Source organism: Streptomyces sp. NPDC006476, from assembly GCF_040612015.1.
Lineage (GTDB): Bacteria > Actinomycetota > Actinomycetes > Streptomycetales > Streptomycetaceae > Streptomyces > Streptomyces griseorubiginosus_B.
The window spans coordinates 1-57,671 of the sequence record NZ_JBEXPK010000007.1 but is presented as its reverse complement, the minus strand read 5'-3'; the positions used below and the strand labels follow the sequence as shown (position 1 = coordinate 57,671).

Genomic DNA, 57,671 nt, shown 5'->3' with positions numbered 1-57,671 from the left:
GTGATGTTCCCGAAGGCGACGAGCGCGATGTAGAGGGCCACGCCGGCGGTGAGCAGCGCGGCCGTCAGATCGAGGGCACGGGTGGTGGGGGGTGTGTTGGTGGACATGACAGCAATCTTGCCCGGGATGATCAGCCGTCCTCACCCCCGTAGGCCAGAATGTTGCCGACGCGAGGGGTTCCCGGACGAGAGGACGGACCGGTGGCGCAGGCACGGGGGTCGCGGCCGTCGATGCAGGAGCTGATCGCCCGCCGCAGACGCGCCGGTTTCGTCGGCAGAGCAGCCGAACGGGCCGCTTTCCGCGGCAACTTCGACCTGCCGCCGGAGGACGAGCGGCACCGCTTCCGCTTCCATGTGCACGGCAACGCGGGCGTCGGAAAGACGTTCCTGGTACGGGAGTTGGAGCAGATCGCCCGTGAACGGGGCGCGCTCACCGCGTACGTCGACGAGAGCGTCGCCGGCCTGCCGGAGGCGCTGGAGATGATCAGCCGTCAGTTCGCCGCTCAGGGGCACCGGTTCAAGGATCTCGACCGGCTGCTCGCGGCCCATCGGGAGCGGCGGCACGAGGCGGAGGCGGTGCTCGCCGCCCCGGAGGCGGACCGCGACGGGCCCTCGGCGGGGAGCCTCGCGGTGACCCGGGCCGGGCTGATCGGCGCGGCGGCCGTGCCCGTGGTCGGCCCCTTCGCCGGCGCCCTCGATCCCACCCAACTCGCCGAGGGCGTCGACCGGTTGCGGGCCGGGCTCAGCGCCCGCTTCCGCAGCCAGGAGGACGTGCGACTCGTCCTGGACCCGGCCGCCGTACTCACCCCGGTGCTGCTGGACGCGCTGTCCGAGGCGGCGGACACGGCACCGTGGACCGTCCTGTTCCTCGACACGTACGAGCGCACCGGACCGGTCCTCGACGCATGGCTGCACCAGGTGATGACCACCGACCGGTACGGCACCCTGCCGGCGACGGTCGTGGTCGTCACCGCCGGACAGCGCCCCCTCGACACCGCCCGCTGGGGCGGCTTCGCCGACTTCCTCACCGACGTGCCGCTCGGCCCCTTCACGGACGCCGAGGCACGCGGGCTGCTCGCGGACCGGGGCGTGCGGGACGAGCCCGTCGTCGCGGAGGTCCTGCGGCTGACCGGCGGACTGCCGGTGCTGGTCTCCACCCTCGCCGAGGCCCGCCCGGCCGGCCTGGACGAGGTCGACGACCCGAGCGCGGACGCGGTGGAGCGGTTCCTGAAGTGGGAGCGCGATCCCGTACGCCGGGCCGCCGCGCTGGCCGGGGCGCTGCCGAGATGGCTCGACGCGGACGTCCTGCGGGCCGTGCTCGACTGCCCGGACGACCAACTCGACTCCCTGTACGGCTGGTTGCGGGGCATGCCCTTCGTCGGTGAGCGCGGCGACCGGCTCCGCTACCACGACGTGGTGCGCGCGCCGATGCTGCGGCTGCAGCGCCGCTGGTACCCCCGGACCTGGAGCGAGCGGCACGGCCGGCTCGCCCGGGCGTTCGGGCGGTGGCGGGAACGGCTCGAGCAGAACCTCGCCTCCGACCAGCTCTGGCCGGACGGCCAGTGGCGGGACCTGCGCCTCGCCGAGTCCTACCACGCGCTGTGCGAGGCACCCCGGGCCGCGCTGCCCGCGGTCCTGCACGACCTCGTCGACGCCTGCGACCACGGCGACGACGTCGTACGGCGCTGGATCGCCCTGCTCGCGGAGGCCGGGGAGGACGCGGACACGGACACGGTGCGCGCCTGGGCGGACGACCTCGCCGAAGCGGTCGCGGCGGGCGGGACGGTCCCGCTGCTCGGGCTGCTCCTGGACCGGGCCCGGGGTGACGAACCCTGGCGGGCCCGGGCGTGGAGCGTCAGGGCCGACGCGTTCGCCCGCGACCGGGACGACGGGCGCGCGCTGGAGGAGTACGACCGCGCCCTCGCCCTCGATCCCGACCTGACACGGGCGCTGCGGGCGAAGGCGGTCACGCTGAGCCGGACCGGCGACCACCGGGGCGCGGTCGCCCTGCTGGACCGGGTGGTCGCGCTGGAGCCGGACGACGCCTGGAACGTCACCCTGCGCGGCGAGTTCCACCGCCTCCTGCGCGACGACAGGGCCGCGGAGCGCGACCTGAGCGAGGGCATCCGGCTGGACGCGGCCAACGAGTTCGCCTGGGCGTCGCGCGGGGCCAGCCGGGAGCGGGCGGGCGAGTTCGACGCGGCGCTCGCGGACCTCGACCGCGCGCTGGAGCTCAAGCCGGACTACGGCTGGGCGCTCGGCCGCCGGGCCCGGGTATGGCGGGCGCTGGGGGAGCCGGCCCGGCAGCTCGCCGACCTCGACCACGCCCTCGGGCTGTGGCCCGACTGGGGCTGGGGCCACTGCGAACGCGGGGACGCGCTGCGCGTGGCCGGCCGCGACGAGGAGGCCCTCGCCGACTACGACAGTGCCCTCGCCATCGACCCCGACTACGCCTCGGCCCACGCCAGCCGCGGCGCCTCGCTGAGCAACCTGGGCCGCCACACGGAGGCCCTCGCGGCCCTGGACCGGGCCCTGGAACTCAACCCCGACTATCCGTGGGCACGGGAGCAGCGAGCGGCCGTCCTCGCCCGGCTCGATCAGCAAGGCGACGGCACATCCGGTCAAAACCGGCCATGAACAGTCATGAAGGGCCACTTCCGTCACTCCTCCCATCCACGTATGCCCCCTGAACGCACCGTCCCCGTTCGATTACAGTGCTGGACTGTCATGCGTCGGGCGGTGCCGCAGGGGAGGTCTTGGTGACTGTGACTACCGGGGCCGTGTGGGGCCGGGTCGAGCAGCAGGACTTCCGCAGCCGGGTGCGCGGGACGCTGCTCGGGGCGGCCGTCGGGGACGCGCTCGGGGCGCCGGTGGACGCCCTGGACCTCGACCAGATCCGCGAGACGTACGGCGCCGAGGGGCTCGCGGACCTCGCCTTCGCCTTCGGCAGGCGGGGCGCCGTCACCCACCTCACCCAGCTCACCCTGTTCTCCGTCGACGGGCTGATACGGGCCCAGGTCCGCCGTGACACCGGCGCCTGGCATCCCCCGACCGACCTGCACCGGGCCTATCTGCGCTGGGCGGCCACCCAGCGGGACTGGGGGCCCGACGAGCGGCGCAAGGACGACGGCTGGCTGGCACGGGAGGAGTGGCTGTACGCGCGCCGGGATCCGGCCCGTTCGCTGCTGATCGGGTTCGGCGACGACACCATGGGGACGCTGGACGCGCCCAAGAACCCCGCCGAGGTCGGGCCCGAGGCGGTCGCCCGGTCGGCGCCGTTCGGGCTGCTGGTCGGCTGGGAGCCGCAACTGGTCGTCCAGCTCGCGGTGGAGTGCGCGGCCCAGACCCACGGCCACCCCACCGCCTACCTGTCGGCGGGGGCGTACGCCGTGATCGTGCACGCGCTGGCCCGGGGCGACAGCCTGGACGGCGCGGTGCAGCGGGCGCTGGCGCTGCTCGCCGCGCGGCCGGGGCACCAGCCGGTGTCGGACGCGCTGCAGCACGCGCTGGGCGCGGTACGGCAGGGCATGCCGACACCGCTGCGTGTGGAGGAACTGGCCGGCGACGGCTCCGCCGAGGGCGTGCTGGCCGCAGCGGTGTACTGCGCCCTGGTCGGCGAGGACGTACGGCACGGCCTGTGCCTCGCCGTGAACCAGGACGGCCCCTCCGGCCCGACCGGAGCCCTCACCGGCGGCCTGCTGGGCGCCCTGCACGGCGAGACGGCGCTGCCCCCGGCCTGGCTGGCCGAACTGGAGGGCCGCCCCACCGTCCTCGAACTCGCCGACGACTTCGCCATGGAGATGACCCAGGGCCCGGCCCTCCACGGCCCGGCCGGCTCCTCCCCGGGCTGGCTGGCGCGCTACCCGAGGGCGTAGCCACCACGGCCGTCGCCCGCCGACGGTACGTAAGGGCGGTGGCCCGGGCTCGTCAGGAACCCGGGCCACCGCCCGCCGTACTCCGCCCGGCTCAGTCCTTCACGGGCGTCTTGCCCAGGGTGTCGTCCACCCCGCCCGCCGGGACCGGGACCGCGGCCGCCGTGCTGTCGTCGTCGGTGTTGATGCGCTCGATGATGGCCAGCCGGTCCGGGGTGTCCTCGGGCTTGAGGTAGCCGATGAGGATGTAGAGGAGCAGGGAGACCGCCAGCGGGACCGAGACCTGGTACTGCAGCGGGACACCGCCCTTGACGTTCCAGTTGATCGGGTAGTTGACCAGCCAGAAGGCGAGCAGGCCCATCGACCAGCTGGTCAGCGCCGCCGTGGGGCCGGAGCGGCGGAACGGGCGCAGCAGGCCCAGCATCATCGGGATGGCGATCGGGCCCATCAGACCCGCAACCCACTTGATGACGACGGTGATGATGTCCTTGAACGTGGGGGAGTTGACCTGGGTCGCCACCGTCATCGACAGACCGAGGAAGACGACCGTGGTCACCCGGGCCGCGATCAGTCCGGAGCGCTGGCCCCACTCCCGGGCCCGCTTGGACAGCACCGGCGCCGCGTCCCGGGTGAACACCGCAGCGATCGCGTTGGCGTCGGAGGAGCACATGGCCATCGTGTGCGAGAAGAAGCCGACGATGACGAGGCCCAACAGACCGTGCGGCAGCAGCTGTTCGGTCATCAGGCCGTAGGAGTCGGAGCCGTCCGGCTTCTGGGCGTGGACCAGGAGCGGCGACATCCACATCGGGTAGAACAGGACCACCGGCCAGACCAGCCACAGGATGGCGGACAGACGCGCCGAGCGCTCCGCCTCCCGGGGACTGCCCGTGGCCATGTAGCGCTGGGCCTGGTTGAGCATGCCGCCGTTGTACTCGAAGAGCTTGATGAAGAGGAACGCGAGCAGGAAGACCGTGCCGTACGGTCCGACCAGCCCCTTGCCGTGGCCGTGCAGGGCCGGCTGGTTCCAGGCGTCGAAGAAGCCGATGTTCTTGTCGTTCAGCTTCAGTACGACCGCGAAGAACATCGAGATGCCGGCCAGCAACTGGATGACGAACTGGCCGAGTTCGGTCAGCGCGTCCGCCCACAGGCCGCCGATCGTGCAGTAGACGGCGGTGATCGCGCCGGTGATGAGGATGCCCTGGTTCAGGGTGATGCCGGTGAAGACGGACAGCAGCGTCGCGATCGCCGCCCACTTCGCGGCCACGTCGACGATCTTCAGCAGCATGCCGGACCAGACGAGGGCCTGCTGTGTCTTCAGGTCGTAACGGTTCTTCAGGTACTCCAGCGGGGAGGCCACATGGAGCCTGGAGCGCAGCCGGTTGATCCGCGGCGCGAACAGCTTCGAGCCGATGGCGATGCCCAGCGCGATCGGGAAGGACCACGTCACGAAGGAGGTGACGCCGTAGGTGTAGGCGATGCCCGCGTAGCCCGTGAACAGCACCGCGCTGTAACCCGACATGTGGTGCGAGATGCCGGACAGCCACCAGGGCATCTTGCCGCCGGCCGTGAAGAAGTCGCTGACGTTGCCCACCTGCTTGTGCGACCAGACGCCGATCGCCACCATCACGCCGAAGTAGCCGATGAGCACGGCCCAGTCGAGACTGTTCATGAGCCCCCTTCCAGGGTCCGCTGCCGGGTTCGGGCATGTGAACTCTGAGTGGGGTGGCATGATCACGGCAAGCAAGCGTCGGGTCAAGAGACGGCAAAAATGTTCCGCTCGATGGCCCGCGTTTACGTATATGAATTTTTGGCGTGGCTGAAATCCGCCCTCAGCGCATCAGCTCCCCCGCGTTGACCAGCAGTGACTGTCCTGTGATCGCCCGGGCCCGGTCGGAGGCCAGGAATACGGCCGCGTCGGCCACGTCCGCGTCCGTGGCGAGGTCAGGAAGCGCCATCCGGCCCGTCAGCCGCCCCAGCACCTCCGCCTCCGGGACACCCTCGGTGTGCGCCGTGAACTGCACGTACGCCTGCACCGGCGGCCCCCACATCCAGCCCGGCAGCACGGTGTTGACTCGGACGCGGTGCGGCCCGAGTTCCCGGGCGAGTGAGTACATCGCGCTCGTCAGCGCCCCCTTGGAGGCCGCGTACGCCGCCTGCGCCACCTGGGTGGGGGCCGCGACCGACGACTGCGTCCCGATGAACACCACCGAGCCGCCGCGCTCCTTGAGCGCCGGGAGACAGGCCCGCGTCATCCGCAGCGAACCCAGCAGGTTCACGTCGATCACCGACTGCCAGGTCGCGAAGTCGGCGTCCTCGAGACCGCCGAAGTAGCTGTCCCAGGCGGCCACATGGACCACCGCGTCGATCCGTCCGAACCGCTCCCGGGCGAGTCCCGCCAGCGCCTCGCACTGCCCCTCGTCCGTGATGTCCGTCGAGCAGTACGCCGTGTGCGCCCCGTCCGGATCGATCTCGCCTGCGCTCTTGGCGAGGTTCGCCTCCGTGCGCGCCCCGAGCACCGCGTTCCCGCCGTCCCGCACGACCGCGGCGGCGATCTGGTGACCGAGCCCGGCGCCGACTCCCGACACGACGACGGTCTTGCCCGTGAGCAGTGACATCCGAGCCTCCGGGGTATGGCCAATTATCTGACGGGGCGTCAGAGTATGGGCGACCGGCGGAGGACGGAAGGGGAGCGACGTGAGCGAGGAAACCCGCAGTGAGGTGTACGCCGAGCTGGCCGCCGTGGGGCCCTACGGGGTACGGCCGGGCCACGCCCTGATCACCATGGTCGAACCGCACCCGGGCCACGAGTACGCGTACAACCGCTGGTACGAGGACGACCACTACTACGCCGGTGCCATGGCCATGCCCTGGATGTACGCCGGCCGCCGCTGGGTGGCCACCCGTGACCTCCAACTCCTGCGCTACCCCGAGAAGTCGGCGATCGCCCAGCCCGTCACCGCCGGCTGCTACATCTCGACGTACTGGGTCACCGAGGGCCGCTACGACGACCACATGAAGTGGACCGTCGCCATCAACCGGCGCCTCAACCGCGACGCCCGGGTCTACCAGGACCGTACGCACGTCTTCACGGCCTTCCAGGACCACGAGGCGACCGTGTACCGGGACGGCGCCGCGGGGCCGCGCGACTTCCACGCCCTCGACCACCCCTACGCGGGCCTGGTGGTGGAGGTGATCGACGCCGAATCCCCGGAGCAGCGGGCCGAGTTGCTGGAGTGGCTGCGCTCGCGGCACCTGCCCAAGCGCCTCGCGGGCTCCCCGGCCGCCATGGTCACCGTGTTCCGCCCGACACCGCTGCCCGGGGACCGGATGACCTATGTGAAGCAGGTGGAGGGAGTCGACACCCGGCTGACCCTGCTGTGGTTCCTGGAGGCGGACCCGCGCGACTGCTGGGAGGCGTGCTTCACGGACCTGGACGGGCCGGTGGGGGAGGCGGGACTGGGCAGGGTGGAACTGGTGGCCCCCTTCATCCCCACCGTGCCCGGCACGGACCGGTACGTCGACCGGCTGCGCTAGCCGGTGCGCCGTTTTCGGACACAAGCCGAGCCCCCTCGGCAAGGACGGCGGGCTGGTCGAGAGGGCTCTGGTGGTGATGCTTGTGCAGTTGTCTCATACGTGAGTGACCGGCGTGCCGTTACGCCTTGACCGAGGTGACGAAGGCGTTCCACGCGTCGGCCGGGAAGGCCAGCACCGGACCGTCGGAGACCTTGGAGTCCCGCACGGCCATGGCCGCGATCACCGGGGACTTGACCTCGACACACGCGCCGTTGCCGGTGGAGTACGAGGACTTGGTCCAGGTGGTCGTGGCGCCCTGACGAATTGCCATTTTTGCTCCGTAATGCCTGGTGATGAGTTACTGGGTTTCCGCCAACCCTGCTGCCCGATTGGCGTGATCGACGTTACTCGCCCACCTCGGCGTACGAAGCGACTATTCACTCGACTGGATGGCATATTCCAGGCGGGTCTTCCAATCCGGCCCGGGGAAGGTGTACTGTACGGCCCCTTCCGTCGAAGGCGGCCCGTACGGGCCGCCGTTGGCCGGTTCAGCGCGCGTACTCCTTCGCGATGTCCGCGATGAACTGACGCGAATGCTCCGGGTTCAGCGCCTGCGCCCTGAGGTGCTCGTACATCACGCTGTACTTCTGCACGTCGTTGGCCTTCTCCAGATACAGGTCGCTGGTCACGCCCTCGATGTAGACGACGCTGGAGTCGGCCGCGTCGGGGAACTCCAGGATCGCGTACTGGCCGTTCACACCCGGGTGCGCGCCCATGTCGAAGGGGATCACCTGCACGGTCACGTGCGGCAGCTGGGCCTGTTCGACCAGATGCTCCAACTGGTCCCGCATCAGCGACTTGTTGCCCACCACCCGGCGCAGCGCCGCCTCGTCCATCACGGTCCACAGCCGCAGCGGGTTGTCCGGCGCGGTGATTCGTTCCTGCCGCCGCAGCCGCACCTGCACCCGCTTGTCCACGTCGGCGGCGGCCGTCTCCGGCAGCGCACCCGCGATCAGCGCCTCCGCGTACTGCCGGGTCTGCAGCAGCCCCGGCACCACCTGGGGGTCGTACACCCGCAGACTGGCCGCGTCCGTCTCCAGCCCGATGTAGACGCTGTAGGGGATGTCCCCGAAGGAGTGCCACCACCCCTGCTGGCGGCTGTCCTTGGCCATCTGCATCAGGGAGTCGACGATCCGGTGGTCCTCCACCTCGTAGACCCCGCACAGATCGCGCACGTCGCGCTGGCTGATGCTGCGCCGCCCGTTCTCCAGCCGGCTGATCTTCGACTGGGACACCAGCAGCCGCTCCGCGACCTCTTCGGCCGTCATGCCCTTGAGTTCCCTGAGCCGGCGCAGCTCCTGGCCCAGCCGGCGCCGCCTGACGGTGGGATTGACATTGGACGCCACGGGACGTGCACCTCCGGCTGCGGACCTCTGGTTACCACTTTGCGTATCTGCTGTTGAGCAGACTGCCACCAAGGTGCTTTCTACCGCTGGCAAACGATGGATATGCGCTGAACGCACGTCAGTTCACGGCACCCGGCGCGAACAGGCCGGACATGCGGCCGCGCGGGGTGACGAGACCTCGCGGTCCCGTCACCCCGCGCGAACCAGCGGCTCCCGAACCGGGTCCGGGGACTCGGGTGCGGTTCTCGGTGGTGCGATCGGTGGTGCCTGGGTGGTGCTGTGTCGTGGAACCGCGGCTCAGTGGGCCACGACGCGTGCCATGGAACCCCGGCGCGGCTGCATCGGAACACCACGAGCGGGTTCCGGTGCGGCGGACCTCGCCGGTCCGGCGGCGGCCTGGCGGCCGGCCGGGGCCGGGCTGCGGCGCGGCTGGGCCGCCACGCCGTTCTGGACGTCCATCACGGCGTGCGCGACGAGACCGCCCATCGGGTCGTGCCGGATCAGGTCCCGCAGCCGGGACCTGGACGAACGACCCTCGTTGCCCGGGTACAGATGCTTGCCGAGGCCGACCGCGTGCGCCAGTGCGGCGAGCGCCGCGGTCCGTGGGTCCGGCGGTACGCCGGTACGGATCGCGGAATCCAGCCGGGCCCTGATCTCCCGGCTGATGGCGGTGTCCGTCGCCTGGTAGCGAGTCGTCGGCAGCACCCCGCACATCTGACCGGCCACGGCATGCACCATGCCGCACCGCTCCAGATGCGAGAGGTAGGTCTGGCGCAGCCCGAGACGCGGCCCGCCAATCCAGTTCACTGCCCGCACGGGAGCGCCACGCCTTCGCAGCAACTCCAACGCGCAGTCCAACGTTGGATCTCCAGTCGGCCGTGGGGCCACCACGGCGATACGATCCCCGTCTGGGGCTATCCGTCCGGCCAGCGCCAGCTCCACTAGCTGTGCTCCGGCCAGACCGAGGTCGAGCGACTGCGGCTGCGCAGTGGTACCCGTGGTCGGGTCCAGTGCCAGCAGCAGAAGCTCCTCCGGAAGTGTTCTGCGGCTCCTGCCCATCCATGCCTCCCCGCGTGGATGAAAGACAGGGTGACCCCTCTCACATTGGTCTGTCGAGGGTGCGTGACCTCTTTGTGAGGGAACCGGTAGGTATGTCGTTCTCGTCTACCGCAGGGGTTAAGCCCCCACACAGGACACTGGTACATGGTTCGGACAGCGCGTACGGCGGTGTCCCGGGCGGCGATTCACGGTTCGGTTGACGGTTCGGCAGGCGCGTGCGGGGCATGCGGCTGCAGATGGAGGAGGCATCGGTGGCGGGCGAGTCCCCCGACAGGTCGAAGCAGCGCGAGTCGTCGGCAGAACCGACGTCGGGGAGCGCGGTTCCGGTTCCCAACCCGAGTGACCCCCGCATGGCGGTGTCCCGGGATCCGTCCACCCCCCGAGGCGGCGTCGACACGGCGACCCGAACCCTCTCGGTACGGGACCTGAAGCGAACGGACGCCCCCGGGGCTTCTCCTGAGCCGGGGGCGCCCGTGGCGACGTCGGACGGAGGACCCGAGGAAACGCCGCCGCCGACCGGGACGACGGACGGCGAGGCCGACGAGGGGGCTGCGGGGGCTGACGGTGGCGCGTCCGGGGACGGGACCGCGGGGACTGGCGGCGGTTCCTCCGGGGACGGGATCGCGGGGGTCGACGGCGATGCGACCGGAGCCAGGGATGGCCGGGGGACCGACGGGGAGGCCGAGGGGGCGTCCGGCGAGGCGATGACCGACGGCTCCTCGGACGGGGCTGCGGCGGAGACGGGTGACGACGAGACGCCCGGCGGTGCCGTGGACGGCGAGACGGCGTCCGAGGGGCGCTCTGGCCGGTCGGAGACGGCTGGAGAGGCCGCAGGGGACTCCGAGGACGCCGGGGACGCAGAGAGCGCCGCCGACGGCGCTGTGGGCGCCCAGGGCCGCCGGAGCTCTGCGGAGGCCGGGGAGTCCGAGGGTGCTCAGGACGCGGAGGACACCGCGGGTACGGGCGACTCGGACATGGACGGTGCCGGGAAGTCCGGCGACGCTGAGGGCGGCCGTGACTCCGCGAGCGCGCGGGACGCCGAGGGCGATGGCTCGGCGCAGGGTAACGATTCCGCTGAGGTCGCCGGCGACGGCGAGACGGGCGGTGACGCACGCCTGCGTGCTGCTGTCGCGGCGTGGGTGCGCACGGGGGACGCCAAGGACGCCTCCGAGAGCGCGGAGCCCGAGAGCGCCGCAACAGACGAGAACGACGACAGCCCCGAGCCCGACGACAAGCCGAAGGCACCCAACGCCGCCAGGGACCCCCGCTCCGCAGCCGCTGACCCCGAGCCCGGTGTCGAGGATGCCCGGCCCGCGAACGAGGAGCCGCGCTCCGGTGCTGAGGATGCTCGGCCTGCCGCCAAGGCCTCCGGCTCTGCGGGGGAGGTCCCGGAGTCCGGTGTGGAGGATGCTCGACCCGCAAGCGAGGACGCCCGGTCTCGGAGTGGGGCCAGCGTCGACGAGGCCCGTTCCAGCGCTGAGGACGCTCAGTCCGGTGCTGGGAAGTCTCGCGTCGAGGATGCTCGCCCCGCGGGCGAGGACGCCGAGGACGACATCGAGGACGCCCGGCCGGGTGGCAACGACGGCGAGTCCGAGCCCGAGGATGAGCAGCCCGAGGTCGAGGACAAGGTCCCCGGTGACGGTGACGATGAGGCGGCGGGCGGTGTGGCTCCCGGGCGCGGGCCCGCAGTCGCCGATGGTGGGAACGGACCGCAGGGGCCACCCGCAGGTGACGACGAGAGCCGCACGGGCGGTGCGGGTGGGAAAACGGCCAACGCCAGCGCCGGCGCCAACGCACCCGCCAAACCCGTCGACCAGCCCACCGCCGTCTTCAAGCGCCCCAAGCCCCCCAAGCCCCAGGTCGACCAGCCGACCACCATGCTGAAACTGGGCGGCAAGCTCGGCGACCCCAAGACCGACCCCAAGACCGACCCCAAGACCGACCCCAAGACCGACCCCAAGACCGACCCCAAGACCGACCCCAAGACCGACCCCAAGACCGACCCCGAGCGCACCAGCAAGTTCGTCGCGCTGAAGCCCCTCGACGAGCCCGCCACGAGGAAGCCGGCGGACGCCACCGCGCCCGTCCCGCAGGTCGGCCCCGAGCGGACCACCCAGCAGCCGCTTCCGCCCAAGCCCCCGCTCGACCTCCTGGCCGAGCTGACCAACACCCCGCCCCCGCCCCAGACCCCGGTCCGCACGATCCTGCGCCGGATCAAGATCTGGACCCCCCTCGTCCTGCTCCTCGCCCTCGTCTTTGCGATCGTGCAGGCCGTACGCCCCCTGCCCACCCCCACCCTCGCCCTCACCGCCGACGACTCGTACACCTTCGACGGCTCCCCGGTCACCCTCCCGTGGCCGAACGAGGGCCAGGGCCGCATGGACGTCAACGGCATCGGCACGATGGGCGCCTTCGGCAAGCAGACGCCGGTGGCCATCGGCTCCGTGGCCAAGGCGATGACCGCCTACATCGTCCTCAAGGACCACCCGCTCAAGGCCGGCCAGGACGGTCCGAAGATCACGGTGGACGCGCTCGCCGAGAAGGAGGCCGGCTACTGGAAGGACGGCGAGTCCACTCTCACCACCGTCAAGAAGGGTGACGTCCTCACCGAGCAGCAGGCCCTGTCGGCGATCATGATCCCGTCGGCCAACAACATCGCCCGCCTCCTCGCCCGCTGGGACGCCGGTTCCGAGGCCGCGTTCATCAAGAAGATGAACGACACCGCCCAGCAGCTCGGGATGACGAACACGACGTACACCGACGCCTCCGGCCTGAAGGAGACCACCGTCTCCACCGCCTCGGACCAGGTCAAGCTCGGCAACCAGCTCGTCAAGATCCCGGCCCTGATGGCCATCACCAAGCTCCCCAGCTGGGTCGATCCCTCCGGCAAGAAGTGGGACAACTACAACCGGCTCGTGCCCTACAACGGCGCCATCGGCATCAAGACGGGTACGACCACCAAGGCCGGCGGCAACCTCCTGTTCGCCGCGACGAAGGAGGTCGACGGCGAGACGGTCACCGTCGTCGGCGCGATCCTCGGCCAGCACACGAACCCGATCATCGACACGGTCAACGCGGTCAGCAAGACCGCGATGCTCGCCGCCCAGGACGCGCTGAAGTCCGCGAAGATCCTCAAGAAGGGCGACGTCGTCGGGTACGTGGACGACAAGCTCGGCGGCCGCACCCCCATCGTGGTCACCAAGGACGTCGCCGCCGTCGGCTGGTCCGGCTTCCGGGTGAAGCTGTCCTTCGGCGCCGACGCCGTACCGCACTCCGCGAAGGCCGGCACCACGGTGGGCACGCTCACTGTCGGCGACGGCACCAGCGGCGCGGTCAAGGTCCCGGTCGCCCTGCAGAAGGACCTCAGTGAACCCGGACTCACCGCCAAGCTGACCCGTCTCGGCTGAACCGGCAGCACCGCTGCCACGTACCCCGTCGGCGGGCCCACCTGGGAGCCGTCCGGCGGGGTGCGTGCTAGCGTCACGAAATGGGGCAGGTCGCCGCCGCGGGACGCGGCCGGGGAACGCCCCGGGACGTGGTCGGCAACGGACGGCCAACGGGACGCGTCTCTCAACACAAGACAGGACACCCACGGGGAGTGCCTTCAGGTGGCCACTGCGGAGCCGACACGCGCCGACGACGCCGATCCGGGCCCGGGAACCGGCCCGCGAATACGCGTGCCCGTCCCGCGCGACGAGCGGCACGAGAGCGGTCGTACGGACTCCTCCGCGAGAGCCAGGGCGATCCGGGCCTTCCATGCCCTGCGCGAGCGTCTGCTGCGTCACCCGGTGCTGTCGATGACCGCCCTGTCGGGCGTCCTGCACATCGTCTGGTTCTTCACGTTCGCGAACAGTGGCGGTGACCTCGCGGCCCAGGACGCGTGGGCGGAGTTCGTCGGCCGGCACCCCGACTCGGCGTACAACCTCGCCTGGTACGGCGGGATGCATCCGGTGTCGTACAGCATGGTGTCGCCGTACCTGATGTCGGTGCTCGGCGTCCGCACGACCATGATGATCGCGGGGACGGTCTCCGCCGGGCTGCTCACGATGATCCTCATCCGCAGCCGGTCGGTGAAGAACCCGCTGTGGGCCTCGCTGGCGGGGGTCTACGCCTTCCTGTGCAACGCGGCCTCCGGGCGCGTGACCTTCGGACTGGGCACGGTGTTCGCGCTGGGCGCGGTCGCCGTCGTCTTCTGCTGGCCGCACAAGTGGCGCCACAAGCGGGGCGCGAAGGCCGCCTGCGCGGCCGTGCTGGCGGCCCTGGCCACCATGGCCTCGCCGGTCGCCGGCCTGTTCGTGGGGCTGGTCGCCGTCGCGCTGTTCCTGCAGAAACGGCGGCCCGGTGCCTGGGCGCTCGGGATCGCGCCCGCCGTGGTGGTGGCGGTCTCGGCCTGGCTGTTCCCCTTCTCGGGCACCCAGCCGATGACGATCGCCTCGGTGAGCCTGCCCTTCATCTACGCGGTCTTCATCTTCGCGCTCACTCCCAGGCAGTGGACGACGGTCCGGCTCACCGCCGTCGTGTACGGCCTCGGCGTGCTCGGTGTCTGGCTGGTCAGCTCGCAGATCGGCTCCAACATCACCCGGCTGGCGATGCTGTTCGCGGGGGTCGCGCTGGTGGCGGTGCTGCCGTTCAAGGTGCCGCGCTCGCGCGAGTGGTACCTGACCTGGGTGGCCATCGCCGGCTTCGTCTTCTGGATCGGCTTCAAGGCGGTGGACGACGTCGTCCACACCACCCCGACCGCGTCCTGGGCCCGCGAACTCGCGCCGCTGGTCAACCAGCTCCAGAAGGTCGGCGCCGAGAAGGGCCGCGTGGAGGTCGTCCCGGCCCGCTCCCACCGCGAGGCCTCCGCCCTCGCGCCGTACGTCAACCTCGCCCGCGGCTGGAACCGCCAGGCCGACATGGAGCGCAACCCGCTCTTCTACGACGACACGCTCAACTCGGCGAACTACCACGAGTGGCTGCAGCGCTGGGCCGTCCACTTCGTCGTGCTGCCCAAGGACGAGCCGGACGGCGACGGCGGGGAGCGCGAGCGGGAGCTGGTGCAGCGGGGCATGCCGTATCTGACGCAGATCTGGGGCGACGCCAACTGGCAGCTGTTCCGGGTCACCGACGCCGCCCCGCTGGCCGAGCCGAACACCGTGGTCGACCGGGCCGAGCAGGGCGAGATGACGATGGACGTCAAGAAGGCCGGCCGCATCCTCATCAAGATCCCGTACTCGCCGTGGCTGAGCATCGTCGACGCCGACGGCAAGAAGCTCAAGCCGCCGCAGGAGACGGAGGCGTCCAAGCATCGGGCGGAGGGGCAGCCGAAGTCGTACGACAACGTCAACGGCTGCCTGATGGAGACGGAGAAGGACGCGAACGGCGACCGGTGGACCATGCTGATCGCCCCGAAGGCGGGCACGTACCGCCTGGCGGCCCCCTACACGCTGCCCCGCGGTACGCCCTGCCCCGACGAGCTCAAGTGATCACCGGACCGTTGAGCACCCGATCACCTGACCGCTTGACCGCCTGATCGCCTGACGGGGAACGCCACGTCGCACACCTCGTCCTCCGGACCGGCCGCGTCCCAGTCCGCGAAGTAGACCTCGCGGCAGGGGCCCGCCATCTCCAGGCCCTCCCGCGCCATCCACTCCTCCACCGCCTCGAACGCGGCCAGGATCTGCGGGTGGGCCACCTGCGCCTTGGTGATGCGGGTGTAGGCCAGCCGCTGGGCCGGCTCCACACGCACCCGGGTCTCCCAGGCCCGTCCCCGCCCGGCCGCCCACGCCCGTGCCGCCGCCTCGTCCGCGACCGGCACGCAGGACTCCGCGGGGCCGTCGCTCTCCATGGACACCTCGGAGTGGTAGACGACGTACGGCGCCGCCGTCACGCCCCCGCACGAGCGGGCCGCCTCCTCCAGGCGTCCGAGCGAGGCCCCGATCCACGCCGGCAGCTCGTCCGCCAGGGTGTGCCGCGACTCGGTGATCACCACCCGCTCGGGTACGTCCACCGTCTCGACCACGAACTTTCCGTACATCTCGGAGCTCCTCCCCGACAGCCGTCCACGGAGGTACTCGGCGAGCGTCCGCTGCCCGGCGAAGCGCGTCTCCACGTCCGCCCAGTACCGGGCGAGCAGGTCGGCGCCCGTGGCGCCCTCCGCCTCGACCACCTCGGCGATCCGGGCGAGGGGCATGTCGAGCTGCCGCAGCAGCGCCACGAGCCTGGCGCGTTCCACTTGGTCCGCGCGGTAGTAGCGGTAGCCGCTCAGCTCGTCCACCTGCGCCGGCGCCAGCAGCCCGAGCCGGTCGTACAGCCGCAGGGCCTTCGCCGACAGCCGCGCCCGCGCGGCGAACGCGCCGATCGTGAGCAGTTCCTCGTCCACGAGAGCATCCTCCGTCACCGGACGGGTCCTTTCCGCCCGGTGACCAGAACGCTCGGGCCTGCCCCAGGGGCAAGGTCAACGGGTGGCTAGGCGAGGGCGCTCTCGACGGCGGTCACGATCTCCGCCGCCTCCGGCTCGGTCTGCGGAGAGAAGCGGGCGACGACCTTGCCGTCGCGGCCGATCAGGAACTTCTCGAAGTTCCAGCGGATGTCGCCGGTGTGGCCCTCGGCGTCGGCGAAGCCGGTCAGGCGGTCGTAGAGGGGGTGGCGGTTGTCGCCGTTCACCTCGATCTTCTCGGTGAGCGGAAACGTCACGCCGTAGGTCGCCGAGCAGAACTCGGCGATCTCCTCGGCGCTGCCCGGCTCCTGCCCCATGAACTGGTTGCAGGGCACGCCGAGGACGGTGAAGCCCTGCTCGGCGTAGCGCTCGTGGAGGCGCTCGAGCCCGTTGTACTGCGGGGTCAGCCCGCACTTGGAGGCCACGTTCACAATGAGGACAGCCTTGCCCGCGTACTGGGACAGGTCGGCTGATCCACCCTGGAGGGCGCCGATCTCCACGTCGAGGGGAGCGGCGCCGTTGCTCTCTGCAGTCGTCATAACCGGATGCTAACTCCGGTAAGTGTCGGCCCGGTTCCCGGCCTCCACCAGGACGTGGCCGGCCGGTGTACGGGAGTACAGCACCGACCGCCCCGCACGACGGCGTTCCACCAGGCCGGCGTCCAGCAGCACCTTCAGATGCCGGCCGACGGACCCCAGCGCCTGCCCGGTCACGGCCACCAACTGGGTCGTGCTGAGCGGCGAGTCGAGCAGCACCAGCGCCTCGGCCCGCGCCGCCCCCAGCAGCGCGCCGAGGGCCGCCGGCACGGCCCCGCGCCCACCGCCCGACAGCACGCCCGCGCACGGATAGACCAGGGCGTACCGTTCCCGGGCGTCCTCCCAGGAGACCCAGCCGCCCTGCCGCTGCGGGGTCACCGGCACGAAGACGAGTTCGGCGCCGGAGATCTCACGGGGCGGATACTCGTGCAGGTTCACCTGGAGCCGGTTCTCTCCGAGCCACCGGGTCCGTCCCGGCCGCAGCTCGTCCAGCACGGCCGCCCAGCCGCCCTGACTGACCTGCGCGGTGCGGGCGACGACATCGGCCTCCAGGACCCGTCGGCGCCGGTCCCAGTACGGCCGTACGGTCTCGGTCCAGACGCGGGAGAGCAGGCCGGCCGCGCGTTCGGGCAGGTCGTCGCGGTCCAGGGCGGCGGGGAGCGGGCCGCCGGCCAGGGAGACGACGAGGTCGGCGCGGGCCCGGTCGGCGGGCGTGGCACGGACGCGGGCGAGCCCCTCCTCGACGCCCTCCCTGTCCCGCGGGGTCGGGGCGAGGAAGTCCGCGGTCCACACCCGGCCGAGCCCGGCGCGCACCAGCAGCGCGGTGACAGGGTCGGCGGCCAGCAGGGCGCGGTAGCCGGGGAGATGCCGGCCCAGCCAGACCTGCTCGCCCGGGTGCGCGGCCTCGCCCGCGTGCAGCAGCTTCAGGGACGCGAGGGTCTCGGCGAGCGGGGACAACACGAACCGGCTGCCCGCGAGGGTGTCCGCGTTGATCTGCCACCAGCCCATGCCACCCCCAGTGACCTTTCGCGCTCGCGCGAAACACTAACGCCCGCTTTCCCGCCCTCCTGAGACTCCCCGCATGCGCAGTTACCGAGAGCTCTTCCGCACTCCCGAGTTCACCCCGTTCTTCCTCGCCTCCGCCACCCACACCGTGGGCCAGACGATCGGCGGGCTGGCGCTCGGCACCCTGGTCTTCCGCGCGACCGACTCGCCGCTGCTGTCGGCGGTGAGCATGTTCGGGCCGCAGCTCGCCCAGGTGCTCGGCGCCTCGCTGCTGCTGTCGGGCGCCGACCGGCTGCGCCCGCGCACGGCGCTGACCGGCATCGCCCTCGCCTTCGCGGCCAGTACGGCGGTCCTCGCGCTGCCCGGCCTGCCGATCGGGGCGGTCTTCGGTGTCGTCCTCCTGCAGGGCCTGGTCGCCTCGCTGGGCGGGGGAGTGCGCTGGGGGCTGTTGAACGAGATCCTGTCCAAGGACGGCTATCTGCTGGGGCGTTCGGTGTTCAACATGCTCTCCGGGATGATGCAGATCACCGGGTTCGCGACCGGCGGGGCGCTGCTGACCTTCCTGTCCCCGCAGCTCTGTCTGCTGCTGGCGGCCGCGCTCTACGCCACGACCGCCCTCGGCATGCGGCTGGGGCTGACCGAGCGCCCGCCACGCTCCTCGGGCCGCCCGTCCGTCTCGGCGACCTGGCGAACCAACGCCCTGCTGTGGTCCGACCGCCCGCGCCGCCTCACCTACCTGGGCCTGTGGCTCCCCAACGGCCTCGTCGTCGGCTGCGAGTCCCTCTACGTCTCCTACGCGCCCCACGCCGCCGGCGCGTTGTTCGCCTGCGGGGCGCTGGGCATGTTCGCCGGGGACGTCACCGTCGGCCGTCTGGTCCCGACGGCCGTACGGCGGCGCCTGGCGACGCCGCTGCTCCTGCTGCTGGCCGGCCCCTACCTCTTCTTCGCCCTGCGTCCCGCACTCCCGCTCGCCGCGGTCGCCGTGACCCTGGCCTCGGTCGGCTTCGGCGCGAGTCTCGTCCAGCAGGAGCGGCTGATGGCCCTGACCCCGGACGAACTGTCCGGCCACGCCCTGGGGTTGCACTCCTCAGGCATGCTGACGATGCAGGGCGTGGCCGCGGCCCTGGCCGGCTCCATCGCCCAACTCACCTCGCCCGGCGCGGCGATGACCCTCATGGCGGCCGCGTCGGGCGGGGTGACGGTAGCGCTCGCTACGGCTGCTCGACGGGGGGCGCCGGAGCGGGTACCGGTGCCGCAGGAGTCGTAGCCCCGAACTGCTGGGCCGCCTTGTCGAAGTACCGCAGCAGTTCCACCGGGAACGGCATCACCAGGGTCGAGTTCTTCTCGGCCGCCACCTCGACGACCGTCTGCAGGAGCCGCAGCTGCATGGCCTCCGGGGTGTCGGACATGATGCGGGAGGCGTTGGCGAGCTGCTGGGCGGCCTGGAACTCGCCGTCCGCGGTGATGACCCGGGCCCGGCGTTCGCGCTCGGCCTCCGCCTGGCGGGACATGGACCGCTTCAGGGACTCCGGGAGCTGGACGTCCTTGATCTCGACGCGGTCGATGTGGACGCCCCAGCCGGCGGCCGGGCTGTCGATCATCAGGGCGAGGCCCTCGTGCAGCCGTTCCCGGTCGGAGAGCAGGTCGTCGAGGTCGCTCTTGCCGATGATGGAACGCAGCGAGGACTGGGCGACCTGGCCGACGGCGAAGACGTAGTCCTGGACCTCGATCGCGGCCCGTGCCGGGTCGACGACCCGGAAGTAGACGACCGCGTCGACCTTGACCGAGACGTTGTCCTTGGTGATGCCCTCCTGGGTGGGCACCGGCATGGTCACCACCTGCACGTTGACCTTGCGCATCCGGTCGGCGAAGGGGATCAGGAAGGTGATGCCGGGATTGCGGTGCCCCGGACGTGCCTTGCCCCAGCGGAACACGACCCCGCGCTCGACCTGGTTGACCACCCGCATCCCGCTGCGCAGCACGAGCAGGGCCACCAGGGCCACCAGCACGACCGCGACCACAGTGCCTTCCATGGCACTCCATTCCTCGGAAGGATCGATCCTCGAAAGGACTGAGACAGGGGAGAAGACACCGGACGGAGTTGACCGGATGCGCTCACGAGTGTCAGGAGAACGTCAAGAAAACCGCCCGGAGCCGGCGCCCCCTCCGAGAGTCGTCGTGGTGGGCGCGGGCTTCGGCGGCATCGCGGTCGCGGCCGAACTCCTGCGGCACGGACTGGACGACGTGACCCTGCTGGAGGCCGCCCCCGAGCTGGGCGGGACCTGGTTCCACAACCGCTACCCGGGCGCCGCCTGCGACGTGCCGAGCCACTTCTACTCGTACTCCTTCGCCCAACGCGCCTCCTGGCCACGGCTGTTCTCCCGCCGGGACGAGATCCTGCGGTACGCACGCGAGACAGCGGACGCCCTGGGCGTCACCCCGCGGGTCGTGCCGGACACGACGGTGACCTCGTGCACCTGGGACGAGGAGAGCTGCACCTGGACGGTCCGCGGCCGGCGCGGGGGGCGTGCGGAGGAACGGGTCGCGGACGTGGTGGTGCTGGCGACCGGGCAGCTGGACAAGCCCGCGTTCCCCGCGCTGGAGGGCCTCGCCGACTTCGCCGGGCGCAGCTTCCACTCCGCGCGCTGGGACCAGGACTACGACCTGCGGGGCAAGCGGGTGGCGGTGATCGGGACGGGGGCGAGCGCGGCTCAGCTGGTGCCGGAAATCGCGCCCCTGGTCGATCATTTGACGGTGTTTCAGCGCACCGGCAACTGGTTCCTGCCGCGCCCCGACCGCCCGATGCCGGCGGCCCTGGACCGCGCCCTGCGCCTGCCGTGGGCGCGGCGGCTGTGGCGGCGGTTCCTGTACCACGGCATCGAGCTGATCACCCTCTGCATCCGCCACCCGCGCACGGTGGGCCGTGTCGGCGCCCTTCTCTCGGCCGCCCACATGCGCCGCCAGCTCCCCGACCCCGAACTGCGCCGCAGGGCCTGGCCCGACTACCCCTTCGGCTGCAAACGCGTCCTGCTCAGCTCCGACTTCCTGCCCGCCCTGCGCCGGCCGAACGTCGAACTGGTCACGGAGCCGATCACCCGGATGACCCGCGAGGGCCCGCTCACCGAGGACGGCCGGCTGCACGCCGTGGACTGCGTGATCCACGCGACCGGGTTCCGTACCAACACCTTCATGCTGCCGATGGCGGTACGGGGCGAGGGCGGCCGCTCCATGGAGGACGCGTGGACCCGGGGCGCCCGCGCGCACCTCGGCATCATGGTCCCCGGCTTCCCCTCCCTGTTCCTCATGTACGGCCCCAACACCAACACCTCCGGCGGCTCCGCCCTGTTCTTCCTGGAGGCCCAGGCCGCCTACGTCCGCCGGGCCCTGCAACTGGCCCGCCACGCGGGCGCGTCGGCCCTCGACGTGCGGCCCGAGGTGGAGGCGGCGGGGGTGGATGCCGTACGGGCGCGCTTCTCGGGGACGGCCTGGCAGTCCTGTTCGTCCTGGTACCGCACACCGGACGGCCGGGACGTCGCCAACTGGCCCGGATACATGGGCGAGTACGCGGACCGCACCCGTGAACCGGAGCCCGCCGACTTCCGGTTCGTCCGCCCTCAGACGGGATAGGGCGCGGCGTCACGGCCCGCGCGGAGGGTGGCCGCCCACCAGGCCAGCTGGTCCAGCAGGGCCTTGGCGTAACCGGACGCCTCGGGGTCGAGCGGACGGCCGTCCTGCCAGGCGGTGAAGTAGTTCGGGAAGGCGAGACCGTCCCGGATGGTGACCGCGTGCAGCTCGGTCAGCACGTTCTCCAGGTGCAGCACCGCGTGCCGGCCGCCGGCCGCGCCGCCGTAGCTGACGAAGGCGACGGGCTTGGCCGTCCACTGGGTGAAGTGCCAGTCGACGGCCGCCTTCAGGGAGGCCGGATAGCTGTGGTTGTACTCCGGCGTGACGACGACGAACGCGTCGGCGCCCTCGAGCGCCGAGGTCAGTGCCGCCATGCCGGCCGGCCGGGGGTAGGCGTCCCCGGCGTACTTCGGCGACTCGGCGGGCAGCGCCAACGGGATGTCGTACTCGGCGAGATCGACGACCTCCACCTCGAAACCACCGTGCGCACGGGCCTGTTCGGCCACCCAGGAGGCCGCGACCGGACCGAACCGGCCCTCCCGGACGCTGCCGACGACGATGACGAGCCTGTGTGTGTTCTCCATGCCCACCACGATCGACGTCCGCCGCGCGGGCAGCCAGACCGTGCTCAGGCTGGCCCCCGCAGGGCCAGCCTGAGCCACTGCGCGGACCGGGATCGCCGCCCTATGCTCGCCCCATGGGGACGCCACTGGGGGATTTCATCCGGGCCAGGCGCGACAGCACCCAGCCGGAGTCGCTGGGCCTGCCGGAGCGCGGCCGCCGCAGATCACCGGGGCTGCGCCGGCAGGACCTCGGCGCCCGGGCCGGCATCAGCGTCGAGTACCTCACCCGTATCGAGCAGGGCCGCGACCGCAACCCGTCGGTGGCGGTGGTCAACGCCCTGGCGGACGCCCTCGGCCTCGACCCGGCGGAGCGCCGCCACCTGCGCTACCTCGCGAAGATCACCGGCGGTGAGTGCGTCGCCCGGCCCCGGCCCGCGCCGCCGTCCCGGCAGGTGCGGCCGTCCCTCCTGCGGACGCTGCGCCTGCTCGAACCGGGCATCGCCCTGGTCACCAACAAGCTGGGCGACGTCCTCGCCCGCACCGCCGCCTTCGAGACGGTGACGAGCGGCAGCGGGCTCCTCGACACCGACACCCCGAACCTCACCCGCTACGTCTTCACCGACCCCCGCGCCCGGACGTTCTTCGCCGACTGGGACGAGGTCGCCGACGAGCAGGCCTTCGATCTGTGGCTCGGGCCGTCCGTCGAGACCTCCGAGTGGTTCACCGCGGAGCTCGCCCCCCTGGCCGGCCCCGAGCTCACCCGGCGCCTGAACCGTCATGTGGTCCCGCGGCGGGGGGTCCTGCGCCTCAACCATCCCTCGGGACACGAACTGCGGCTGCTGCGCGAGGTCCTCGACGCGTCCTCGGACGCGCAGCAACTCGTGGTCCTGCTGCCCGAGGACGAGGCCACCGCCGAGGCGGTGGACCTGCTGCGGGGCCGCTCCCACGGGCCGCTGCGCGCCATCTCGTGACGCGTCGGTCCGGCCCGGCGGGTCAGGCGACGACCGTGAACAGACCTGTCGTGTCCCCCAGTTTGCTCAGGGAGATCTTGCCGGGGATGCCGTCGGCCTCGGCGCCGCTGTAGCCGAGGTGGCGCTGCCACTTGGCGTACGCGGCGATCGTGGTCGTACCGAAGGAGCCGTCGCCCGCGTAGGTCTTGGCGAGGTAGCCCAGTTTCACCAGGGCCGCCTCGGTGAGGTTGGTGCCCGCCATGTAGGAGACGTGGCCCTGCTTGGCGCCCGGGTCGGTCTTCGCGGCCTGGACGAGACGGGAGAGGTCGACGCGGGGCTTGCCGGCCTTGGGCGGGGCCGGAGAGGTCTTGGCCGGTGTCGTCGCGAGCTGCTTCTTCACGTCGGCGCGGAAGTCGTCCATGTCGAAGCTCGGGTCGACCTTGCCGGGCTGGACCTCCTTGTGCCCGGCGACCGACTTCTCCGACCAGCCGTGCGCCCGGCAGATCGCGGCGGCCCACAGCACGGCCCGGTCGTACTGCGCGTCCGGGTAGGGGTCCTTGCCGTCGCCGAGGTTCTCGATCTCCAGACCGTACAGACAGTCGTTGCCGTCGGCGTTGGCCTGGTTGTCGACGGGGAGGGGCTTCTCCGCGCGCAGGGCGTTGAGGACGTCGAGGTCGACACCGCCGGCGTGGTTGGCACGGCCGTTGGCGATCGTCCACAGGCCGTCGGTCTTGCCGAGCCAGGCGTGGCAGAGCGGACCGGGCAGGTCCGATCTGCCGTTGTAGCAGAGCTCCCTGTCACCGTGACCGGCGGTGTGGTGGATCAGTACGCCGATCACGGGACCGAAGCGCTTGCCGGTCGCCGCGTCGCGGTTGTGGGTCTTCCAGCCGGCGTGCTCGTGCACGGTGAGGCCCTCGGCCTTCAGCGCGGCGAGCATCTGTGCGGCCGTCAGGGGTGTGGCCATGACGTGCGGTCCTTTCGGATGGATCCGGTGAACGTAACCGGGTTTCCTGTGAAGCCAGTTGACGAATCGAACCGCGTGCGGGGCGGCCAGGATCGTATGAGGGCTTTCGTACCGGGTGAGGGGGCCGCAAGCCCTGAGGCGCGCGGAGCCGGTGCCGGACTTCTTGCCGCTTGCCACCCAACGCGCCTCTGACATAGGCGGGTTGGCGCATGAGCGGTTGACGGCGTGATGCACGGCGCGGTGGCGGTGTGGGTCCGTGTGGCTCGCTTGCTGCGCAGCGCGGTGGCGGTGTGGGTCCGTGTGGCTCGCTCGGTGCGTGGTGTTGTGGCGGTGTGGGTCCGTGTGGCTCGCTTGCTGCGCAGCGCGGGGGCGGTGTCGGTCCGAGTGCTCACTCCGTGCGCAGCGCGGTGGCCGTGTCCGTACGGGCGGCCCAGCCGGCCGGCAGCAGGGCGCCCAGTACCGCGATGACCAGCCCGCCGCAGCCGAGCGCGGCCAGCGCGGGCGCCTGGTAGACGGCGATGTCCGAGGCGGGCAGGGTCATACCGACGGCCTTGCCCATGAGCGGCGTGACGTACCGGTGCAGGGCGACGCCGGCCGGGACCGCCACCGCGCCCGCGAGCAGACCGATCCCGGCGACCGAGGTGACCACCATGGCGACGGTCTGGCGTGGCGCCATGCCCAGGGCCTTCAGGACGCCGAGGTCGTGGACGCGGTCGCGGGTGTCGAGGACGACCGTGTTGAGCACCCCCAGGCCCGCCACCGCGACCAGCATCAAGGTGAGCGTCCCGACCAGCGCGTCCATGGTCACGATCACGTCGGACGTCTGCGCGGTGTTGGCCTGCGCGACCGCGCCGACCGGTCGCAGAGCCGCGTTGAGCGAGGTCAGGTACCGCGCCAGGTCTGTCCCCGGCTTCGTCCGCACGCCGTACTGGCCCGGCGTCGCGTCGAGCCCCAGTGCCGCGAGCGTCGAGGTCCGGGTGAGGAGTTCCATGCCCTCGCCCGCGGTGAAGAACGCCTCGCCGACGATCCGCACCGAGGCCCGCCGCCCCCGCTCCGTCAGGGTCACGGTGTCCCCGACCCGGATCCCGGCGGCCTTCAGGAACCGGGTGGTGACCACCGCCTGCCCCGGCCCGTCCAGCCAACGGCCCGAGACCATCTGCGGGGCCGCCCACGCCGTATCACCCTGGTAGGCCACCACGGTGGTGGCGCCGGTGATCCCGGACGCGCTCACCTCCGCCTGTGCGATGCCGTAGAAGCGGCTCGTCCCGTGCTGGGCGCGGAGCGCGGCGGCGACCTCGGCCGGATCGGCCTTCGGCGCGTCGGGGCCACCGTCCGCGTGGACCGCCTGGGCACCGGGCGGCGCCTGTCCGCCGCCGGCCGCCACCATGACGGACCCGGCCGAGTCGAGCATGCGGCCCGACTGGACGGCCCCGAGCGTCAGGGCCAGCCCGACCCCGAAGGTGACGGTGGCGGCGCCGAAGGCGACCGCGGCGGCCGTCGTCGCCGAACGCGCCGGACGGGCGAAGGGGTTCGCCAGCCCGAGCCCCACCGCCCGCGGGACCGGCAGCCGCCCTACGAGCCGCCGCGCCAGACGCCCCCGGCCGCTACCGGGCGTACGTCCGACGGTGAGCGCCTCCACGGTCCGCAGCCGCCCGGCCCGCAGCGCGGGCACCAGAGCGGCCCCGGCGACCAGCGCGAGGGCCACCCCTGGCACCACGACGTCGATCCACACGGGAACCGACGCCCCCGGACCGCCGAAGGCCGTGCCGACCTCGCCGAGCACCGGAACGGCCAGCAGATTGCCCAGCACCAGCCCGAGCGCGCACCCCACGCCCGCCGGGATCAGCGCCTGCCCGACATAGGCCCGTACGACCTGCGCGGGGCTGAAACCAAGGGACTTGAGGATGCCGATGCGCCGGGTCGCGGCGCCGACCGCGCCGCTGACGACGATGCCGATGACCAGAACCGACAGCAGCAGCCCGAGCACCCCGAACGCGGCGAGGAAGGGCACGAACGCCATCGTGTTGGCGGTCTCCTGCTGCCGTACGGCCAGATAGGACCGCGATCCGCTCAGGGCACCCTTCGGCACCGCCGCGGCGATCGCGTCCCGGTCGGCGGCGACCTGGGCGTCCGTACCGGCGTGACGGAAGCGGTAGAGCATCTCGTACGACACCGGGCCGCCCCGCGCGCTCAACGCCTCGGCCTGCGCGGGAGTCACCCAGGAGTCTGCGGTGCCGGTGACCGACCGGGCGAGGCCGACCACCGTCAGCGTGGGGGCGCCCGGCGCGGAGGGGAACGTCAGCCGGGCACCCGGCTGTACGGGCATCCCGCCGTACGCCACCACGATCTGTCCGGGCCGGGCGGCCCAGGCACCCGCGACGAGCCTGACCCCGTCGACGTGGCCACCGGCGTCCGCCCGGCCGACGACGGTCAGCGGCGGCAGATCGACACCGGCCGGAAGCGCGTCCGACCCCGACGCGGTGCGCGGCCGCAGGGAGAGGGTACGGAAGGGGCCGGAGGCGGCGCTCACGCCGGACACGTGTGCGGTGGCGCCGACTTGACGGCCAGTCACCTTCGTCCCGTCGAACTGGACGGTCAGATGGGCGCCTCGCTGCTGGGCGAAGGCGTGGTCGAAGGGCGCCCGTGCCGCGACGAGCAGCCCGGCGGCGAGCACGGACGCGGTGACGGCCATGAGCGTGGTGAGGATCATGACGGCGGTCTGCAGACGCCGCCGCGCGACTCCGGCCCGGACGACCTTGCCGAGGGCGCTCATGGGGTCACCGCCGGGGTGTGCTCGAGGTCCCGTATGACGCGGCCGTCGACCAGCTCCACGGTCCTGGTCGCGCAGGACTCCGCCAGGCGCAGATCGTGGGTGACCAGGAGGATCGTCTGACCGTCGGCGTTGAGCTCGGCGAGGAGCTCCCGGACGTCCTCGCCGGAGGCGGTGTCCAGCGCGCCGGTGGGTTCGTCGGCCAGCAGCAGCGCCGGACGGTTCATCAGGGCCCGGGCAACGGCGACCCGTTGCCGCTCGCCGCCGGACAACCGGCCGGGATAGGCGCCCGCGTGCCGGTCGATGCGCAGATGCTCCAGCAGACCGGCGGCCCGCCGCCGCGCCTCGGCCCGGGGCAGACCCGCCAACTGGGCGGGCAGCAGCACGTTGTCGGTGACCGTCAGGTCGTCCAGCAGATTGAAGAACTGGAAGACCATGCCGATCTTCGTCCGCCGAAACTCCGCCGACCTCGCCTCGCCCATCCCGTCCACCCGCAGCCCGGCGACGGTGACGCTGCCCGCGCTGGGCCGGTCGAGCCCGGCGATCAGGTTGAGCAGCGTCGACTTGCCGCTGCCGGACGGTCCCAGCACGGCGACCGCCTCTCCGGCGCGCACGCTCAGGGTCACGTCGGCGAGCGCCGGCGGCCCCTCGCCGTACGTCCTGGTCACATCGCGGATGTCGATGACGGGCGCGGTCGCTGGCACGGTGCCTCCACGGGCCGATGGTCGGGGTTCGGCCCGACGGTAGGGGCCGGGTCGCGGCGGCCGCGTCGCCTGTGACGGCGAGACCGGCTGCCGCCCCCGGATGACCCTCCGGTCGCGTCATCCCAGCGATGTACGCGGGGGATGTACGAGCCGTAAGCCGCCGTCCGCCGCGGGAGGGATGTGGCCGGGTTCCGGGCTTGCCACACTGTGCGCATGGGCGGGGCTGTCGGGACGGTGCGTACGGGCGGGACCGCGGGCGCCGCGGCGGAGATCGCGGAGTGGTGGAGGACGAGCGTCTCGGCGCTGCGGCAGCGCAGCCCGCTGCCGCGGCCGTCCCGGTGGATGTGGGCGGCCGACGCGATCCTCGCCTTCGTCCTGGCGGCCTGCACGGTGATCGCCGCCCACCGCCAGGGCAGGGGCACGGTTCCCCTCCCGCCGGTCGTGGTGTCGCCCCCCTCGTGGGTACCGACCCCGCCGAGCGCGCCGAACGCCCCCTTCCCGCCGGCGGACATGGCACAGCACCTCGGCACGGTCCAGGCCTGGCAACTGGCGCTGGCCGCACTGACCGCGTTGCCCCTGGTGGTACGGCGCGGGTATCCGCTGACCGCGTTCTGGGCGGTGACCGGGGTGAGCCTGCTCTTCAACCAGCGGCTGGGCGGCGGCGACCCGACCGTCTACACCTTCGTCTCCTGCGTGGTCGCCGCCTACAGCGCGGCCGTGTACAGCCCCTACCGCGGGCGAGCGCTGGCCGGCCTGCTGGCCGGGGCGGTCCTGCTGGCCGTCTTCCACGACGAGAACTTCCCGTCCTTCACGCCCGGTGTCGTCCCTTTCCTCGCCCTGCTCGGGGTCGGGTTGGCCGCCAACGCCGTCCACACCTGGAAGCAACGCCTGCGCGTCCTGCAGGAGAACCACGAGACCGCGACCCGGCTGGCCGTCGACCGCGAACGCTCCCGTATCGCCCGCGAACTCCACGACGTCGTCACCCACAATGTGAGCGTGATGGTCATCCAGGCAGGCGCGGCCCGCAAGGTGATGGACACCGCCCCGGACCGCGCCCGCGAGGCACTGCTGGCGGTGGAGGCGGGGGGCCGCACCGCGATGACGGAACTGCGGCAGGTGATGGGCCTGTTGAGGATGGCGGCCGATGGGGCAGAGCTGGTGGGTGGAGAAGGGGGTGGGGTGGACTCCGGGGAGGTTGGGGCGGGGGCGGTTGGTTGTGGTGACGGGGTGCCGGTCGGCTACGGCTCCGCTCCGGCGGCTGGTGACGCCCCCGGCCCGGTCACGGACGCTGACCTGGCACCGCAACCGGGTCTGGCCCAGGTGCCTGCCCTCACCGACCGCCTCCGCAGGACCGGCGTGCCCATCGAGCTGACCGTCACCGGAACCCCCGTACCGCTGCCCGCCGGTGTCGAGCTGGCCGCGTACCGCGTGGTGCAGGAGGCGCTGACCAACGCCGTGAAGCACGCGGCCGGCGCCCGGGTACGGGTCACCGTCGACCACGTCCCGGGCGCGCTGCACATCGAGGTCTCCGACACGGGCGGCACCGCGATGTCCCCGGTCGACCCGAGCCCCAGTGCTGCCGCCGGCTACGGCCTGATGGGCCTGCGCGAACGCCTCGCCGTCCACGGCGGCACCCTGCAGGCGGGGGAACGGCCCACCGGCGGGTTCAGGGTCCGCGCCGTCCTGCCGGTCCAGGAACCGGCGTGAGCGAGCCGCCGCCGCGGGTGGTGATCGCCGACGATCAGGTACTGGTCCGCACCGGCTTCAGCCTGATCCTCGCCGCGGACGGAATCGAGGTCGTCGCCGAGGCCTCGGACGGCGACGAGGCGATCGACGCGGTCCGCCGCACCCGCCCCGACCTGGTCCTGATGGACATCCGCATGCCCGGGACCGACGGTCTGGAGGCCACCCGGCGCATCCTCTCCGGCCTGGTGCCCGATCCGCCCCGCGTCCTCATCCTGACCACGTTCGACCTCGACCGCTATGTCTACGCCGCCCTCACCGCGGGAGCGAGCGGTTTCCTCCTCAAGGACGTCACCCCCGAGCACCTGGTCGCGGCCGTCCGCCTCGCCCGCACCGGCGACGCGCTGCTGGCCCCGACCATCACCCGACGCCTCATCGAACGCTTCGTCGCCCACGACACCACCCACACCGCCACCCTCCACCGAGACCTCTCGGCGCTCACCCCCCGCGAACTCGAAGTCCTCCGCGCCCTCGGCAACGGCCTCAGCAACACCGAACTCGCCACCCACTTCGGCCTGAGCGAGGCCACGGTGAAAACCCACGTGACCCGAATCCTCTCCAAACTCACCCTCCGCGACCGCGCCCAGGCCGTGGTGGTGGCTTACGAGACGGGGCTGATCGTGCCGGGGGCGGGCGGCACCACGACCGAGCGCTAGCCACCACCCACCCCCGTCCTTCCAGGAGCACCGTGTCCCCGACAAGACCCGCCGCCGGCACCCGCGCCGTACTCGCGGCAGCCCTCCTGCTGCCGGCAGCCGGCTTCCTCAGCGCGTGTTCGGCCATCGGCGGAGCCGGCTGCGACCACACGGCCGCCGAACTAGCACGGCTGGCCCAGCAGCCACTGCTCGCCTCGGCGCCCACCAACGCCTCGGAACCCGCCGGCTACCGCGGCGTCGGCGTGACCACCGGATGCGACGACGACAGCGCCGGAGCGCCGTGGCTGCACGCGGACCGCCTGTACACGTTCCCGGGTGAACCCGGAGACGTCATCACCCACTACGCCAACGCGGCCGCCGCGGCCGGCTGGCACCGCGAACGGGACCCGGCCGCCGGGGCACCGCCCGCCACGGTGGAGGGCGCCTGCTGGACCGCGACCGAGAGGGACCGCCACCTGCTACTCACCGTCGACCTCCACCCCAGGGGCTTCTCCCCCGAGCCCGAGACGGCGGCAGGGACGGGCCAGGGCCTCGTCTACGCGGTATCGATAGGCACCGAACGGGACGGCGGCGGGGAAACGTGCTGGCACTAACCGCACTCCCGCACCGGCAAAACTCACCCGCGGCCCCTTCGACCGCTGACCGCAACTCACATTCGGCTGAGCGTGGGCGCCGCATGCCCCTCACGCTACCCGCGAGGAACTTGGCGGCGAAGTGGTCGAGAAAGTCCGACAGGCAGGGCAGTCGAACCTCCTCCCGTCCCCGCTTTCGGGCCTCGCAGCCTGAGTGGTGCGCGGGTGAGCGGCTGCCATGTCCACCGAGTCCTCGTGCGGTCGCCGCCCTGGTGACCTGCGCGGCTGGTGTGACGTAGCTCACCGGAACTCGCCCGCGCCGTACGTCAGTTCAAGACGTGACCACAGATATGCGAACCCGGGTGCGAGACGGAGATCCGGACGCCTTCGCGGAACTCTTCGACGAGTGCGCCCGCGTGGTGTACAACCATGCCTTCCGGCTGACCGCCGACTGGTCGCTGGCCGAGGATGTCATGTCGACGACGTTCATGGAGGCGTGGCGGCGCCGTGCCTCGGTCGAGGCCGAAGGTGGCTCGCTGCGGCCGTGGCTGCTGGGCATCGCCACCAATGTCGCCCGCTCCCACCACCGCAGCAACCGCCGCTACCGCAACGCGGCGAGCGCCGCGGCAGCCGCGCACGCCGCCGAGGAACGGGTCGAGGACCACGCCGAGGAGACCGCCGGACGCCTGGACGACCGGCGCCGTATCAACGCCACGCTCGCCGCCCTCAGTCTGCTCAAGCGTCCCGAGCGTGAGGTCCTGACGCTGTGCCTGTGGGAGGGGATGGAGTACGCCGAGGCGGCCCGCGCCCTGGGCATCCCGGTCGGCACCGTCCGCTCCCGCCTCTCCCGTGCCCGCGCCAGGCTGCGCAAGCTCGCCGATGCACAACTGCTCGGAGAAAAACGGGAACCCACCCGCACGAACCGGCAGATAACAGGTGATCGCGGATACGCGGTCCGGTCCGCACAGGAAGGAAACCGATGAACGCCAGCCCCTCCCACCAGCCCCACCCGGCTGAGTGGACGGAGACGCAGAGTCTGCTGCCCTCCGCCGAGCGGGATCTGCCGGCGGGCCGCCACCAGTTCCACAAGGAGCAGATGATGGCCCAGATCCACGAAGACCTCCGCACCTCCTCCCGTACGTCCGCTACCTCTCCCCTCGCGCCCGTGAAGCGCCCCAACCCGTTCCTGCGCCGTACGATCCTGCTGCCCGCCGGGGCCTTCGCCCTGGCCGGCGCGGTCGTGGGCGGCCTCGCCCTCACCGGCGGCGGAACCGACGGCGGCAGGACCGCCCTGGCCACCGGCCCCGCACTGACCACCCAGATCGGCACCGCCGACGCCAAGGGCGCCCCCCAGCTCCTCGACCGCATCTCCCTGGCCGCCGCCGAGACCTCCGCGCCCACCCCGCACAAGGGCCAGTACATCTACATCGCCTCGAAGGTGGCCGACAGCTACATCAAGGCCGACGGCGACAAGCGCGAGGCGGTCAGCGACGAGCTGCACTCCCGACAGGTCTGGAACTCCCTCGACGGCAGGGACGGCTGGCTGATCGAGGCCGGCGAGACGAGCGACAAGGGCACCACCCTCAAGAGCGACACCCCGTTCAGCGGCGCCTACAACGCCCTGGCCGAGCTGCCGACCGACCCCGACGCGCTGCTGCAGCGGATCTACCGTGCGTCGGACGCCGTCCGGGACCCCGAGGTGCCGCGCGACCAGGCCGCCTTCGTCGCCATCGGTGACCTGCTGACCGAGAGCTACCCGCCTGCCGAGGTCGGCGCCGCCCTCTACAAGGCCGCGGCCAAGATCCCCGGAGTCGTCTCGGTGAACGACGCGGTCGACGCCACGGGCCGGCACGGGGTCGCGATCGCCCGCGAGAACCCCGTCGACGGCGAGCGCACCGAGTGGATCTTCGACAAGAAGACCCTGCAGTTCCTGGGCGAGCGCATCGTGGTGGTCAAGGCCACGGCGGACAGTCCGCTCAAGGTCGGTACCGTCACGTTCACCAGCGCGATCACCGAGCGCGCGGTCGTCGACGCCGCCAAGCAGGTCCCCGGGCAGGCGAGCTGAATGCGCGACAGAACCGCAAGCGCCTCGGTGGCCGCCCTGCTGGTGGCGGGGCTGATGACGGGTGTCTCGGTGGCGGCCACGGGCTCCGGCCTCGGCCTGCGGACGCAGGACACCGCCACGGTCGCGGCGCCCGGCAGCCCCGCCCTCGGCGCGCGGACCGCCGGCTCCGCCTCCGCGGCCGGCCGGTACGTCACCCTCCTCACCGGCGACCGGGTCCGGTTGGACACCCGGGGCCGGGTTACGGGCGTACGGCGGGCACCGGGCCGTGAGCACGTCCCGGTGTCCGTGCGCGGCGTCGGGGGCGATCAGTACGTCGTTCCCGCCGACGCCGCCGCCCTGATCGGCCAAGGCGTCCTGGACATGCGGCTGTTCGACGTCAGTGGCCTGATACGCGCCGGATACGACGACACCCGGCGCGGCACGTTCCCGCTGATCGTGTCGTACGAGGGCAAGTCCGCCCAGCGCAGGAGCACCCAGAAGTCACTGGTCGCGGACGCGGACGCCACCGTGAGCCGGGAGCTGCCCAGCGTGGCGGGCGCCGCGATCACCGTGCCCAAGGCCGGGGCCGACGACATGTGGCAGGCCCTCACCGAGGAGCAGGGGGTCGCGCGGGTCTGGTTGGACGGCCGGTTCAAGGCGCCGGCGGACGAAGACGGCGCGAAGGCCGGGGAGGTGGGCGGCGGCGTCGCGCAGATCGGCGCCCCGGCCGCCTGGGCGGCCGGATACGACGGCAAGGGTGTCAAGGTCGCCGTCCTGGACACCGGCGTCGACACCACACACCCGGACCTCGCCTCGGCGGTGACGGCCTCGAAGAACTTCACCGGCACCGGCAGCACCGACGACATGGCCGGCCACGGCACCCATGTGGCCGCGACGCTGGCGGGCTCCGGCACACGGTCCGGCGGCCGGTACAAGGGCGTCGCGCCCGGTGCCGGGATCCTCAACGCCAAGGTGCTGGACGACAGCGGCGAGGGCAGCGACTCCAGCGTCATCGCCGGCCTGGAGTGGGCCGCCGGGCAGGGCGCCAAGGTGGCCAACCTCAGCCTGGGCCAGGCCGACACCCCGGGGGAGGACCCGGTCGAGGCGGCGGTGAACGCCCTCTCGAAGAGCACCGGCATGCTCACCGTCGCCGCGGCCGGCAACGAGGGCCCGGACGCGGGAACCGTCGACTCGCCGGGGGCTGCGGAATCGGCGCTCACCGTGGGCGCCGTCGACGGCGAGGACCGGCTCGCCGACTTCTCCAGCACCGGCCCGACCGCCGACAGCGCGCTGAAACCGGACCTCACGGCGCCGGGCGTGGACATCGTCTCGGCGAGGGCGGCGCACGGCCACATGGGCGACCCGGCAGCCGACGGCTATGTCTCCATGTCCGGTACGTCGATGGCGACGCCGCATGTCGCGGGGGCGGCCGCGATCCTCGCCCAGCGGCACCCCGACTGGACCGGCGCACGGATCAAGCAGGCGCTCACCGCGTCCACCATCCCGATCACCGGCGCGACCGGCTACCAGCAGGGGACGGGTCGGGTCGACGTGTCCCGGGCACTGGAGGGGGCGGTGGCGAGCGAACAGACCTCCGTGTCCTTCGGCAAGCAGCTGTGGCCCCACACCGACGACCGGCCGGTCACCCAGCACATCACCTACCGCAACGACGGCGACCAGCCCGTCACCCTGGACCTGACGGCCACCGCGACCGGCCCCGGAGGCAGCACGGCCCCGGAAGGCATGTTCACGCTGAGCACCACACAGCTCACCGTCCCGGCGGGCGGCACCGCCGGCGTCGACCTCACCGCGGACACCCGTGTCGAGGCGGCGGACGGCGCCTACTCGGGCACGCTGGTCGCCACCGCGCGGAACGGCGCCGACCCCGCGGTCGTACGGACCGCCTTCGGCGTCGTACGGGAGGCCGAGGCGCACGACCTGACCCTGAAGTTCCTCGACCGCGGCGGCAAGCCCGTGAGCGCGCCGCTGACCGAGATCCTCGGGTACTCGGGCACGTACTGGACCACGAACCTCGAGGACTCCGAGCAGATCTCCAAGGGCGTGTACCGGGTGCGGGTCCCGCGCGGCGACTACGTCGTGGACACCCTGATGGAAGACGCCAGGGGCACCTCCGCGCTGGTCCGGCCGCGGCTCTCGCTGACCGGGGACACCACGGTCGTCTTCGACGCGCGCAAGGCGAAGCCGGTCGGGATCACCGCGCCGCAGGGCGCGAAGATGTCCGACGGCCAGCTCAACCTCGCCGTGGGCACCGGGGACACCGGGAGCGAGCCGCACAACACCACCCTGTTCCTGGGGGCGTTCAAGAACCTGCGCACCGCGACCCTGGGTCCGGCCTCCCCGGCCGGGAGGCTCAGTACGCAGATCGGCGGCCTGTGGCAGAAGGGCAGCACCACCTACCACCTGCTCCACAACCTGCCCGACCGCTTCCCCACCGGCTATCGGCACACCACGCGCATGAACGAACTGGCCCTGCTGAAGCGGAACTTCGGCTCGTCCGTCGCACACCGCAAGGGCATCGTCAACGTCCTGTGGAGCGGCCCCACCCTGTCGCTGGGCACGGTGAGCGACCCCTTCCCGCTCCCGACGACCGCGAAGATCTACGTCACCACGCCCAAGGGCTTCAAGTGGACGGCCAACCTGGGCCAGGGAAACGCCTCCGGAGACGACGAGGACGTCTTCTACGGCACGGAGAGCGCGAAGTCGTACCAAGCGGGCCGGACCTACGCAGCCACGTACAACGTCGGTGTCTTCAGCCCGATCACCGGCGGCCCGTACGGCGCACAGCGCGACGGCGACACCCTCGACCTGTGCGTCCCCGACCTCGCCGACGGGACCGGGCACCCCGCCTACTCCACAGCGGAACGCCACACCACGGTCACCGCGGACGGCAGCACCCTGCTCGACAACGACGGCGACCTCTGCCAGACCGTGGAGAAGCTCCCGTCCGTCCCGGCCCGCTACACGATCCGAACGAACCTGACCCGCCCGCCAGGCGTGGCCACGACCACGAGCCGCCTGACAGCGGCCTGGACCTTCACGTCCAGCCCGTCCGACTCCGGCTCCCTGCCCCTCTCCACGGTCCGCTTCCACCCGAAGCTGACCCCGACCGGCACGGCCCCCGCAGGCCGCCGCACCACGATCCCCCTCTCCCTCCAGGGCCCGGCGGCCACTGACCTGAAATCCCTGACGGTGAAGGTCTCCTACGACGCCGGCAAGACATGGTCCCCCGCCCCAGTGACCACCACCCACGGCAAAAAGACCCTCACCCTGACCCACCCGGAAAACGCCCGCTCGGTCTCCCTCAAATCCACCCTGACCGACACCACCGGCAACACCTACGCGGTGACGATCCTGAAGGCATACCTCCTGACCTGACGTGGCCCAGACACTCCTCGACGCGGTCACGCATCATCTGGAGCACTTCGCCGCTGCCGACCGAGACACACGTCTTCGTCGATCCGCAGAGGCGGGCCAACTGCGGCGGAGGGACGACTGGGCTGATCCACCAGCACATGACCAGCGACCGGGACCGGGCCATCGCCGACCGGCTTGGGGCCATGATCCGGGGCGGCGGGGGAGTGGCCACCCCCGAGCCCTCTGAAAAGGATCGGGCGGGCTCGTAGTGGCATGGATGTGGCACGGCGCCTGAAATGGCCAAGGGCCAGCCTTGGAGGAAACCCCTCCTGAGCTGGCCCTTCTGTCTGTGCCCCCGGCAGGATTCGAACCTGCGACACCCGCTTTAGGAGAGCGGTGCTCTATCCCCTGAGCTACGAAGGCGAAGGCTAGGATCTGGTGGTCGGCCGGTGGCCGGGTCACCGGTGACAGTGTAGCGGCTGGTGGTGGGGCCGGTTGGAGCGTTGGTCACCACTCCGGGGCGAGTTCCTTGATCAGGAGGGAGAGCGTGGGGAGGTCCGGGAGGGCCATCAGGGAGGTACGTACCTGATCGTCCGCGAACGCCCGTTCGTCCGGTGTCCTCGTCTGGTCCACCGCTGCTTCCGCCTGGACATGGACGTAGTTCAGGCTGGTCGCGAGGAGCATGGAGAAGGCGTGCGGGGTGCCGATCCTTCCCGGGCCCCCGGCCGCCACGTACGCCCGGACCAGGTGCCGGGCCGCGTCCGGGTTCGGGCGGTTCCTGCCCGACCAGGCGAACACCACGCACGCCAGTTCCCGTGCCGGTGTCGTCGGTCCCGCGTTGTCCCAGTCGATCAGGACCGGGCCGTCCCGGCCGACCAGGACGTTCTGGGGCTGGACGTCGAGGTGGGAGGTCACCAGGGCGGTGCGGTCGGCCGGGGTCACGTAGCGGGAGAGTTCCGACGACCGGGCGGCGACGGCTGCCAGATCGTCGGACCAGGGGAGGGCGGAGTCGGCGACCTTTCGGCGCAGGGCTTGCCACTCGGAATCGGTGGGGCATTTTTCGTACCAGGCGATCGGGGGCTGCGTCGGTCCTGCCCCGGCCCTGTGGAGCAGGGCCAGGCTCCGGCCCACCCAGGCCAGGATCTCCGGGGCGGTGGGGTCGGCGGCGGTTCCGTCGACCCAGTCGTAGAGCTTCAGGTACGAGCCGCCCAGGTGAGGCGGGAGCCGGGTGACGGGTGCGCCCTCGCCGTTCCTCAGCAGGCGTGGTGACGCGATGCCCAGGGTTTCCGAGGCGTCGCGCAAGGCGGCTTCGCGCCGTACCTGGCGCTCGTCGCAGCCGAAGAGCATTTCCTTCACTGCCCAGTCGCCGGACGGTCCCGACATCTTCCAGATCCGGCCCAGCGCGCCTCGGGTGACCGGCTCGATGGTCCAGCGGCAGGTGCCGGTGCCGCTGCCGAGGCCGTAGGCCGCGGTCACGTGGTCCACGGCGGCGTACATGGGGCAGCTCCTCGTGTCGGCGGGATGGGCGTGGACCACCGCCGCCCCGCCGCGGTCGGCGGCGGGGCGGGTCGGTCAGCCGGTCGAGTACGCCTCGGTTCAGCCCGTCGGCGAGAACACGAACGAGAATTCCGCCGGTCCCGCCCCCAGCCGGTACTGCGGCAGCACGCCCGGTCCGCAGGACGCCGTGCCGATGCCGTGGTGGGCGTGGTCGAGGTTGACCCATACCGTGTCGCCCGGGGTGAGGTCGGTGCGGTGGGTGGCGGCGTCCAGTTGTTCCGTCGTCCAGCGGCGGGCCGTGAGGTGGAACTCCGGGTCGCCCTCGATCCGCAGGCCGCCGAGTTCCGCCCAACGGACGTCGGGGCGGGCGCCGTTCTCCTGGGGGCGGAGGTAGGGGGTCTGGAGGTCGTCGACCGTGGACTCGTAACGGGCGATGCGGGACGCCGACTTGGTGTCGGGGTAGCCCTCACCGGGGCCGCCGCCGAACCACCTCACCGTGTCCGCCGCGCCGAGTCCGAACCGTACGCCCAGCCGCGGCAGCGGCACCGGCCACTCGCCCTGCGGGCCCACGGACACTGTCAGCCGCAGCCGGTTGCCGTCGGACGTCCAGCGGTAGACGGTCGCCAGGCCGAACTCCCAGGCGGCCGGCGCCACCCGGGTGCGGACGGTCAGCGCGTCGTCGGTCGCCTCCACGGAGTCGATGCGGTGGCGCATGCGGTGCAGGCCATACTTGCGCCACAGCTCCGCGTACCGGATGCCGTCTTCCCACCCGGCGCCCTCGTCGTTGTCGGTGGTCGCCCGCCACACATCCAGCCGCAGGCCGGTCACCGGCACGTCACCGATGCTCCTGAGCGCGCCCGTGCGGGCGTCGAAGGAGGCCGGGCCCAGAGTGATCACGCGGTCGCCGAGCACGGGGCCGTCGGTGGCCGGGACAGCCTGCAACGGCCGTGCAGACACCGGGACTTGGCCCCAGGCGACCTCATGGCCCCGCGGCGCCCAAGCGGTGTCCGCTGCCAGCAGCGCCCGTACCGTCCACTGTGATTCGCCGCGTCCGTGGTCGGCCGGCGGTTCGGGCAGCTTGACGTCCGCCGACTCGCCCGGGGCGAGCGCGGGCACCGCCAGGGAGCCCGACTCGACGCTCTCGCCGTCCACTTGGTACGACCACTCGAAGGCGAACGCCGACAGGTCGGCGAAGTCCTGCTTGTTCGTGACCCGTACGGTGCCATCGGCGGCCTCGAGGGAGACCGGCTCGATGACCTTCTTGAACTCCAGAAGGCCGGGAGAGGGCCGCCGGTCCGGGAAGACCAGGCCGTCGCAGACGAAGTTGCCGTCGTGCAGCTCCTCGCCGAAGTCGCCGCCGTAGGCGTAACCCAGCTCGGGGTGGGTGACGCCGTGGTCGATCCACTCCCAGATGAAGCCGCCCTGGAGCCGCTCGTACGTCTCGAACAGGCGCTGGTAGTCGGCGATGCCACCGGGACCGTTGCCCATGGCGTGGCCGTACTCGCAGAGGATGAAGGGGAGTTCGCGGCGCTTGTGGGTGCCGCCGTCCAGCTCCTTGCCGATGGTCTCCACCTCGGCGTGACCGGCGTACATCCGTGAGTAGACGTCCGTGTCGCGGCAGTTCCAGTCGCCCTCGTAGTGCACCAGGCGCGAGGCGTCGCGGTCGTGGATCCACTCGGCCATCGCGGTCAGCCCGCGGCCGGTGCCGGCCTCGTTGCCCAGCGACCAGATCACCACCGACGGGTGGTTCTTGTCGCGCTCGACCATGCGGGCGGCCCGGTCGAGCAGGGCCGGGGTCCAGCGGTCCTCGTCGACGGGGTTGTCGCGCCAGGCCTGCTCGGTGAAGCCGTGGGTCTCCAGGTCGCACTCGTCGATCACCCACAGGCCGTACTCGTCGCACAGGTCGAGGAAGGCGGGGTGCGGCGGATAGTGGGAGGTGCGCACGGCGTTGAGGTTGTGCCGCTTCATCAGCAGCACGTCCTCCCGCATGGTCTCCAGGTCGAGGGCGCGGCCCTGCTCCGGATGCCATTCATGGCGGTTGACGCCCTTGAACAGGACCGCCGTCCCGTTGACCTTGATCAGGCCGTCGGACAGCTCCACCGTGCGGAAGCCGATGCGCAGCGGCACCCGCTCGCCCTCGGTGACCAGTTCGCCGTCGTACAGCTTCGGCACCTCGGCCGACCACGGCTGGACCGGCACCGTGACCGTCGTCCCCGTCTCGACATCGATGTCCAGGGCGGGCACGAGCACCCGCCCCTCGACGTCGGAGTCGACGCGCAGGGTGCCCTCGCCCGTGAGGTGGTCGTAGGAGGCGTGCACGAAGAAGTCGAGCGCGCTGCCGGCCGGGCGGTGCAGCAGCGTCACGTCACGGAAGATGCCCGGCAGCCACCACTGGTCCTGGTCCTCCAGGTAGGAACCGGCCGACCACTGGTGGACGCGGACGGCCAGGACGTTGCCGGCCGGCTTCAGCAGGTGGCCGACCGCGAACTCGTGCGGCAGCCGGGAGCCCTTGAACTCGCCGATGTCCGTGCCGTTGAGCCAGACGCGGGCGCAGGACTCCACGCCGTCGAAGCGGATCACCGCGCCGCCGTCCGCGGGCCAGTCCGCGGGCAGGTCGAAGACGCGGATGTGGTCGCCGGTCGGGTTCTCCGTCGGCACGTGCGGCGGGTCGACCGGGAAGGGGTAGAGGTGGTTGGTGTAGATGGGCAGGCCGAAGGCGCCGTCGCCCTGGAGCACCCAGTGACCCGGGACCGTGACCTCGGCCCAGTCCCCGGCGTCGAATCCGGGCTCGGCGAACGAGTCGTCCTCGGCGTCGGCGGTCGGCGACACACGCAGCCGCCAGCTGCCGTTCAGGGAAAGCGACTTCGCGTCGGAGGTCGCATACCAGGCGCGGGGCGGGAGCGCCCCGCTGCCCGGGGAGACGTCCTCTACGTAGTCGGTGGCCGTGGTGCGGGAAGTCATCGGTCTCCAGGTCATGGTGAGAAAGGCGTCAGCCCTTGATGCCCGTCTGCGCGATCCCCTGGACCAGCCAGCGCTGGAGGAAGAGGAACACGAACACCAGGGGCAGGATGGAAATGGCGGCTGCCATGAAGATCAGATGGAAGTTCACGGTCTGGTTGGTCATGAAGGAGGAGAGCGCGACCTGCACGGTCCAGGCGCTCGGGTCCTGGCCGATGACCAGCGGCCACAGGAAGGCGTTCCAGCCGCTGATGAACGTGATCGTGGCGATGGCCGCGAAGAAGTTCAGCGAGTTGGGTACGACGATCCGCCAGTACGCGCCCCAGTAGCCGAGCCCGTCCACGCGCGCCGCCTCCTCCAGCTCCTTGGGGAATCCCAGGAAGTACTGCCGGAAAAGGAAGCAGGTGAAACCACTGAACAGCCCCGGGATGATCATGCCCCGGTAGGTGTCGATCCAGCCGAGGGAGGACACCAGCACGAAGCTGGGCACGAAGGTGACGGCCGTGGGGACCATCAGGGTCGCCAGAACGACGTAGAAGACCTTGTTGGCGTGCTTGTAAGGGATGCGGGCCAGGCCGTATCCCGCCATGGAGCAGAACAGCAGGGTGCCCACGGTGCTCAGGACGGCGATCACCGTGGAGTTCCACATGGAGTGGGCGAACTCGACGGTCGGGTCGTCGAAGAGCTCGGAGATGTTGCCCCACTGGAAGGAGGGCAGCAGCTTCCAGTTCTCGCCCGTGATCTCCGGGTCGGTGGAGAGCGCGTTGCGGAGGATCAGGTAGAAGGGGATCAGGAAGAGGAAAGCGGCGACGGTGACGGCGATGTACAGGCCGGTGTTGCCGAGGACCCCTCCGCGCTTCTTGCGGTCCTTGTCGGCGTGCGGTGCGGTGACGGTCACTTGTCCTCCCCTCCTCCGAAGCCCATGATCTTGCCCTGGGCCAGCGTGACGATACAGATCAGCAGGGACAGGATGACCGCGCCCGCGCTGCCGGCGCCGTAGTCCTGGTCGGTGCCGAGGGCCGTTTTGTACAGCTCCATCAACGGTGTCTGTGCCCAGGTCGCCTTGGTGCCGATGATGTTGAAGAACTCGTCGAACGCCTGGTACGCGGCGATCAGCAGCAGCAGGATCACCGCGGTCGAGGTGGCCCGCAGCTGGGGCAGCGTGATGTACCGGAAGGTCTGCCAGCCCCGCTTGGCGCCGTCGATGGCGGCGGCCTCGTACAGCTCCGGCGGGATGTTCTGCAGCGCCGCCAGGAACAGGATCATGTAGAAACCGGCCTGGATCCACAGGCGCAGGGTCACGATGACCAGCCAGTACCAGGGCGGGCTAGGGTTGGAGATCCAGGCGGTGTTGTCGACGCCGAACCAGCTCATGACGGTGTTCGCCAGGCCGAAGCGGACGCCGTTGAAGATGGACATCTTCCAGATCAGGGCGGCGGCCACGTACGAGACGGCGGTCGGCAGGAAGAACACCGACCGGAAGAACGCCCGCATGAAGGTCAGCCGGTTCACCAGCAGCGCGAGCCCCAGCGACAGTGCCCAGGTGGTCGGCACGATGAACGCGGCGAAGACGGTGAACGTCACCAGCGAGCTGGGGAAGTTGCTGTTGGTCAGGATCTGCTTGTAGTTGTCGAAGCCGATGAAGTGGCTCGGCGTGACCGTGTACCGGGCGTCGAAGAAGCTGAGCCAGATGCTCCAGACGATCGGCACGAAGACGAAGATCACCAGGCCGATGAGGAACGGCCCGGTGAAAAGCCAGAAGTTGAACGTCGGGTTGCCCCGCAGGCCCCGCCGCGGCCGGGCCTGGGAGGCCTTGGCCGGGGCGGGCTGGGCGACCCCGCGTGTGGTGGTGGTCGACATGTCGTGGGGTTCCCGGCGGCTTATCCGAACAGCTTCTTGAGCTCGACGTTGACCTTCTTGTCGCAGGCGTCGAGCGCGGCTTCGGGGTCGCCGTTCTTGCGGACGGAGGACGCGAGCACGTCGTTGAAGGCGGTGATCATCGTCTGGTCCCAGCCGATGTTGTCGAAGTGGCCGTAGTCCGTGAAGAGCTTGACGCCCTCAGCCGGCAGGCCGGACTTGAGCTTGGTGGCCTGGTTGGCTATCGAGGTGCGCGGCGGGATGTGGAAGCCGTACGAGGTGGCCCAGTCCTCCTGGTACTGCTTCTGGTCGATCCACAGCCACTTCACGTACTCCTTGGCCGCGTCGACGTTCTTGCCCTTGGCGTTGACGAAGATCGACCAGCCGCCGTTGTAGACGGACTGCTTGCCGGCGCTGCCGATCTTCGGGAAGGGGAAGACGCCGAGGTCGTCGCCGAGGGCCTTCTGCATGGCCGGCATGGACCACATGCCGCCCCACTGGATGGCGCACAGGCCCTGGTCGAGCGAGGAGGGGTCCCAGAAGTCGGTCGGAGCGTCCAGCAGCACATGACCGCTGGTGAACAGGGTCCGCAGCTTCTTCAGGCCTTCGATGACGCCCGGCGTGTGGTAGGCGATCTGGTTCTTCGCGTCGAGGGTGTCGGCACCGGCCGACCAGATCAGGTTGTTCTGGATCGCGGTGAAGTCGTTGCCGAGGAAGAGGCCCTTGACCTTGCCGGTGGTGAGCTTCGCGGCGGCCTCGATCAGCTCGTCGAGGGTGGTCGGGACGTCGACCTTGGCCTTCTCCAGCATCGACTTGCGGTAGTAGAAGAACTGCGGGTCGTCGATCATCCGGATCCCGTAGATCTTCCCGTCGACCGTGTGGGACTTGATGTCGTTCGGGTTGAAGTCGTCCTTCACCGGGTCGATGAGGTCGCTGAGGTCCGCCACCTGGCCGCTCTTGACGAGCTGCAGCTGCGGGTGGAACTCGAAGACGTCGGGCGCCTTGCTGCTGAGCAGGGTCGCGAAGAGCGCGGATTCGAAGTTGTTGCCCGTGATCCAGCTGGTGCTGACGTCGGCCTTCTTGTACGCGGCCGCGTACCGCTTGAGGGCCTGCTCCGTACCCGCCTCGCCGTAGGCGTGGAAGTACTGGACCAGGTGCTTGCCGGAACCGGACCCGCCGGATCCACCGCGGCCGTTGTTGCTGCCGCACGCGGCGAGGGTGCCGGCTGCGGCCATGCCCGCGGCGGCCCGGAAGATCGATCGACGGGACCAGTTGCTGTTGCTCGTTGCCGACATGCTGACGTCCTTGTCTCTGTTGCGGCTGCGGCTCTGTCGCTCAGCGCCAGATGGCTCAAAGGGATTGCAGTGCGGGAAGCTAAGCGTTCGCGAAGGCCTTAGGCAAGGGGTTGGACGAAGTCTGCGCGAAACGTTGTACGCGGTTCGGGATCCCGAACGGGGGTGTGGTGCAAGGGGGTTGAGGGCCGCCGGGGTCAGGTGGCCGGCGGCCCTCGGTCAGTGGGGGGGCGGACCCTGGTGGATCCGGGTCGGATCCTGGTCAGGCCCTGTTCCAGGCCTCGTTCGTGCCGCCGTTGCAGCTGTAGAGGATCACCTTGCTGCCGTCGGCGGTCGCCTGTCCGCTGACGTCGAGGCACTTGCCGGACGCCTCGCTGAGGATCTGTCCGTTGGCGTTGAGCAGCCAGCGCTGGCTCGCGTCACCGGTGAAGTCGGCACTGGTCGTCAGGCCCGCACTCCCGGCCGTCAGATACCCGTTCGCGCCCTTCAGGCCGCCCTTGGCGTCGTACGACCACGACTGCTCGGTGGTGCCGGTGCAGGTGCCGATGGCGGCTCCCGAGGCGCTCGCGGTCAGGCACTTGCCGGACTGCTTGCCCGCCAGCGCGCCCGTGACCGCCGTAGCGCCGCGGCCCTTCTGGTCGAAGACGTACGTCGTGACCGAGCGGGCGGCGAGCGTGGCCGACACCGTGCCACCGCTCACCGAGGGCCTGGCGACCTTCGCCCAGTCCTCGGTGGCCGACGTCCGTACGGCCTGTGCGGCCCGTACCGGCGCCTTGCTGTTGAAGTGCAGACTCAGCGGGGTGTCGGTGGCGTTGTGGTTGTTGACCACGACCACCCACTTGCCGCCGGAGTCGTAGGAGGAGACCTCGACGCCGTCCGGCGCCCCGGTCACGTTGTGCGCGACCGAGCCCGGGCGGACGAACTTGCTGTACTGGCCGAGCGCGTAGTAGCGCTTGGTGAAGTACAGGCTCTGGTTGCCGTTCGTCGCGTAGTCGGGGTCGTAGTAGATCAGGCCGTCGTTCCAGCCGACGTCGTTCTTCTCGGTGGGGGAGCTGCCGTAGCCGCTGGCCAGCGCCACCCACCACTGGAAGGCCGAGTCGTGGGCGCTCGCGAAGTCCTTGTAGATGATCCTCGACATCAGCAGGGCGTTGTCGATGGACGGGTCGTACTCCTGGTTCCAGCCCGTGGAGCCCTTGCCGAAGCAGCAGATCTCCGTGGCCCAGGACTTCTGGCCGACGGTCCTCGACGTCTCGTAGACGTTGGCGAGTTGCCCGTCATTGGGGTTGTTGTACGTGTGGTGCGCGAGCGCGGACACGTACTGGGCGGTGCCCGGCTGTGAGATCCACTGCGGGAGCTCGGAGACGAACTGGGTGGTCTGGCTGGACTCGTCGGCGATGATCGAGGTCTTCTGCTTGCGGGCCTTCTGCTCGGCGCCCAACGCCCGCACGATGTCGTCGCGTTGGTCGACGGTGACCTTCATGCCCTCCTGGCCGCACGAACCGAAGTCGTTGTCCGGCTCGTTGAAGGGGCTGATGTAGTCCAGCTTCACGCCCTGCCGGGCGAAGTGCCGGGTCACGTCGGCGACGTACCTGGCGTAGTCGCCCTCGTTCTCCGGCTTCAACTGGCCGCCGCAGCTCTGCCCGTTGGTGGTCCATTGCGCAGGCGCGCTGTTGACGAAGCCGATCAGGTCCTTGACGCCGTATTTCGCGGCGTACTTGAGGAAGGTCCGGCCGCCCTTGTCCCTGCTCCAGTCGTAGGAGCCGTCGGGATTCAGGAAGTCCTCGGCGACGCGGGCCGGGGTGGTGACCGCGACCCCGCCACCGCCGATGTTGTAGCGGTACGAGCTCAGGGCCAACCCCTGCTGGGAGAAGAGCAGTCGGGCCACCTGGGCCTGCACCTCGGGCTTGAAGTGCTGCAGGTCGTTGACCCACCAGGCGCCGGAGGCCCCGATGTCGTCGATCGTCTGGGCGGCGTGGGGGGAGACCTCGGCCGCCGTGGGGGTGGCGGCCGAGGCGGTCGGGGCGGATATCAGGGGTCCCGCGACGGCCAGCGCGGCCGCGGCCGCGAACAGGACCGGTCTACTGCGGTGGGGGTGAGACACGTGCATCCCTTCCGTCGTCATGAAGGTGGTGCGGTACGGCTCCTTGCGGGGATGGTGCGCTTTACGGTGGCCCTCTGCCCCACGGACTGCAGTGCCCCCTCGAGCGCGAACGTGGCCGCGCCCAGGCACACCGGGTCGGTGGGAATGGGGGAGAGGACGATCTCGGTGGCGGCCATGGGCCGCTTCAGGGCGTGCCGGGCGACGGCTGCGCGCACCTCGTCCAGCAGGGGCTCGCCCAGCGTCTTGGCGACCCAGCTGCTGAGCACGACCACTTCGGGGTTGATCAGGTTCACGAGGTCGGCGATGCCGGCGCCGAGGTAACGGGCCGTGTCCCGGACCACCTTGACCGCCACCGGGTTGTTCGCGACGACCCCGCGGGAGAGCGCGTCGATGGTGGCGGTCTGGTCCTCGGGGTGCAGCAGCGTGCTGTCGGGGCTGAGTTCACGCAGGTTCAGCATGATGCCGGGGGCGCCGACGTACGTCTCCACGCAGCCGTGGTTGCCGCAGTGACACAGGCGTCCGTCCAGCACGATCGTGTTGTGGCCCCACTCGCCGGCGCTGTTGCTCACGCCCCGGTGCAGCCGCCCGTCCAGGACCAGTCCGGCGCCGACACCGGTGCCGAGGTTGACCACCACGGCGTCCGTGCGGCCCCGGGCCGCCCCGAACCACAACTCCGCGACCGCGCAGGCGCGCAGCGGGTTGTCCAGGTACAGCGGGTAGGCGATGTGCTCGGTGAGCAGGTCCAGCAGCGGCACGTCGTGCCAGTCCCAGTTGGGCGCGTACTCGGAGACGCCGGTGGCGCGGTCGACCTGGCCGGGGACGCTCACCCCGACGCCGAGCACCCGGGCGCCCTCCACGCCGGCCTGCATGACCACCGAGCCGACGGCCGCGGCGGCATGAGCGACCACCTGCTCGGGCTGGTTCTCGCCGGGGCGCATCTCCTCGATGGCGCGGGCGAGGACGTTCAGGCCCAGGTCGAACAGCTCGACGCGGACGTACGTCTCCGCGATGTCGACACCGATCAACGCGCCCCCCGACGCGTTGACGGCGACCAGGCCCCGGGGGCGGCCGCCCGCCGAGTCCTCGAAACCGACCTCGGTGATCATCCGCAGGTCGAGGAGTTCGCCGACGAGGGTGGCGACCGTGGCCAGGCTCAGTCCGGTGGCGGCCGCAAGCTCCTGGCGGGAGGTGGGGGACTCCGCGATGATCTGGCGCAACACCTCGTACCGGTTCGCGGTACGGATGTCACGCGAGGTGCGCTTCACTGGCGTCTTCACTGACGTCGTCCCCATCCCTTCCCAGGCGGCCCGGAGCCGGGTCGGTCCCGACACCAGCACCGGCGCGGCGCAAGGCTATGGCCTGCGGGGGACTTTCGACAAGGGATTGGAAAAGAGTTGAAGAGACCCGGTCGTAACACCGGTCGTAACACCGGCTGGGACACCGGTCGGGACGCCGGTCAGGACACCGGGATCCGGGTGAAGCGGCCCGCCACGTGGAGGTCGGCCTCGACGAGGGCCGCGGTGCGGCGCAGTTCGGGGAGGATATCCCGTACGCACTCCTCGACCGAGTGGCGCGCGGCGTGCATGGCGACGTTCAGGGCGGCGACGGCGCGGCCGGTGCGGTCGCGGACCGGGACGGCGATGGAGCGCAGCCCTTCCTCCAGCTCCTCGTCGACCAGGGCGTAGCCGGCGGCCCTGACCTCGTCCAGGACGGCGGCCAGGGCGGCGGGGTCCGTGACCGTGTGCGAGGTGAGAGGACGCAGCGCGCCGAGCGTACGGTCCGGCTCCGGCAGGTCCGCCAGCAGTACCCGGCCCATCGAGGTCGCGTATGCCGGCAGCCGCGTCCCGACCGCGAGGTTGACGCTCATGACGCGGCGGGTGGCGACGCGGGCCGTGTACTGGATGTCGGTGCCGGAGAGCACGGACAGCGAGGTCGACTCGTGGACGCGGGCGGCGAGTTCGGCCATGCGCGGGCCGGCGATCTCGGGCAGGGTCGTACGGGACAGCGGCGGGAAGCCCAGGCCCAGCACGCGGGGCGTCAGCTCGAAGTTGCGGTCCGTCGCGCGGACGAGGCCCAGGTGCTCGTACGTGATGAGCGCCCGGCGCGCGGTCGCCCGGGCCAGGCCCGTCGCCTGGGCGACCTCGGTGAGCGTCAGGGCGGACCGTCCCTCGCCGAAGGCCGTCAGCACCGTCAGTCCGCGGGCCAGCGACTCGACGAACTCCCGGCCCAGCTCCTGCTTCGACGCGCCGGTCCAGGTGGCGAGACCGGACGGCGACGCCTCGCCCTTGTGCGGCGGTGCCGCGCGTAGATCGTCCTCCATGGCCCGTACCGCCGTACGCAGTCGGGGCAGCAGGGTGTCGCGCAGGTCGGCCGCGGTGTGCCGGCTGGTGTGACTGACGACGCTGGCCGCGCAGACGATGCGCCCGGTCCGCGGATCCCGCACCGGCACGGACACCGCGACGAGCCCCGGCTCGATCAACTGATCGTCCAAGGCCCACCCGTCCTCCGCGGCCGCCGTCACCCGCCGCTCGAAGTCCGGGGCGGAGTGGGGGTCGGGTTCACGGGAATCTCGGGTGCGGCGAGCACGGGCGTGGGGCTGGGCTCGCCGCTCGGCGTCCTTGTGGTCGGTTTCGGCTGTCTGGGCGGGGCGCTCGGTCCCCCGATCGCCCGCCTTCGACCGCGCGTCGGCGCCTCTGCCGGCAGGCGCAGGACGGGCGGACTCCGCGATGTCCGGTCCTCGCGTCTCCGACTCCCGCTCCCCGCCTGGTCCTTCCCGCGGCGGGACCGCCGGGAAGCTCCTGTCCTGCGGGTCCGCCGTCCGGCGTTTTCGCCATGCCTGCCAGTCGGGTTCGGTCCACTCCGTGGCGAACAGCGGGCCCGGTGCCGTGCGTTCGGCCGGGAGGAGGTCGCCGATGCGGAAGCTGAGGGACATCGCCCGGCGCCGGGTGGCCTGGTGGATGAAGCGGATGCCGTCGCGGTCGGCGACGGCCAGGGACACCGACTCGTCCAGCTCGTCGGCGAGGGCGTCCGCGCGCGCGTCCAGCAGCGCGGGCAGACGCAGGGCGGCGAGATAGGCGTTGCCCAGTTCCATCAGCCGGGGGGTGAGGAAGACGTCACGGCCGTCGAGACGGACGTACCCCATGCGGGCCAGCGTCGCGGTGACCCGGTCGACCGTGGAGCGGGCCAGGCCCGTCGCCCGCTCCAGCGCGCTCAGGCTCAGCGTGCCGCCCGCCTCCGTCAGCCGGTGCAGCACGGCGACCCCGCGGATCAGCGGCGTGACCGCCTCGGCCGGTACGGCGGACGAGGCGACGGCGTCGGGCTCGGGGTTCGCGGGCATCGCTTCTCCGGTACGGCGATCAGGGCAGCCCTACCGTAATGCGACCGCCGCCGGCTCACCGCCGGGTGGCCGGGCTCCCGGGTGTTCCGCCCTGCTCGCCGCCGGGTGGCCAGGGCCCAGGGTGTTACGCCCTGCTCACCGCTGGCCAACTAGCGCCCAAGACGCCCCGCCCACCGCCGGCTGCCCAGCCCCCAAGACCCTCCGCCCCCCGCCGGCTGCCCAGCCCCCAAGACGCCCCGCCCCCTCACCGCCGAGTGACCAGCACCCGGTACGCGCCTGTTCCGTCCACCCCCGCCACCGCGATCCGGATCCCCCGTCTCGGATCCCGGAACACCTCGCCCGGGGTGAAGGGCGCGTCCGAGAGTTCCGCGTTCACGTTGGGACTGCGTGTGCAGCCGCCGCTGTTGCGGTGGGCGTCGTACACCGTCACCGGTCCCATCCCGGTGTCCACGTCCGCGTCGACCCGGTAGACGAGGACGCCCGCCCGGCACACCGCCTCGTCGTCGCCCTCACGGGTGCGCAGCTCCAGCGCGTACCCGGAGCGGCCGCTGACCGGCACGAACACCAGCTTCGGGCCGCCCGCGCGGGCCAGCGGGGTCAGCGTGTACTCGGTGGTGCCCCGCGTCGCCGCACAGCTGACCTGGGACGGGTCCAGCCAGCCGAGCTTCCACTTGTGCCAGCCCAGCAGGTCGTTGTCGGCCCCCCAGTCCTCGCTCATGATGTCCCAGTGGCCGACCGCGCCCCCGCCCTCCTGCGTGTACAGGTCGGGCAGCCCGAAGACATGCCCGTTCTCGTGGGGCAGGACGCGGTAGCCGGTCTGCGCGTAGGAGCCCGAGCCGTCGTCCTGCCGGGAGTACACGAAGGACGCGTTGGCCACCGGCACACCGTCGGCCACGGGCGCGTCCGCGTTGCCCGCGAAGGTCACCGACAGCACGGTGTCCAGCGCCGAGGGCCCCGCGTTCGGGGTCACCAGCACGTTCAGGAAGTCGTACGAGCGGAAGTCCACCTGAGGATCGGCCGCGCCGACGATGTCCTGGACCAGCTCCCGGTAGCCGGGGTCGAAGGGGGCGCCGCGCTCTATGCCGTACGCCTTGAACGGCTTCGGCATGCGCAGCCAGTGCGGGATCGGGGTCTCGGGGTGGTAGTCGAGCCGGCCGTAGGAGGCGGTGCGGAACCACTCGCGGGTCCGGGGGAAGAACTCGCGGAAGCGGTCGAGGGCGTCGCCCGGGCCCGGCGCGTCCGGGAAGTCGATCATCAGCGTCAGGGCGTGCACGGTCCCGGTGGAGCGGGAGTAGCCCGTCGTGGTCGGCACGCCCTCGGACATCTGGACGGTCCGGTTGCCGGTGATCATGCACGGGGCGAGGGCGGCGCTCCGGGCCATCGTGCTCGGCCCCGCCCCGGCCGCCCTGGTGCCGGTGCCGGGGTGGCGGGTGCCGGCTGAGGTGCCGAGGGCCAGGATCAGCGCGGTCACGGACGCGAGGGCAGCCACCGTGCGCGGGCGTATCCGACGGCTGAGCGGCATGCACGGGCCCTTCCTCCATGGCAGCCGTCGCGGTGGGCTGCGCCCTTTCGATCACCCTGGGTCGGGGCCGGGGCGGGCGCTCGCTGGAGGAGTCCGAACGGGGTTTCCCGCATAAACGTGGGTGTGACTCAGGTCACAGGAATTGGGGCGGCGGGCGGGAAATAACCGGGGACACCTTCCCCGTTTAACCATGCGTCCGAGCGAAACGGGGAGCCCTTCCCCGGATCGCACCGCCCGTTGACTCAAGAGCCCGTCGACGGGCCCAGAACCGAGGAGGACGCCGTGACCGCCACGACGACCGCGCAGCCCGCACAGCGCAAGGTGACCAGGCCCCGCGCCGACGCCGTGCGCAACCGGGAGCGGATCGTCAGCGCCGCCCGCGAGATGTTCACCGAGTACGGCCCCGATGTGCCGCTCGACGAGATCGCCCGCCGGGCCGGCGTCGGCAACGCCACGGTGTACCGCAACTTCCCCGACCGCGACGCGCTCGTCCGTGAGGTCGTCTGCTCCGTCATGGACCGGACGTCGGAGGCGGCCGAGCAGGCACTCGCCGAGGCCGGGGACGCCTTCGAGGCGCTGGAGCGATTCGTGCACGCGTCAGCCGACGAGCGGGTCAGCGCGCTGTGCCCGATGGTCTCCAGCACCTTCGACAAGAACCATCCCGATCTCGAAGCGGCGCGTGAGCGGTGCGAGCAGATCATCGGAGAGGTCATGGACCGCGCCAGGAAGGCCGGCCAGCTCCGCCCAGATGTCGGCGTCGGCGAACTGATGCTCGCCGTCGCCCAGCTCAGCCGGCCCCCGGCCGGCGTGGACTGCCTCAGCGGAGACCGCTTCGTCCACCGTCATCTTCAGCTGCTCCTGGACGGACTGCGGGCCCCGGCCCGCTCGGTCCTGCCGGGCACGGCCGCCACCCTGGAGGATCTGCGTCGGCCCTGACCGATTAGTTCAGCGCTCCACACCAGTCCCAGTCTCCGAGCAGTGCGGCCGTCGACGACGACGGGCCGTCAGTCTTCGTCTCCGTATTTCCGTCACGAAGTCCCGAAGTGGGTACCCCCATGTCTGACACAGCCTCAAAGGCTCCAGGAAGCACCGTCGGTGCTCCCGACTCCAACCGCTGGAAGGCGCTCGTCTTCATCGCGCTCGCCCAGCTGATGGTCGTCCTCGACGCCACCATCGTGAACATCGCGCTGCCCTCCGCCCAGCAGGACCTGGGCATCTCCGACGGCAACCGCCAGTGGGTCGTCACGGCCTACGCGCTCGCCTTCGGCGGCCTGCTGCTGTTCGGCGGCCGCATAGCCGACCTGTGGGGCCGCAAGCGCGCCTTCGTCATCGGCCTGACCGGCTTCGCCGCCGCCTCCGCGCTCGGCGGGGCGGCCACCACCGGCGCCATGATGTTCGGCGCCCGTGCCCTCCAGGGTGCCTTCGGCGCCATGCTCGCCCCCGCCGCGCTCTCCCTGCTCGCCGTGATGTTCACGGACGCCAAGGAGCGCGCCAAGGCCTTCGGCATCTACGGCGCGATCGCCGGTGGCGGCGGCGCCGTCGGCTTCATCCTCGGCGGCGTGCTGACCGAGTACCTGGACTGGCGCTGGACGTTCTTCGTGAACATCCCCTTCGCCATCGTCGCCGCGCTCGGCGCCTACTTCGTCATCCGTGAGCCGGAGGGCGGCCGCAACCGCAACCCGCTCGACATCCCCGGCGTCCTGCTCTCCACCCTCGGCCTGGTCGCGCTGGTGTACGGCTTCACCCGCGCCGAGTCCGACGGCTGGGGCGACTCCATGACGGTCGGCCTGTTCGTCGCCTCCGCGGTCCTGCTGCTGGCCTTCGTGGTCACCGAGGCCCGCGTCAAGGCCCCGCTGCTGCCCCTGCGCGTGGTCACCGACCGCAACCGCGGCGGCATCTACCTCTCGCTCGGCATCGCCATCATCGCGATGTTCGGCACCTTCCTCTTCCTGACCTACTACCTGCAGGTCGTGAAGGGCTTCTCGCCGATCAAGACGGGCTTCGCCTTCCTGCCGATGATCGCCGGCATGATGGTCGGCTCCACCCAGATCGGCACCCGGCTGATGACCCGGGTCCCGCCCCGTGCCCTGATGGGCCCCGGCTTCCTGGTCGCCGCGGTCGGCATGCTGCTGATGACGCAGCTGGAGATCGGCTCCTCGTACGCCTCGACGATCCTGCCCGCGATGCTGCTGCTCGGTCTCGGCATGGGTACGGCGTTCATGCCGGCCATGTCCCTGGCCACGCTCGGTGTCGAGCCCCGGGACGCCGGTGTCGCCTCCGCGATGGTCAACACCTCGCAGCAGGTGGGCGGCGCGATCGGTACGGCCCTGCTGAACACCATCGCCGCCTCCGCGACGACGTCGTACATCAAGGACCACATCGCCGGCGCGAGCTCCAAGTCCCAGCAGCAGCTGGTGGCCCTGCAGGGCCAGGTGCACGGCTACACCAACGCCATCTGGTTCGCCGTCGGCATGCTGGTGCTCGCCGCGGCGATCGTGGTGACCCTGGTCAACACCGGCACCCCCGGCTCGACCACCGTCACCGGCTCCGAGGAGGGCGCCGAGGACGAGCTGGCCGTCCCGGTGATCGCCCACTGACGGCCCCCGTACGGCCGTACCCCTTCGGAAACCTCCGTACGCGGGAGGAAGGGGACGCCCCCCGCGTACGGCCCCGGGATCTGCCCTGGTCCCGCTGAGTGAGCGGCTCAGCGGAGCCAGGGCAGGTCCGCGCCCGCCTTGTCGGGCTGCAGGCCCTCGGCGACGATCTGCATGATCTCGCCGAGGGCCTGCTGCTGTTCGGGGGTCAGCCGCTCGAACACCGCCTGCCGTACGGCCGTCACATGGCCCGGCGCGGTGCGGTCGAGCACCTCGCGGCCCTGCGGGGTGAGCACCGCGAACTGGCCCCGCTTGTCGGAGGGGCAGTCCTCGCGGCGCACCCAGCCGTTCTTCTCCAGGCGCGCGATGGCGTGCGAGAGCCGGGAGCGGGTGATCTTCGCCTTCATCGCCAGCTCCGTCATCCGCAGCCGGCTGTGCGGGGCCTCGGCGAGGCCGACCAGCAGGCCGTAGTAGATGTGCGGCATGCCCGCGTCGCGCTGGAGCTGGCGGTCGAGATGGTCCTCGAGGAGCGTGGAGGCGTGCAGATAGGAGCGCCAGATGCGTTGTTCCTCGGGGGTGAGCCAGCGGGTCTCGGTCTCGTTGGCGGATGCGGGTGCCGTATTCATGCATCTACTGTACGAGACTCCTCCTTGAAAATTAAACAAAACCGGCGTACCCTCGTTCATAGAGTTTTAGATTTCAACCATCAGGGAGTCGCCGTCATGTCCGCCGCCACCCGGGAGCGCATGCCCGCCCTGTACCTGAGCCACGGCGCCCCGCCGCTCGCGGACGACCCGGTCTGGCCGGGCCAGCTCGCCGCCTGGTCCGCCGACCTGCCCCGCCCCAAGGCGATCCTGATGGTCTCCGCCCACTGGGAGGAGGCCCCCCTCGCCCTCGGCGCGGTGCACACGGTCCCGCTCGTCTACGACTTCTGGGGCTTCCCCGAGCACTACTACCAGGTCACCTACGAGGCCCCGGGCGCCCCCGAACTCGCCGAGTCCGTCCGCAAGCTGCTGCGCGCCCCCGGCACGCCCGTCCAGGACATCCCCGACCGCGGCCTCGACCACGGCGCCTACGTCCCGCTCGTCGAGATGTTCCCGGCCGCCGACATCCCGGTCCTGCAGATCTCCATGCCGACCCTCGACCCGGTCCGGCTCATGGAGATCGGCCGCAAGCTGGCGCCGCTGCGCGACGAGGGCGTGCTGATCGTCGGCTCCGGCTTCTTCACCCACAACCTGGCCGCCCTGCGGTACGCCGGGAACGGTGTGCCGACCTGGTCCTCGGAGTTCGACGACTGGGGACACCGGGCGCTGGAGAACCGCGACTGGGACAGCCTGCTGGACTTCCTCGACAAGGCCCCGGCCGGCCGCTACGCCCACCCGCGCACCGAGCACTTCGCCCCGCTGTTCGTCACCATGGGCGCGGCGGAGGCCGGCGGCGAGCTGGACGCGCAGAAGTCGGTGATCGAGGGCTTCTGGATGGGGATGGCGAAGCGGTCGGTGCAGTTCGGCTGAGGTCCTTCGGGGCTACGGCTTCGCGGACTGCGGCTTCTGGGACTGCAGCTTCGGGCTCTGCGGCTTGGGGTCCTACGGCTTGGGGGACTACAGCTCCTTCTCGTACCAGGCCACGTCCCAGTAGCGGCCGAACTTCCGGCCCACCTCGCGGTACGTGCCGACGTACCGGAAACCGAAGCGTTCATGCAGCCGCGTGGACGCTTCGTTGGGTTGCGCGATGCCCGCGTAGGCGCGGTGCACGTCCTCGCCCGCCAGGTCCTCGAACAGGGCCTTGTAGAGCAGCGTGCCGATGCCGCGCCGGCCCGCGTGCGGGGCGACGTAGACCGTGACCTCCACCGAGGTCTCGTAGGCGGGCTTGGCGCGATAAGCACTGGAGGTGGCGTAGCCCAGAATTTCCTGTGTGTCCGCGTCTGCGGCAACCTTCAGGCGGTGCGGTCCGTCTTCAGGGTGGGAGAGCAGCCACGGGCGGCGCTCCTGAGCAGTGAAAACGGTGGTATCGAATGTGATGGACGTCTCACGGACGTAGTGGTTGTAGAGGTCGGTGAGGGCCTGGAGGTCCGCCTCGACTCCCGGCCTGACCTGCACCTCTCCACGCTCCGTCGGCATCCTGCCTCCTCGTGTGGCCGCACAGGGTACTGCATGATCAGAAAATCGGAGGGTCGGGTTGGGAATTCTGTCCGGTTTCCAGTCGTTGTTCCGGTCAGATGCAGGGCACCCGACAAAGGTGCTGAGCGGTACTCAACGACGAGTGCCCGGCGTCTGAGAAGGACCAACACCCGCCAGCCCACCATTGCAAGGGAGCACGCATGGCAACCCGTGCCGTCGCCCGTCGTCAGTCCGCCACCGGCGAGACCGACACGGCAAGCAGTGTTCGCGCACATGGCGGCGAGATCGCAGACCGCGACCTGGTCGGCATGTACCTCGACGAGATAGCGCGCACACCGCTGCTCGATGCCGCCAAGGAAGTCGAGCTGTCCCAGATCATCGAGGCGGGTGTGTTCGCGCGACAGGTTCTCGACGGGTACGAGGAGTCCAAGGCCGACGCCTCCCGTGAGGAGCTCGAGGCCCTGGTCGCCGAGGGAGAGCGGGCCAAGGACATCTTCATCCGCTCCAACCTCCGCCTGGTCGTGGCCGTGGCGCGGCGCTACCCCCGCAGCGGCCTGCCCCTGCTGGACCTGATCCAGGAGGGCAACGCTGGTCTGGTCCGCGCGGTGGAGAAGTTCGACTACCGCAAGGGCTTCAAGTTCTCGACGTACGCGACCTGGTGGATCCGCCAGGCCATCACGCGCTCGATCGCCGATCAGTCCCGCACCATCCGGCTGCCCGTCCACCTGGTGGAGGAGCTGGGCCGGATCCGCCGGGTGCAGCGCGAGTTCAACCGGGAGAACGGCCGCGACCCTGAGCCGGCGGAGATCGCCGCCGAGCTCGGCTCGACACCGGAGCGCGTCACCGACGTCCTGGACTGGGCCCGTGACCCGGTCTCGCTGAACATGTCGGTGGACGACGAGGGCGAGACCCAGTTCGGCGACCTGCTCGAGGACACCTCGGCGGTCTCCCCCGAGCAGTCGGTCCTGACCCTGCTCCGCAGCGAGGAACTGGACGACCTCATCGGCCGCCTGGACCCGCGCACGGCGTCCATCATCAAGATGCGGTACGGCATCGAGGACGGCCGCGAGCGCACGCTGACGGAGGTCGGCAAGGAGCACGGTCTCACCCGCGAGCGCATCCGGCAGATCGAGAAGCACGCCCTTCTGGAACTGAAGAAGCTGGCCCGCGACACGGGCTTCGAGGCGGCGGCGTAGGCCGAGGCGGGGCCCGCGGCCGCCACGGGGATTCCGTGCGCGATCCGTGCGGCACGGGGTCGCTCGGCGTACGACGGTCGCGGACCGCGTGCGCCGGGTGGCTCAAGACCGCGCAAACCTGGCGGAGTCAGACCGCTTCAACAGGTCAGCTCGCGGGAACAAGACTTCAGGGCACGGGAGTTCGACAGCGTAGCCGTGCGTCGTAAGCCGTGAATCTTCAGCCGTCAGTGTCATCGGTGTAAGTGGTCAGCGCAGCCGCCGGTCTTCGGAGCCGTTCCTGCGGCTGCTCGGACCGGACCCAAGAGCCAAGTCCCGACGCAACACCCCCCGGCGCCGGGACCTTCCCAAGCCGGGCTCCGGCGCCCTCCCCCCGGGCGCCGGAGCCCGGCTCTTTTCGGGCCCCGGGTGGTGACGGACGGGGCGGGGGAGGTGCGTGAGCGTAGGCGGGGGCCCGCTGGAGTGCGGGCGGCGGCGTCGGGCATGCTGGGAGGCGGGGCACCCCGGACCTGAACCCCGGGGTGGCCCGCCGGATGGCAGATTGTGCCACATCGGCATAGCCTGCCGGTGTGAGCAGCCCCACCCCCACCTCGAACTCCCGTGGAACCTCCCCGCAGGCCCCCGCCACCCTCACCGAACGGCGCAAGGCGGCCACCAGGATGGAGATCGCCCGAGCGGCGGCCGGACTGTTCGTGAGACAGGGCCTGCGTGCCACCCGCGCCGAGGACATCGCCCAGGCCGCCGGGGTCGCGCCGCGCACGTTCTATCGGTACTTCGCCACCAAGGAGGAGGCCGTCGCCCCCCTCTACGCGGCCGGCGCCCACCGCTGGGTGGAGGCGGTCGCCGAGGCCCCCGCCCACCTCTCCGTCCCCGAGGCCCTCGAACACGCGGCCCGCCACACCTTCACCCCGGGCGCCGGCGTCTCCGCGTCCTCCTGGGAACTGGTCCGCACCCTCATCCGCCTCACCGACACGAGCCCGGCCCTGGGGAAGGTCTGGGCGGAGGTCTGCCGGGACTCGGAGGGCAGGTTGGGGGAGGCGCTGGCGAGGAGGCTCGGCGCTTTGGACAACGTTGGCACGGCCTCTGGTGCGTCTCCGGGCACAGCTTCTGGTGCGTCCCCGGGCACAGCTTCCGGTATGTCTCCACGCCTGCGGTTCGCCGCAGCGGTGGCCGGTGCCGCGGTGCGGGTGGCCGTGGAGGCGTGGGCGGCGAGCGACGCCCCGACCACGGGCCCGAACGGACCGGCGGCGATGGCACTGAGAAACCTCGATGCGCTACGGGACTTCCCTTGGAGGGAGTTCACGGAGATCACGGAGGAGCCGGGCTAGGTGTACTGACCCGTGAGGTTGGGGACGCGGCTGGCGGGTGGTTGCCCTTTCAGTGCGGTGTGTCCGCGGTGGTGATTGTAGGTGTGCAGCCAGTGC

Annotated in this window: 44 protein-coding genes, 1 tRNA gene and 1 pseudogene (1 of these 46 running past the window's edge); 19 read left to right on the top strand and 27 right to left on the bottom strand. The window is 71.3% G+C overall.

What is annotated here, in order from left to right; translation table 11 throughout:
• Positions 1-107, bottom strand: partial view of a DUF2165 domain-containing protein gene (locus ABZZ74_RS09880; protein ID WP_356762964.1) — the beginning only. The gene continues 409 nt to the left of window position 1, outside the view; only the first 107 of its 516 coding nucleotides appear in the window; its start codon is at positions 105-107; the stop codon falls past the left edge of the window.
• A gap of 93 nt (positions 108-200) precedes the next feature.
• On the opposite strand from ABZZ74_RS09880, the gene ABZZ74_RS09875 reads away from it, so the two are divergent.
• Positions 201-2,636 carry a tetratricopeptide repeat protein gene (locus tag ABZZ74_RS09875; protein WP_356762962.1) on the top strand — a complete coding sequence of 812 codons (2,436 nt, stop codon included), beginning with the start codon at positions 201-203 and terminating at the stop codon, positions 2,634-2,636.
• A gap of 122 nt (positions 2,637-2,758) precedes the next feature.
• Positions 2,759-3,874, top strand: a complete 1,116-nt coding sequence (locus tag ABZZ74_RS09870; protein ID WP_356762960.1) for an ADP-ribosylglycohydrolase family protein — start codon at positions 2,759-2,761, stop codon at positions 3,872-3,874.
• Between the two features lie 91 nt (positions 3,875-3,965).
• On the opposite strand, the gene ABZZ74_RS09865 is transcribed toward ABZZ74_RS09870, so the two are convergent.
• Together ABZZ74_RS09865 and ABZZ74_RS09860 are read right to left on the bottom strand one after the other, a co-directional pair.
• Complete coding sequence (locus tag ABZZ74_RS09865) at positions 3,966-5,540, bottom strand: sodium:solute symporter family protein (protein ID WP_356762958.1); 1,575 nt, start codon at positions 5,538-5,540, stop codon at positions 3,966-3,968.
• 160 nt (positions 5,541-5,700) lie between these two features.
• Entirely contained in the window at positions 5,701-6,486 is a 786-nt protein-coding gene (locus tag ABZZ74_RS09860; protein ID WP_356762956.1) for an SDR family oxidoreductase, read from the bottom strand.
• Between the two features lie 79 nt (positions 6,487-6,565).
• Between ABZZ74_RS09860 and ABZZ74_RS09855 the strand changes: the two genes are divergently transcribed.
• The gene (locus ABZZ74_RS09855; RefSeq protein WP_356762954.1) at positions 6,566-7,405 is read left to right on the top strand and encodes a hypothetical protein; all 840 of its coding nucleotides are present in this window, start codon (positions 6,566-6,568) and stop codon (positions 7,403-7,405) included.
• Between the two features lie 118 nt (positions 7,406-7,523).
• Here the strand turns inward: ABZZ74_RS09855 and ABZZ74_RS09850 are convergent, their stop codons facing one another.
• The 3 genes from ABZZ74_RS09850 to ABZZ74_RS09840 form a co-directional block, all read right to left on the bottom strand.
• Entirely contained in the window at positions 7,524-7,715 is a 192-nt protein-coding gene (locus ABZZ74_RS09850) for a DUF397 domain-containing protein (protein WP_356762952.1), read from the bottom strand.
• 217 nt (positions 7,716-7,932) lie between these two features.
• Positions 7,933-8,790, bottom strand: coding sequence for a helix-turn-helix transcriptional regulator (locus tag ABZZ74_RS09845; protein WP_133049533.1), 858 nt, complete (start codon positions 8,788-8,790; stop codon positions 7,933-7,935).
• Positions 8,791-9,087: 297 nt separating this feature from the next.
• Complete coding sequence (locus ABZZ74_RS09840; protein ID WP_240871288.1) at positions 9,088-9,849, bottom strand: GPP34 family phosphoprotein; 762 nt, start codon at positions 9,847-9,849, stop codon at positions 9,088-9,090.
• Between the two features lie 473 nt (positions 9,850-10,322).
• Between ABZZ74_RS09840 and ABZZ74_RS09835 the strand changes: the two genes are divergently transcribed.
• Positions 10,323-13,256: a D-alanyl-D-alanine carboxypeptidase gene (locus ABZZ74_RS09835; RefSeq protein ID WP_356762949.1), complete on the top strand. Its 2,934-nt coding sequence runs from the start codon at positions 10,323-10,325 to the stop codon at positions 13,254-13,256.
• A 201-nt stretch (positions 13,257-13,457) separates the two neighbouring features.
• Positions 13,458-15,317: an MFS transporter gene (locus ABZZ74_RS09830; RefSeq protein WP_356762947.1), complete on the top strand. Its 1,860-nt coding sequence runs from the start codon at positions 13,458-13,460 to the stop codon at positions 15,315-15,317.
• 23 nt (positions 15,318-15,340) lie between these two features.
• Here ABZZ74_RS09830 and ABZZ74_RS09825 read toward each other — a convergent pair whose 3' ends face one another.
• The 3 genes from ABZZ74_RS09825 to ABZZ74_RS09815 all read right to left on the bottom strand — a co-directional run bounded on the left by ABZZ74_RS09825 (position 15,341) and on the right by ABZZ74_RS09815 (position 17,814).
• Positions 15,341-16,231: a MerR family transcriptional regulator gene (locus ABZZ74_RS09825; protein WP_356762945.1), complete on the bottom strand. Its 891-nt coding sequence runs from the start codon at positions 16,229-16,231 to the stop codon at positions 15,341-15,343.
• 68 nt (positions 16,232-16,299) lie between these two features.
• Positions 16,300-16,809, bottom strand: coding sequence for a glutathione peroxidase (locus ABZZ74_RS09820; RefSeq protein ID WP_356762943.1), 510 nt, complete (start codon positions 16,807-16,809; stop codon positions 16,300-16,302).
• A 9-nt stretch (positions 16,810-16,818) separates the two neighbouring features.
• Entirely contained in the window at positions 16,819-17,814 is a 996-nt protein-coding gene (locus ABZZ74_RS09815; protein ID WP_356762941.1) for an ArsR family transcriptional regulator, read from the bottom strand.
• A gap of 73 nt (positions 17,815-17,887) precedes the next feature.
• Here ABZZ74_RS09815 and ABZZ74_RS09810 point away from each other — a divergent pair, with 73 nt between their 5' ends.
• A complete protein-coding gene (locus ABZZ74_RS09810; protein WP_356762939.1) occupies positions 17,888-19,078 on the top strand; it encodes an MFS transporter in 1,191 nt (396 codons plus the stop codon).
• Here ABZZ74_RS09810 and ABZZ74_RS09805 read toward each other — a convergent pair.
• Positions 19,023-19,844 (bottom strand): slipin family protein, encoded by an 822-nt coding sequence (locus ABZZ74_RS09805; protein WP_133049527.1) that lies wholly within the window; start codon positions 19,842-19,844, stop codon positions 19,023-19,025. The two genes, ABZZ74_RS09810 and ABZZ74_RS09805, sit on opposite strands and share 56 nt — an antisense overlap.
• Positions 19,845-19,992: 148 nt before the next feature.
• Here ABZZ74_RS09805 and ABZZ74_RS09800 point away from each other — a divergent pair, with 148 nt between their 5' ends.
• On the top strand, positions 19,993-21,438 hold the full coding sequence (locus ABZZ74_RS09800) for an NAD(P)/FAD-dependent oxidoreductase (protein WP_356762936.1): 1,446 nt from the start codon (positions 19,993-19,995) through the stop codon (positions 21,436-21,438).
• Here ABZZ74_RS09800 and ABZZ74_RS09795 read toward each other — a convergent pair.
• Entirely contained in the window at positions 21,426-22,019 is a 594-nt protein-coding gene (locus ABZZ74_RS09795; RefSeq protein ID WP_356762934.1) for an NAD(P)H-dependent oxidoreductase, read from the bottom strand. The genes ABZZ74_RS09800 and ABZZ74_RS09795 overlap by 13 nt on opposite strands.
• A gap of 113 nt (positions 22,020-22,132) precedes the next feature.
• Here ABZZ74_RS09795 and ABZZ74_RS09790 point away from each other — a divergent pair, with 113 nt between their 5' ends.
• Positions 22,133-22,969: a helix-turn-helix transcriptional regulator gene (locus tag ABZZ74_RS09790; RefSeq protein WP_356762932.1), complete on the top strand. Its 837-nt coding sequence runs from the start codon at positions 22,133-22,135 to the stop codon at positions 22,967-22,969.
• A gap of 22 nt (positions 22,970-22,991) precedes the next feature.
• Here the strand turns inward: ABZZ74_RS09790 and ABZZ74_RS09785 are convergent, their stop codons facing one another.
• From ABZZ74_RS09785 to ABZZ74_RS09775, 3 genes are all read right to left on the bottom strand, one after another.
• Positions 22,992-23,912: an N-acetylmuramoyl-L-alanine amidase gene (locus ABZZ74_RS09785; RefSeq protein WP_356762930.1), complete on the bottom strand. Its 921-nt coding sequence runs from the start codon at positions 23,910-23,912 to the stop codon at positions 22,992-22,994.
• Positions 23,913-24,300: 388 nt separating this feature from the next.
• Positions 24,301-26,685, bottom strand: coding sequence for an FtsX-like permease family protein (locus ABZZ74_RS09780; protein ID WP_356762928.1), 2,385 nt, complete (start codon positions 26,683-26,685; stop codon positions 24,301-24,303).
• Positions 26,682-27,386: an ABC transporter ATP-binding protein gene (locus ABZZ74_RS09775; protein ID WP_356762925.1), complete on the bottom strand. Its 705-nt coding sequence runs from the start codon at positions 27,384-27,386 to the stop codon at positions 26,682-26,684. The genes ABZZ74_RS09780 and ABZZ74_RS09775 overlap by 4 nt, the downstream gene beginning before the upstream one ends.
• Before the next feature lie 213 nt (positions 27,387-27,599).
• Here ABZZ74_RS09775 and ABZZ74_RS09770 point away from each other — a divergent pair, with 213 nt between their 5' ends.
• From ABZZ74_RS09770 to ABZZ74_RS09745, 6 genes are all read left to right on the top strand, one after another.
• Positions 27,600-29,093: a histidine kinase gene (locus tag ABZZ74_RS09770; RefSeq protein WP_356762923.1), complete on the top strand. Its 1,494-nt coding sequence runs from the start codon at positions 27,600-27,602 to the stop codon at positions 29,091-29,093.
• A complete protein-coding gene (locus ABZZ74_RS09765) occupies positions 29,090-29,785 on the top strand; it encodes a response regulator transcription factor (RefSeq protein ID WP_356762921.1) in 696 nt (231 codons plus the stop codon). The genes ABZZ74_RS09770 and ABZZ74_RS09765 overlap by 4 nt, the downstream gene beginning before the upstream one ends.
• A gap of 32 nt (positions 29,786-29,817) precedes the next feature.
• Positions 29,818-30,378 carry a hypothetical protein gene (locus tag ABZZ74_RS09760; protein ID WP_356762919.1) on the top strand — a complete coding sequence of 187 codons (561 nt, stop codon included), beginning with the start codon at positions 29,818-29,820 and terminating at the stop codon, positions 30,376-30,378.
• A gap of 317 nt (positions 30,379-30,695) precedes the next feature.
• Entirely contained in the window at positions 30,696-31,340 is a 645-nt protein-coding gene (locus tag ABZZ74_RS09755; protein WP_356762917.1) for an RNA polymerase sigma factor, read from the top strand.
• Positions 31,337-32,422, top strand: coding sequence for a CU044_5270 family protein (locus ABZZ74_RS09750; protein ID WP_356762915.1), 1,086 nt, complete (start codon positions 31,337-31,339; stop codon positions 32,420-32,422). Before ABZZ74_RS09755 ends, ABZZ74_RS09750 begins: the two co-directional genes overlap by 4 nt.
• Positions 32,423-35,797, top strand: coding sequence for a S8 family peptidase (locus ABZZ74_RS09745; RefSeq protein ID WP_356762913.1), 3,375 nt, complete (start codon positions 32,423-32,425; stop codon positions 35,795-35,797).
• 329 nt (positions 35,798-36,126) lie between these two features.
• Here ABZZ74_RS09745 and ABZZ74_RS09740 read toward each other — a convergent pair.
• The 10 genes from ABZZ74_RS09740 to ABZZ74_RS09695 all read right to left on the bottom strand — a co-directional run bounded on the left by ABZZ74_RS09740 (position 36,127) and on the right by ABZZ74_RS09695 (position 50,340).
• Positions 36,127-36,199: transfer RNA gene (locus ABZZ74_RS09740), tRNA-Arg, on the bottom strand.
• An 84-nt stretch (positions 36,200-36,283) separates the two neighbouring features.
• Positions 36,284-37,273, bottom strand: coding sequence for an aminoglycoside phosphotransferase family protein (locus tag ABZZ74_RS09735; RefSeq protein WP_356762911.1), 990 nt, complete (start codon positions 37,271-37,273; stop codon positions 36,284-36,286).
• A gap of 99 nt (positions 37,274-37,372) precedes the next feature.
• The gene (locus ABZZ74_RS09730) at positions 37,373-40,234 is read right to left on the bottom strand and encodes a glycoside hydrolase family 2 TIM barrel-domain containing protein (RefSeq protein WP_356762909.1); all 2,862 of its coding nucleotides are present in this window, start codon (positions 40,232-40,234) and stop codon (positions 37,373-37,375) included.
• Between the two features lie 28 nt (positions 40,235-40,262).
• Positions 40,263-41,129, bottom strand: a complete 867-nt coding sequence (locus ABZZ74_RS09725; protein WP_356762907.1) for a carbohydrate ABC transporter permease — start codon at positions 41,127-41,129, stop codon at positions 40,263-40,265.
• Positions 41,126-42,091, bottom strand: coding sequence for a sugar ABC transporter permease (locus ABZZ74_RS09720; protein ID WP_356762905.1), 966 nt, complete (start codon positions 42,089-42,091; stop codon positions 41,126-41,128). The genes ABZZ74_RS09725 and ABZZ74_RS09720 overlap by 4 nt, the downstream gene beginning before the upstream one ends.
• 20 nt (positions 42,092-42,111) lie before the next feature.
• Positions 42,112-43,383, bottom strand: a complete 1,272-nt coding sequence (locus tag ABZZ74_RS09715) for a sugar ABC transporter substrate-binding protein (RefSeq protein WP_356762903.1) — start codon at positions 43,381-43,383, stop codon at positions 42,112-42,114.
• 259 nt (positions 43,384-43,642) lie between these two features.
• On the bottom strand, positions 43,643-45,487 hold the full coding sequence (locus ABZZ74_RS09710) for a glycoside hydrolase (protein ID WP_356762901.1): 1,845 nt from the start codon (positions 45,485-45,487) through the stop codon (positions 43,643-43,645).
• Between the two features lie 11 nt (positions 45,488-45,498).
• Positions 45,499-46,746 (bottom strand): ROK family transcriptional regulator, encoded by a 1,248-nt coding sequence (locus ABZZ74_RS09705; RefSeq protein ID WP_356763293.1) that lies wholly within the window; start codon positions 46,744-46,746, stop codon positions 45,499-45,501.
• Between the two features lie 191 nt (positions 46,747-46,937).
• Complete coding sequence (locus tag ABZZ74_RS09700; RefSeq protein WP_356762899.1) at positions 46,938-48,818, bottom strand: IclR family transcriptional regulator C-terminal domain-containing protein; 1,881 nt, start codon at positions 48,816-48,818, stop codon at positions 46,938-46,940.
• Positions 48,819-49,062: 244 nt separating this feature from the next.
• Positions 49,063-50,340, bottom strand: a complete 1,278-nt coding sequence (locus ABZZ74_RS09695; RefSeq protein WP_356762897.1) for a M6 family metalloprotease domain-containing protein — start codon at positions 50,338-50,340, stop codon at positions 49,063-49,065.
• 282 nt (positions 50,341-50,622) lie between these two features.
• On the opposite strand from ABZZ74_RS09695, the gene ABZZ74_RS09690 reads away from it, so the two are divergent.
• The gene (locus ABZZ74_RS09690; RefSeq protein ID WP_356762895.1) at positions 50,623-51,276 is read left to right on the top strand and encodes a helix-turn-helix domain-containing protein; all 654 of its coding nucleotides are present in this window, start codon (positions 50,623-50,625) and stop codon (positions 51,274-51,276) included.
• A 119-nt stretch (positions 51,277-51,395) separates the two neighbouring features.
• Positions 51,396-52,937 carry an MFS transporter gene (locus ABZZ74_RS09685; protein ID WP_356762893.1) on the top strand — a complete coding sequence of 514 codons (1,542 nt, stop codon included), beginning with the start codon at positions 51,396-51,398 and terminating at the stop codon, positions 52,935-52,937.
• 107 nt (positions 52,938-53,044) lie between these two features.
• Here the strand turns inward: ABZZ74_RS09685 and ABZZ74_RS09680 are convergent, their stop codons facing one another.
• Entirely contained in the window at positions 53,045-53,560 is a 516-nt protein-coding gene (locus tag ABZZ74_RS09680) for a MarR family transcriptional regulator (RefSeq protein ID WP_356762890.1), read from the bottom strand.
• A gap of 96 nt (positions 53,561-53,656) precedes the next feature.
• Between ABZZ74_RS09680 and ABZZ74_RS09675 the strand changes: the two genes are divergently transcribed.
• Positions 53,657-54,448, top strand: coding sequence for a class III extradiol ring-cleavage dioxygenase (locus tag ABZZ74_RS09675; RefSeq protein ID WP_356762888.1), 792 nt, complete (start codon positions 53,657-53,659; stop codon positions 54,446-54,448).
• 87 nt (positions 54,449-54,535) lie between these two features.
• Here the strand turns inward: ABZZ74_RS09675 and ABZZ74_RS09670 are convergent, their stop codons facing one another.
• Positions 54,536-55,054: an N-acetyltransferase family protein gene (locus ABZZ74_RS09670; RefSeq protein WP_356762886.1), complete on the bottom strand. Its 519-nt coding sequence runs from the start codon at positions 55,052-55,054 to the stop codon at positions 54,536-54,538.
• Between the two features lie 200 nt (positions 55,055-55,254).
• Here ABZZ74_RS09670 and ABZZ74_RS09665 point away from each other — a divergent pair, with 200 nt between their 5' ends.
• A complete protein-coding gene (locus tag ABZZ74_RS09665; RefSeq protein ID WP_356762884.1) occupies positions 55,255-56,250 on the top strand; it encodes a sigma-70 family RNA polymerase sigma factor in 996 nt (331 codons plus the stop codon).
• A gap of 656 nt (positions 56,251-56,906) precedes the next feature.
• Entirely contained in the window at positions 56,907-57,575 is a 669-nt protein-coding gene (locus tag ABZZ74_RS09660) for a TetR family transcriptional regulator (protein ID WP_356763291.1), read from the top strand.
• On the opposite strand, the pseudogene ABZZ74_RS09655 reads toward ABZZ74_RS09660, so the two are convergent.
• Positions 57,572-57,671: pseudogene (locus ABZZ74_RS09655) on the bottom strand (IS481 family transposase); the annotation flags it as partial. The gene ABZZ74_RS09660 and the pseudogene ABZZ74_RS09655 sit on opposite strands and share 4 nt — an antisense overlap.

What these genes read in the sequence shown, in the direction of transcription:
- ABZZ74_RS09720 (WP_356762905.1), bottom strand. Translation starts at nt 42,091, where the DNA reads ATGTCGACCACCACCACACGCGGGGTCGCCCAGCCCGCCCCGGCCAAG.
- ABZZ74_RS09805 (WP_133049527.1), bottom strand. Translation starts at nt 19,844, where the DNA reads ATGGAAGGCACTGTGGTCGCGGTCGTGCTGGTGGCCCTGGTGGCCCTG.
- ABZZ74_RS09770 (WP_356762923.1), top strand. Translation starts at nt 27,600, where the DNA reads ATGGGCGGGGCTGTCGGGACGGTGCGTACGGGCGGGACCGCGGGCGCC.
- ABZZ74_RS09660 (WP_356763291.1), top strand. Translation starts at nt 56,907, where the DNA reads ATGGAGATCGCCCGAGCGGCGGCCGGACTGTTCGTGAGACAGGGCCTG.
- ABZZ74_RS09860 (WP_356762956.1), bottom strand. Translation starts at nt 6,486, where the DNA reads ATGTCACTGCTCACGGGCAAGACCGTCGTCGTGTCGGGAGTCGGCGCC.
- ABZZ74_RS09840 (WP_240871288.1), bottom strand. Translation starts at nt 9,849, where the DNA reads ATGGGCAGGAGCCGCAGAACACTTCCGGAGGAGCTTCTGCTGCTGGCA.
- ABZZ74_RS09785 (WP_356762930.1), bottom strand. Translation starts at nt 23,912, where the DNA reads ATGGCCACACCCCTGACGGCCGCACAGATGCTCGCCGCGCTGAAGGCC.
- ABZZ74_RS09675 (WP_356762888.1), top strand. Translation starts at nt 53,657, where the DNA reads ATGTCCGCCGCCACCCGGGAGCGCATGCCCGCCCTGTACCTGAGCCAC.
- ABZZ74_RS09815 (WP_356762941.1), bottom strand. Translation starts at nt 17,814, where the DNA reads ATGGGCTGGTGGCAGATCAACGCGGACACCCTCGCGGGCAGCCGGTTC.
- ABZZ74_RS09810 (WP_356762939.1), top strand. Translation starts at nt 17,888, where the DNA reads ATGCGCAGTTACCGAGAGCTCTTCCGCACTCCCGAGTTCACCCCGTTC.
- ABZZ74_RS09735 (WP_356762911.1), bottom strand. Translation starts at nt 37,273, where the DNA reads ATGTACGCCGCCGTGGACCACGTGACCGCGGCCTACGGCCTCGGCAGC.
- ABZZ74_RS09695 (WP_356762897.1), bottom strand. Translation starts at nt 50,340, where the DNA reads ATGCCGCTCAGCCGTCGGATACGCCCGCGCACGGTGGCTGCCCTCGCG.
- ABZZ74_RS09685 (WP_356762893.1), top strand. Translation starts at nt 51,396, where the DNA reads ATGTCTGACACAGCCTCAAAGGCTCCAGGAAGCACCGTCGGTGCTCCC.
- ABZZ74_RS09710 (WP_356762901.1), bottom strand. Translation starts at nt 45,487, where the DNA reads ATGCACGTGTCTCACCCCCACCGCAGTAGACCGGTCCTGTTCGCGGCC.
- ABZZ74_RS09780 (WP_356762928.1), bottom strand. Translation starts at nt 26,685, where the DNA reads ATGAGCGCCCTCGGCAAGGTCGTCCGGGCCGGAGTCGCGCGGCGGCGT.
- ABZZ74_RS09790 (WP_356762932.1), top strand. Translation starts at nt 22,133, where the DNA reads ATGGGGACGCCACTGGGGGATTTCATCCGGGCCAGGCGCGACAGCACC.
- ABZZ74_RS09680 (WP_356762890.1), bottom strand. Translation starts at nt 53,560, where the DNA reads ATGAATACGGCACCCGCATCCGCCAACGAGACCGAGACCCGCTGGCTC.
- ABZZ74_RS09700 (WP_356762899.1), bottom strand. Translation starts at nt 48,818, where the DNA reads ATGCCCGCGAACCCCGAGCCCGACGCCGTCGCCTCGTCCGCCGTACCG.
- ABZZ74_RS09850 (WP_356762952.1), bottom strand. Translation starts at nt 7,715, where the DNA reads ATGGCAATTCGTCAGGGCGCCACGACCACCTGGACCAAGTCCTCGTAC.
- ABZZ74_RS09665 (WP_356762884.1), top strand. Translation starts at nt 55,255, where the DNA reads ATGGCAACCCGTGCCGTCGCCCGTCGTCAGTCCGCCACCGGCGAGACC.
- ABZZ74_RS09750 (WP_356762915.1), top strand. Translation starts at nt 31,337, where the DNA reads ATGAACGCCAGCCCCTCCCACCAGCCCCACCCGGCTGAGTGGACGGAG.
- ABZZ74_RS09795 (WP_356762934.1), bottom strand. Translation starts at nt 22,019, where the DNA reads ATGGAGAACACACACAGGCTCGTCATCGTCGTCGGCAGCGTCCGGGAG.
- ABZZ74_RS09820 (WP_356762943.1), bottom strand. Translation starts at nt 16,809, where the DNA reads ATGACGACTGCAGAGAGCAACGGCGCCGCTCCCCTCGACGTGGAGATC.
- ABZZ74_RS09715 (WP_356762903.1), bottom strand. Translation starts at nt 43,383, where the DNA reads ATGTCGGCAACGAGCAACAGCAACTGGTCCCGTCGATCGATCTTCCGG.
- ABZZ74_RS09745 (WP_356762913.1), top strand. Translation starts at nt 32,423, where the DNA reads ATGCGCGACAGAACCGCAAGCGCCTCGGTGGCCGCCCTGCTGGTGGCG.
- ABZZ74_RS09670 (WP_356762886.1), bottom strand. Translation starts at nt 55,054, where the DNA reads ATGCCGACGGAGCGTGGAGAGGTGCAGGTCAGGCCGGGAGTCGAGGCG.
- ABZZ74_RS09865 (WP_356762958.1), bottom strand. Translation starts at nt 5,540, where the DNA reads ATGAACAGTCTCGACTGGGCCGTGCTCATCGGCTACTTCGGCGTGATG.
- ABZZ74_RS09730 (WP_356762909.1), bottom strand. Translation starts at nt 40,234, where the DNA reads ATGACTTCCCGCACCACGGCCACCGACTACGTAGAGGACGTCTCCCCG.